Consider the following 55,991-nt stretch of genomic DNA (forward strand, 5'->3'; position numbering starts at 1 on the left):
GGCCTGCCAGACCCGGAATGGCCAGACGACAGCCTGTCAGCAGCAAGGAACATCAAGCTCAAGACCCTGGTCGATCGCGGTGTTCGCCAGCTCCTTTACACCTACGATATGGGCGATAACTGGGAGCATTTCATCGTCGTCGAAGCTGTCGACGATGGTCAATCGGGCGTAAAATATCCGCGCTATGTCGACGGCGAGCGCCGCGCACCGCCGGAAGACGTCGGCGGCGTGCCGGGGTTCGAAAATTTCCTCGATATCATCGCCGACCCCAAACATCCCGAGCACCTGGAGACAACCGATTGGCACTTCGCTTGTTATGGCAACGCCTTCGACCGCGCCTGCTTCGATGAACTCACGGCAAAGCTTCGTATCGGCGATATCGCGAAGCGCTGCGCCGCCGGCAAGGCCGCTTTCGCCAAACGAAAATCAGCCTGACAAGGCGATTCCCAAGCCAAGCTTACTTGTTGGCCCCGCGCGGCCGAACGACATCCCCATGTAGTCCGACATCATGACAGTAAAGCCGAGCAAGCCAAAAGGTGCGAGTGGACCTATCAAGATGGGTCCTGGCGGTGTCGAATGGCAAGTGATCGACTTCCCGGATCAGAAGGACGAGAGAGAGCGTTTGATCGCCCGTCTTTTCGTTGAAGGCTTCAGTCGGTACGTCGCTATGCAGAGCGAACCAACGTTCGCGCCCTTCGGGTTGCCGGCGCAAAACGAGGAGAACGACCTCGATTTTACCGTGACAACCGCTCAGGGCGTTAAGCTGATGGAACTGGCGGAGTTCGCCCCGCTAAAAAAATATGGTCCGACTTTCGCTGCTGCACCGAAGAAAGTGGACCCAAGGGAAAAGATGGCACTCGCCGTCGAGTTGATCCGGAAAAAGTCGGCCCACCAAGGCGGTGTAGATCGGTTTCTCGTTCTCTATACGACCGAGCACGGTTTCTGGCTGGACCCGATCACCGTAGAGCGGGCGCGGCGACAGCTCACCCAACACGCACCTCAGTTTGATCGGGTTTATTATGTCAGCGTACATGACTTGAACTCCGCTTCAGTCACGGAGCTTTATCCCGGCACGCCCCATCATTGGTTCGGGGATATGGCTGATGACCGTCTTGATGGCATGAAGGTCACACTTCCCCATCCAGCCGAAATGACGATGATTCGGATCATCGAAGGGAAAGGCACGGCACTGATGGGAAATATCCGTGTCCCAACTCAATTAAAGATCAGCTTCTCGGGAATTGCCCCGCTGAAACGGCGGGCAACCAAAAAGTGACCACAGCATTGCCCTTGCCCGGAGAGGCCGGATGCCGCCGTCATCTTCGGTTTCCTGACTGCGATGATGTGCGATAGTCCCTGTTTTCCGGCAGGTTCGCGCTTGCGCGAAGACACGCTTTGGTTCGACTTTTTGCGTCGCGCTGACGTGGGCCTTACTGAAAGGGCTTTCCACACGTGACATTCTATACCGCGACGGGTGCGACGCCGCTCAGCCCTGCTGAAGCATCGCATCGATCAACCGCTGATCCTGGTCGAGCACCCAGCATTCGGCCAGGAGAGAATCCCTGACGGCATAGATCAGCGTACGATCGATCTCGACGGGGCGGCCCCCGATCGAAACCTCCTCGCGCGCCAGGATCACGCCGCGGGGAGTGACGGTGACACGTGCAACAACCCCTAAACTCGGCCTTTTCTTCCTCTTCGGAGCGTAGCGCGATGCCTTACGCTAACAACCCGTTCAACACAGAAAAGGGATTGTTGCACGTGTCACCATTATCTTGCCTTGAGTCATCAAGGGCGCTTTATAGTCTTTCCCTGATCATTGCGTTGAGTGCAGGTTTCTGCTGAAATGTTTAAGCATCGATTTGGATCGTCGGGTAAATTTACCGATTCCGATGAATCAGGGTCCTTAATTTGCGTGTTTTGGCTGCTAGCAGTGGATGATTGGCCAATAGCAATTGATGCAACTACGCCTTTCTGAGCGGATGTAATATTGACATTGCCACCAACCGAGACACTTTTGTCTATCGATGCGGATTGATCGAACTTGGGGAGTACGCTCCCGCCCCTCATGATAGACGTGGAATCAGATGCCAGTTGCGGCTCAGCCTCAACATCTGTGCGGATGGTGGGGCTCCCTCTATTCTCCATGCGCGCCGGCTGCGATACCTTCCGTGCCTTCTCGGCCATAACTTCTCTGTGTTCTGGGGCGGGCGCAGTTTCAATGTAGGGAATAGCTTCGATCTTAGGGGTTGGCGCGACCAGGGCAGGCTGGGCAACAGGCGCCGGCACGATCGCGGATTTGGGCGATTCGTCCGCCCCTCTGATCCAGTCAATTGCGGGCGGGAGTGCGACGAGCACTCCTATCAGTGCGATCACGGTCGCGATGCGAAATCGCCTCTTCTCTATTTGAGAGCGCGACATATTTGGCGCCATCGCAATCGCTGATTTTGAAGTCTTGGTCCTCGACACCGGCACGCCTGCGCCCCCCTTTGATTCGAGTACAAAGATGCTAGCCTCCAAATCTACTCCGGCCAATCATGCTTCTACGATTCGATAGCCAGCCGCCGCCATCCGCCCGCCGGGACTCTAAATTGAAGCGACAAGATTGGACGTGCGGCGACTGTTTATTGGGTGGGGTCCTATCGATGTGTGCATTGGCCTCTAATCTTGAAGCCGCCCTGCGCCTGTATGAAGACATGCTTGGCTAAAGTTTGTACTGCGCGGCATTTCATGCGCGATACAATATCTTGCGCACGGGTGCGCCGCTCACCCCTGCTGAAGCATCGCATCGATCAACCGCTGATCCTGGTCGAGCACCCAGCATTCGGCCAGGAGCGAATCCCTGACGGCATAGATCAGCGTACGATCGATCTCGACGGGACGCCCCCCGATCGAAACCTCTTCGCGCGCCAGGATCACGCCGCGCGTGGCGCCCACCGCTATGTCGCTGATCTCGACCAGCCGGCGCCGCGATCTGCGGGAGAAATCGGCCAATACCGCCAGGGCTGCGGTCTTGCCGCGGTGCACGCCGGCCAGGGGGCTCGTCCCGAAATAATGAAGGGTGAAGTCGTCATGGTAGCAGGCCGCGATCGCCTGCAGGTCGCCCGCCCTCCATGCCGAGGCGTAGCGCGTCAGGACGGTCCGAATGTCGTCGCCTGTATCATCATCCATCGCTGATCCCTTCGTCGCACGATGTGCCCCTGATGATCGTGCCTCACTTCACGAACGCACGGTCATGATTATGGTGCGCCTCTACTTAGAGTCGAACGCGACCAGGTCGAATCGTCACTCGGACTTGTTCCGGGGTCCACCGTCCCGCAAACCAAGGCGCCGATGGGCGTGCGGCACAGTGGATGCCGGAACAAGTCCGGCACGACGGTTAAACCTGATCGCGAATACCTATAACGCCCGCCAGATTCCGCCACACCATCGTAACCCGAGGTCCCATCAGTCGTCGCCGATCGAACGAATGACGCGCGCCGGATTCCCTCCCACGAGGCTATTCGGGGGAACGTCGCGGATGACGACCGACCCCGCCGCCACGACCGCGTTTTCGCCGATCGTCACCCCGCCGATGATGGTGACACCGGCCGCGATCCAGACGTTCCTCCCGATCACGACGGGCTTTGCGATCACGACCTCACGCCGCCGGGCAGGGTCGATGGGGTGACCCGAGGTGATGATGCTCACATTCGGCCCGATCATCACGTCATCGGCAATGTCGATCCCGCCCAGATCGTACATGGTGCAATTCTGGTTGATGAACACATTGCGGCCGACGCGGATATTCTCGCCGCCGGTGGTGAAGAAGGGCGGGATCAGCGAAAAGCGGTCGTCCACCTTGCTGCCGATCAGATCGCTGAATATCGCCCGGATCTCATCCGCATCGTCGAACGTCAACCGGTTGAGCGCCGGGGTGATCGCCATCGCCCGCTTGACGCTGGCCACCATGGCTGCCGATTCCGGCGTTCTCCCGGGAATGATCCTGGTGCCGCCCCCATCCGACATTGATACTCTTCCTCACAAGCCGTTGGGGCGATCCGGCGCGATGCGCGCAAGCGCGGCCTGCACCTCCGCCACGCTGGTGACGATCGTGTCGCCCGCGAAGCGCAAGCCCTCGATCGATCGCCGCGCGGCCTCCGCATCGCCATGGCCGCAGGCGTCCTCGATCAGGATCGGGACGATGCCGAGATCGGCGGCGTGCCGGCAGGTGGGCTCGATGCCGATCTCCATCGCGATGCCGCATATCGCTAGCGCCTGGAGCCCCGCGTCGCGCAGTGCCATGGCGAGTGGCGTTCCTTCGAAGGCGGACATGGTGAGCTTGTCGAAGACGAAGTCCTCCGGTTGCGGTGCGAGCGCGGGCACGATCTCGACGCCGGGGGTGCCGCGCAGGAACCAGGGCGTGACGGCCTCGGGGTCGTCGGTGCGCTGCCACGCCATGGCCATGCGGATGGCGAATGCCCCCATCCACGCCTTGGGGAGCGACTGGTGCCGGCACCAGGCGATCCGCATCCCCGCCGCCCGCGCTGCGGCGACCGTTTCGCCGACCCGGGCGATGACGGCGTCCGACTCCACCTGGTGGCAGATGCCGACCTGCATGTCGTAGACCAGAAGCGCCGCTCGTGAGGGAGAGAGCCAGGATTCCAGATCGTTGGAGGCCATGAGGGTCGTCCTATGTAGCGCGAGGCGGTTACCCATCGCCAGCAAGCGGCGCCAGGCTCCTGTGTCGGCTATCGGAAACCGCGATGCGAGCGCAAACCCTATTATGGTGAACCTGGCGCAATCGAGAACCATCCTCCAGGTCCGCCATAGATCCCGGGACATCCAGCAAGGTCCATATCGGCCCCGCAAAACGCTTTTCCTATATCATATATTTGATATAGGTCCGAGCCGACTCCGCATCGCACAGGCGCAAAGCCGGTGGTGCCGGGGAGAAGAACAATCCGGCGGCGCGCGCCGGTCCTTTGGAGGGAGATGAGGATGCGTGTTGTGACGACCATGATGAGCGCCGGGATGATGGGGGCCGCGGCGATGCTGGCGCATCAGGCCTTCGCCCAGGCGGCGCCCTCTCCGCAGGCCGCCCCACAGGCAGCTCCGCCCGCTGCGCGCCCCGCGGCGCCGCCGCCGATCTTCGGCTGGGTGCCCAAAAAGACCCCGGTCCAGGCCTATGTCGCGCCGAACAAGGCCTGGTGGAAGCTGTCCGATGTGCTCGCCCTGCACAAGGGCCAGGCGAGCTGGTCGCAGCCGATCGTGCGCAACAAGGATCTGATGGCCGACTGGCATCAGCTGGCCCCCGGCGGCAAGACGCCCGAAGTCCTCTATGCCGATAACCGAGTCGCGATGATCGTCTGGGGCGGTCAGGTCCGCGTCAGCATCAAGGGGCAGGAGCCGTTCGTCGCCTCCAAGGGTTTCGAGATCAACGTGCCGCTGCGCCTGCCCTTCACGCTGGAAACGGTCGGATCGGAGCCAGCGCTCTGGTTCGAGGTCCATGAAGCCGGCGACATCCCGATCTATCCGGAGACCAGCACGCCCGACAAACCGGCCGATATCAAGGGCGTCACTTATACGAAGACGATCCTGTCGGGCGGCGACGGGGTCTATGACGGGGCCAACAAGCCCTATCTCGATTATTACAAGGATGTGGTGGGGGCGGACGCCCGGGCCGGCGCGTTCATCGCCAGCGATCACATGTTCGTGAACAATATCCGCGGCAAGGGCACGCCCACGCCGCCGCCGAGCAATCTCGGCCATTTCCATATCGACTATGCCGAGTTCTGGTTCGTGATGGAAGGCAAGATCGATTACCAGATCGAGGGGGTGCCCTTCTTCACCGCATCGCCGGGCGATGTCGTGACGGCCGAGATGGGCCGCTGGCACCGGGCGAGCTGGGGCGGCACGGTCGGGGAGATGGCGACGCGCGTCGCGATCAACCCCTTCCCGCGCGGGCTGCACAATTTCGCGCCGGAATCGGGTGGGCGCCAATAGGGTTGCCGGTTTTGCAGTCTCGAAGACCCCGCCTGCGAGAGCCGGCGGGGTTTTCTTTTGGAGGTCGGCTCATCCACCCCCAATCGTCACCCCGGACTCGTTCCGGGGTCCACTGTGCCGCGTACAACACGCTTCTGATCTTGCGGAGCAGTGGGTGCCGGAACAAGTCCGGCATGACGGGAGATGAGCGATTCCCGGGACCCCGGCGGATCAGCGCGCCAAGGCGGCCAGCTTGCCGGTGTCGACCGAGGCGACGGCCTGTTTCAGCGTGTCGATGTTCGGTGCGCTGCCGTCGGCGGAAACCATGAAGCGGCTCGCGACCATCGTGCCATAGCTGCCGCTGTTCGATTCGGTGTTCCACTTTTCGGTAACCATCGCGCCGCCGACCATCTCGGTCTTCTCGTATCCGGTCGCGGTCTGCCTGCTCGACTGCATGTTCATCGCGCCGCCCAGCGAGGCAAGCGCCCCGGCGGCGGCCATATCGGTGACGGACAGGTTGAAGCTCTGATCGCCCGAGGTGTAGCGGCCCTCGGCATGGCTGCCGGCAATGCCGCCGACGCCGCCGCTCTGGGTTTCGACATCGCCGCGCGTGAAGCCGCCGATCGCCGCGGGCAGCATCGCCTGGAGCGCGGTGGCGGGGATCGCCGTCGCCGTCCCGTTCTGCATCTTCTCGGTCGCCGCCTTCATCTTCGCGACGGCGTCGTTGGCCTTGTCGAGATCGACCTTGCCCACGCCCGGCAGATTGAGCGACCCGCTGACCGTGCCGGTATCGGCCGCGGCACTGAGCAGCGGCCTCGTCATCGAGGAGCCGACCTGTGCCGCGATCGTGCCGCAGACCAGGAACACGACCACCGCGACGATCATCGTCACCACGATATAGGTGGTCGCCTTGCCCTCGGGCACCTTCATCAGGATCGGCAGGCCGACCCACAGCAGATAGAGGCCGTACAGCCCCGCCAATATTGTGAGCCAGGCGAGCGACGGGATGATCTGGAAGATGCCGGCAAGCCAGCCGGCGGTCCCGGTGAAGGCGGCGACCTTGAAGGCCGACACCGCATTCTTGGTGCCCTCGAAGCTGGGCGCCAGCGCGTTGATGATCAGCGAGAGGATATAGACGGCGATCAGCGCCATGACGTAGCCGACCAGGGTCGTGGTGACGGCGGCGCCGATCGACGGGCGATAGGTGATGCCGAGAAAGCTGTAGCCGAAGACGAGCGCGCCGATCAGGCCGGCGACCGGACCGATCGCCGCCAGCGGCACGACCCAGCCCATATAGATGCCCTTGATCGTCATCGGTTCCGCGTCGATCCGCGGCCATTCCTGGGCGGGCGCGGTCAGCAGTCGCTTGATCCGTTCCACCATGTTCGTGGGTTGGTCGCCTGGAATTTGCGTGGCCATTGGCTGCTCCCTGTTGCTCTTCCCCCCTGCGCGACCCTAGGCCCGGCTGCTCCGAAGGATAGGATCAAGGCGACATGCGCGGCAGTTTCGCCCCGATCCGGCCATAGCATGGTTCGCGGGCCGGGGGCAGCGCCGACAGCGTTAACGCAGCGGCTTGCCCGAATCCTTCCAGCGATCGAGGATCTGGGAGTCGCCCGGCAGGGACTCGGACGCGGCCGCCGCCTTGAGCACGCTGGTCTGCGCATAGGCCGGCTGGATCATCGCCGCCGCGGTGCGCGGCGCGGGGGCCGGCAGGGCCGCCGAGGCCAGGGTCAGTTCGGGCTTTGCCGGGCGAGCGTGCGGGCCCGGGAAGGGTTCATTGCCGGCGTAGCGCTGACTGAACGCGGCGGGGGTGCCCCACCAGCCTTGCCAGCGGTGGAAGAAATGCGCGCCGAGGGCCGCGGTCATCACCAGGCTCCGGTTCCAGGACGGCGTGACCGCATAGGTGTGATAGTGGGTGGCGAGGCCGACGGGCGCGAAGACATGGCCGTTCAGCGCCGCCGCCGCGACCTTCATCGCGCGGATCCAGTAGGTGCGCGACGGCACCCGCGCCATCGACCCGTCACAGGCGAAGCTGAACTGGCAGCCGGTGTTGCGCTCCGACCCCTGATAGACCACGCCGCACACTGTCGCCGGGAAGGCGGGGTGGCGCATGCGGTTGAGGATCACCTGGGCCACCGCCTGCTGGCCGGCATCGGGCTCGGTCGCGGCTTCGTAATAGATCGCGGTGGTCAGGCATTGCAGCGCCCGGGCGCGATCGGCTGGGCTGGCACCCGCCATGGAGAAGGGCTGGGCCGGACGGATCGAGGCGTCGGTGGCCAGTGCCACGGCTTCGGGCGGCAGCGGGGTGTCGGGCAGTCTCGTCGTGCCGGTCGCGCCCGACCCGGGGGCGGCGCTCTCCTCGGCGATGTAGAACCAGGCGGCGCCGGGAAAATGGTCCTCGGCCTCATAGCCGGCGGGCTTCGCGGCGGCGGCGGCCTTGGCCTGCTGGTCGACGATCGCGCGGATCGCGGCGTGCGCCGAGACGCCGGCACAGATCAGCGCGACGATCCCGGCCAGGCCGAGTTTGCCCAGCCGTCGCATCCGGAACCAGTTGGTGATCACGCCCCACGCCATGGCTCCGCCATAGCGGATCAGGTTGTTCCGTGCGCCCCCCGATTTGGGGGTGTGTCGTGGCGAAACACTTGATGGTTAACGTAATTTTTGAAAACTCCCTCTCCCATCGCGAGAGGAGTACTGAGCGAAAAGCGCCCCGCGCCGTTCAGGTCATGTCGGGGGCATGACCGACCCCGCCATCGCCAAAACTCCCACGGGGGGAGAAGGATTCACGCCGCCCCGGCAACTCTGCCATCACCTTGTCCCGCCACGCGGCGCTTCCGCTGCTCCACCCGGCGATCTCGTCGATCGTCCGCGCACACCCGACGCACAGGCCAGTACCCGCGTCCATCTCGCAGATGTTGACGCAGGGGCTCTCGATTCGCTGAACCGGCACCGTCTCGACGATCCCGTCCATGCCGCGGTCAGTCGGTCAGTTTCGCCATCAGGAAGTCGGGCAGCGGCCCGTTCCAGCCCTCGTCCGTGCCGTCGTCCTGCGATCCGCGCGCAGGGCGTTCGTCGCGCGCGGGCCGTTCCTGGCGCGGCGGACGGCTGTCGCGAGCGGGCCGCTCTTCGCGGGGCGGACGCGCCTCGCGCGGCGGACGGGCGGGCCTTGCGGGACGCTCGGTCTCGACCGGCGCGCGCTCGACCTCGACTGGGGCCTCGGCCTCGATCGGTGTCGCCTTCGCACCCCGGGTGCGGGCAGGCTTCGCCTCGGCCTTGGGCGCCCCGGCGGCGGGCCTGCCCCGGCCGCGTCCGCGCGGCGCCGCGGCGGACGCCGGCTCGTCCTCGGCGCCTTCGTAGCGATTGATCTTCAGGCCGGTCAGCTTCTCGATATTGGCGATATTCTCGGCATCGTCGGCCGTCATCAGGGTGAAGGCGACGCCGGTCGCGCCCGCGCGGCCGGTGCGGCCGATGCGGTGGACATAATCGTCGGGATGCCAGGGCGCGTCGAAATTGAAGACGTGGCTGACGCCCTTGATGTCGAGCCCGCGCGCCGCGACGTCGGACGCGACCAGGATATTGACATCGCCCGCCTTGAACCGGTCGAGTTCGGCGATGCGCTGCGATTGCTCCATGTCGCCATGGATCTCGCTCGAGCGGAAGCCCTGGCGCTGCAGCGCCTTGTTCAGGTCGCGCACCGTCGTCTTGCGGTTCGAGAAGATGATCGCGGTCTTCACCTCCTCGAGACGCAGCAACTCGGTAAGCTTGTCGCGCTTCTTCGAGGCGGAGACAGGCACCAGCCATTGCGTGATGTTGATGTTGGCGGTCGCGGGGCGCGCGACCTCGATCGTCTTCGGGTTGGACAGGAACTTGTCGGCCAGCTTCTTGATCGGCGGCGGCATCGTCGCCGAGAAGAGCAGGGTCTGGCGCTGCTTGGGCAGCTTGGTGCAGATTTCCTCGATATCGGGGATGAACCCCATGTCGAGCATCCGGTCCGCCTCGTCGATCACCAGCAGGTTGCATCCGGTCAGCAATATCTTGCCGCGCCCGAACAGGTCCATCAGCCGGCCCGGCGTCGCGATCAGCACGTCCACGCCCTTTTCGAGCGCCTTTTGCTGGTCGCCCATTGAGACGCCGCCGATCAGCAGCGCCATGGAGAGCTTGTGATATTTGCCGTATTTCTCGAAATTCTCGGCGACCTGCGCGGCAAGCTCGCGCGTCGGCTCGAGGATCAGCGACCTTGGCATCCGCGCGCGGCTGCGGCCCTCGCCCAGGATGTCGATCATGGGGAGCACGAAGGCGGCGGTCTTGCCGGTGCCGGTCTGCGCGATGGCGACGATGTCGCGCATCATCAGGACGCTCGGGATCGCGCTCGCCTGAATCGGAGTCGGCTCGGTATAGCCGGACTCGTTTACGGCTTTGAGAAGTTCGTCGGATAGGCCGAGGTCGGCGAAGGTCATGCGGTGTCCGGAAAAAGGCCCGGTCATCATGCCCGGCCAGCCCCGGAGCGCTTGCCGATAAGGAGGCGATTGTCAAGGAAAAGGGGTGAGTGCGGGCCTCTAGCGCTTCACCCTGGGCACCAGCCGCTTGAATTCCTCGATCGGGCAGGAACCCCCCGAGCGGGACCGGATCGCGTCACGGTCGGCGCAAACCATGCCGTCCGAGGTCGGTTTCAGATAATAGCTCGAATAATAATCGAGCGGCGGGCAATCGTCGTCGAGACGTGCCCGTACCCGAGAACCGTCGTCGATCATCAGGTCGATGCTGTCGGGCGCCGAGATCGCAGCGCCGACCAGGTCGCCCATCGCCACGCATTTCGGGCCCTTCTTCTCGGACCAGGTCATTGTCTGCTGCGGCTGGACCGGCTGTCGGGGGGGAGGGATCATGCGGGGAATGCGGATGATGATCCGCTGGTGCACCGTGAGCTGCGCGACCTCCATTTTGTCCAGGCGCGACTCGTCGACCGACGGGCCGGGGGCGAGGGCGAGCAGGATCAACGCAAGAATCATCGGTTGCGACATGCTGTGCCGCGTTAACCGAAATGCTTGAACAGTGCATGAATTGGCGCATTCTTCCCTGCGTGATAGGGCCCGGGCAATGACTCCCGCCCAACGCCAGTTGACCGATTCGGTCCGCGAGAAGCTCGGACCCAAGACCGTGATCACCGACGGCGCCGCAATCGAGCCGTGGCTCCATGACTGGCGCGGCCGCTATCACGGCACCGCGCCCGCGATCCTCGCGCCCGACAGCCGCGACGGCGTCGCCACGATCCTCGCGCTGGCGCATGAGGCGCGAGTCCCGCTGGTGCCGCAGGGCGGCAATACCGGCATGGTCGGCGGCGCGACGCCTCCGGTCGACGGTTCGGCGCTGATCCTGTCGCTGCGCCGGATGAACCGAATCCGCTCGGTCGATCCTGCGAACGGCCTGGCGATCGCCGAGGCCGGGGTGATCCTCGCCGATCTCCATGCGGCCGCGCTGGAACAGGGCAGGCGCTTCCCGCTGACCCTGGGCGCGCGCGGCAGCGCGACGATCGGCGGCCTGACCTCGACCAATGCCGGCGGCACCCAGGTGCTGCGTTTCGGCACGATGCGCAGCCTGGTCGCGGGGGTCGAGGCGGTCCTGCCCGACGGCAGCGTCCATGACGGGCTCGCCGCGCTCAAGAAGGACAATCGGGGTTACGATCTCAACCAGTTGCTGATCGGCGCCGAGGGCACGCTCGGGATCATCACGGCCGCCACCTTGCGCCTGGTGCCAGCCATCGCCGCGCGGGCGGTGGCATGGGTTGGCCTGTCCGATCCGGAGACGGCGCTTGCGCTGTTGCGCCGGCTCGAGGCCGGCACCGACCGGATCGAAAGCTTCGAGATCGTGCCCGGCCATACTCTGTCGCTGGTGCTGCAGCATATCCCCGGCACGCGCGCGCCTTTGGCCGGCGACCATCCCTGGCATGTGCTGATCGAGGCGGTCATCACCGATGCGGCGGCCGAGCCTCCCGCTGAGCTGCTCGAGCGGCTGCTCGCGCCCGCGCTGGCCGACGGGCAGGTGGCCGATGCGGTGATCGCGGCGAGCGAGGCACAGGCCGAGGCCTTCTGGCACATCCGCGATTCGATCTCGGAGGCGGAGCGCAACAACGGCCCCGCCGTGCAGCACGACATCTCGGTGCCCGTATCGGGCATGCCGCGCTTCATGGTCGAAGGCGGTGCCGCCTGCGAGGCGCGGTTCCCCGGAACCGAGGCGATGGCGTTCGGGCATCTCGGCGACGGCAACGTCCATTTCCACATCCGCGCCCCGCGCGGCGTGGATCCTGCACGCTGGTATGCCGAGGATGCGCCCATCATCACGCGCTTCGTCAACGACCTGGTCGTGGCGGCGGGGGGATCGATCTCGGCCGAACACGGCATCGGCCAGATGAAGCTCAAGGAACTCGAGCGTCTTTCCTCGCCGGCTCGCATGGCGGCGCTGCGCGCGATCAAGGCGGCGTTCGATCCCGGGGCACTTATGAACCCCGGCAAGCTCGTGGCGCTTGCACCGGAACCCTTGGCACCATAGAGCCGGGCGCCGTCCGGCACGCACAAGCCGTTACATTCAGTCCCGATGGAGAGTTTTCATGGCCAGCGCGCCGCAATCGCAACTTCCGCTATTCTACAATGCGCTCGAACCGCTTTCGAGCGAGACGCATGTCAATTTCAAGATGAAGCCGATCACCCAGGCGAAGTTCCTGGTGGGGCAGCATGCCATCCCCGTCACGGTCGATGAATTCCCGCTCGTGCAACGTCATTTCCCGATCGTCTTCACTGAGGGCGACGATGCCGTGCCGCTGGCGCTGATGGGCCTGAACGAGGGCATCAACGTCTTCGTCGATGCGGAAGGCACGCTGACCGAGAACATGATGTACGTGCCGGCCTATATCCGGCGCTACCCGTTCATGCTCGCGCGCCTGCGCCCGGGTGCCGAGGAGTTGTCGCTCTGCTTCGATCCGACGTCAGAGGGCATCGGCGCCGATCTGGAAGGCCAGCCGCTGTTCGACGGCGGTCAGCCGTCCGAGGTGACCAAGAGCATCATGCAGTTCAACGAATCGTTCGAACAGGCCGGTGCCCGCACCGCGCAATTCATGCGCGACCTGAACGAGCTGGATCTGCTGATGGACGGCGAGACCACCATCCAGGCGGACGGTGTCGAGCAGCCCTTCATCTATCGCGGTTTCCGTATCGTGAACGAGGAGAAGCTGGCCGAACTTCGCGGCGATCAGCTGCGCAAGATCCACAAGAACGGCATGCTCCCGCTGCTCTACGCGCATCTCTTCTCGCTTTCGCTGATGCGCGACATCTTCAGCCGGCAGATGCAGCTCGGCCTCATGCCCCAGCAGCTCCCGGTCGTCTGATCGACAGCCAGCCTCGTGCCGGTCGCTTCCTTCGGGAGGCGACCGGTATCTGGCCGGGCTTCCTCATCGCGAGTCGCTGATCCGCTGTACGAAGAGTCGGGTATGCGACGCGTGCCTTCAATGGCCTGATCCACCCCGCTGCGGCACTGCGGAATTATTTCCTGTCGTGCAGGCAGGGGCTGGCGCAACTATCGCCCTGAAATCGCGCCATGCCGCAAAGCACAGTCAAAGCGGCTCTTTTCACCCTTGAAGCGCGAAAACCCGGCTCCTATATCGGTGTTGCGCGGCTTCGTGTCCCCCCTTTCGCGGGGCCGTGCGGCACACCTTCGGGTGTGTCTCCTCCCTGAACCTTGGCCACCGCGTGCTGCATTGCACGCGGTGGTTTTTTTTTGGGTCGCGTTTATTCCGCGGCGATCGCGCCGGGCAAAGCGAGCGCCTCGTCGGCCACCGCATCGATCATCCGCCGCAACAAGGTCGCGGAATCGGCCAGGCCGTCGCCGGGTCCGTCCAAAGCCTGATCGAGATAGAGCGAGCGGTCGAACTCGATCTGGATGGCATGAATGCCCGCCGCCGGGCGCGCCTGCGCGTCGAGGATATGCCCGCCCGCATAAGGCGCGTTCAGCGCGGTCGTGAACCCAGCCGCCTGGATCTCACCTTCAAGCCGATGGACGAATCGCGCCGCCGCCGATCGCCCGAAACGATCCCCCAATACGATCCGCGCCTGTCCCTGCGCTGAGGTCAGCGGCGGCATCGAATGGAGATCGAGCAGCACCGCGGTGCCGAATCGCGCACGGGCGCGCTTCAACGCTTCGGCCAGGGCGGCGTGATAGGGCCGGTGGTCCCTCTCGATGCGTGCCATCACCTCGTCGCCGTCGAGCCGCCGCCGCCAGATGTCGCCCGCGCCCGAAACCCGGCGCGGCACCAGGCCGAGCCCGCCGCGCATCCGGGCGGACTGAATCGGCATCGCCTGGCGGTTGGCGCCGTCGTCGATGCCGGGGTCGCGTTCCTGCTCGCTGCGGTTGAGGTCGATCCAGGCCCGCGCGACGCGCTGGACCAGCATCGTCTCCTTGCCGCGCGCCAGGATCGCCACCGCATCGACATGCCGGTCCTCGAGCGGGGCCAATGCCGCCACCGGCACGCGCAGCGCCGCGCGGAGCGCCAGCGGGTAATCGCGCCCGGCATGGGGCACGGACAGGATGACGGGACTGGCCGGTTCATCCGGGCCGTATCGATCGAAGGAAAGGGCGCTGGCGGCCATCGCCGCCAACCTAAGGTGCGCGGCTCTCCGCCGCAATCGCGCTTTGCGCCGAACGGCCATGGTAAAGCGGGCGGGAATGCTGGAAAATCTTAAGAGCTTCGCGCATAAACAGGGGCCACAAACTGAGCGGGACAGCGATGATCAGGATATTGTTGGCCGAGGACGACCGGGTGATGCGTGAATATCTCACGCGCGCGCTCGAACGTTCGGGATATGCCGTCAGTGCCGTCGATCGCGGCACCGAGGCGATTCCGTTGCTCGAATCGGAACCCTTCGACCTGCTCCTCACCGATATCGTCATGCCGGAAATGGACGGCATCGAGCTGGCGCAGCGCGCCGGCGAGATGTGCCCGGATCTGCGCGTCATGTTCATCACCGGTTTCGCGGCGGTCACGTTGAAGGCGGGCAAGACGATGCCTCAGGCCCGGGTCCTGTCCAAGCCCTTCCACCTGCGCGATCTCGTGCTCGAGGTCGATCGCATGTTCGAAATGGAGAACGCGACCAGGGGTCTTTGACCCCGCGCGGAGATTTCGCGCGAGGCCGCTTGCGCCCGCCGATAACCCTCGCTAGAGCCCCCAACTCGCGTGGGCGTGTAGCTCAGTGGTAGAGCACTGTGTTGACATCGCAGGGGTCGCAAGTTCAATCCTTGCCACGCCCACCATTAAAACCCCGCCAGACCCGATGGGTTGGCGGGGTTTTTTGTTCCAGAGGACATCCGCGTTCGTTTGACTGTCCGACGGTCAGTTCGAACGGCGCTTGAGATCCGCGCCGGCCGCCTTCTTCGCATAATATCCAGCCAGGATATCGAACGCGATTTTGCGCTGCCCGGTCTCGGAGATCAGGCCCTTGCGGTTCCAGCCCTGCTGGAAATCGGGATGCTGCCGGCGTGGCGAGCGGAAATCCTTCAGGATCCAGGGCGACACGCCGCGCAGGGTCGGCATGCTGTCGGCCATCTCCAGCGTCTTGCGATAGAATTCGGCCTGATATTCCTCGGAGAATTTCTGCGGTGCCGCCCTCAGATCGTGGAACCCGGCCTTGGCGTCGGCGCCGAATTCCGAGAAGACCAGCGGCTTGTCCGCCGGTACCCGCCAGACGATGCCGGGCAGGTCGGCCAGCCGGTCGGGCGTGTACCAGCCATTATAGGTGTTGATCGCGAGTACATCGAGCGCATCGGCGAGCGGGTCGGCCATCGTCATCACCGGTCCCTTGTCGCTCTGCGACCGTTCGACCAGCAAGGCCGCGCTGACCAGCCTTGTGTCGTCGAGCCCGCGCACGTCGCTCACCAGCGTGCGCAGGAAGGTGTTGCGCGCGTCGGTCACCGGTGTCTCGTTGGCGACGCTCCAGACCGCGATCGACGCGCGGTTGCGGTCGCGCAGGATATTCTCCGCCAGCATGTTGCGCGCGGTCGCCAGCGTGTCGGGGTTCGACCAGGCGACGCGCCAATAGACCGGTACCTCGCTCCACACGATGACGCCCATCTCGTCGGCCATCCGCGTCATCGCCTCGGAATGCGGATAATGCGCGAGCCGGACGTAGTTGCCGTGCAGCCCGTCCCTGATCTCGCTGAGCAGCGTCCGCGCTGCGGCGGGCGTCATCGCGCGCGTCGGATCGGTGCCCAGTTCTTCCTCGTGCAGCGAGATGCCGCGCAGGAAGATCGGCTTGCCGTTGAGCAGGATGTCGGTGCCGCGCACTTCGACGGTGCGGAAGCCGATGCGGTCGTGCCACTCGTCGTCGCCCGCGCCGATCGTCACGTCATACAGCTTCGGCCGTTCGGGCGACCAGCGGATCAGCGCGCGCGGCGCGGCGGCGGTGGCCCGCCAATCGCCCTTTGCGTCGGTCGTCCCGGCCAGGTCGAGTCCGAGTTCGGCGATCTTCAGGCGCACCGCGCGATTGGCCGCCTGAGCGCCGTCGAGATGCGCATCGACCGCCAGCTTGCCGTCGCGCGTGATCCGCACCCAGGCATCGTCGACATAAGTGTCGGGCGTTGCGATCAGCCGGATCGGGCGGGTGATTCCCCCATAATTTTCCCAGTCGGTAACGGGTGGGGGCACGGTCGCTTCGGTAGTCTGCGAATCGACGCCGACGGTGATCTGGTTGTCGCCGTCGCGCAACAGCCTGGTCACCTCGAACGCGAACGGCGTGAAACCGCCTTCGTGGCGTCCGACCGGCTTGCCGTTGAGATACACGACGGTCGAATAATTGGCCGCGCCGAAGCGGAGGAAATAGCGCCCCTTGCGCGCCGCTGGTACCGGGAAGGTCCGCTGGTACCACATCAGCCCCTGATAATAGCGCAACTCGGGCGCTTCGGTCAGCCAGGAGGATGGCAGGGTGGTGATGGGCGATCTAGCAAGGTCGAATTCGTAAAGGGCGCGATTGTCGTCCCTCAAAGCCTTGGCGATATCGACGTCGCGATAGCGCGACTGGCTGTCGCCGGGGGGGCCGCCATGGAAACCCGCCATCCCGTCACGGAACGGGTCGACCGAGTAATGCCACGGGCCCGACAGATCCTGGCCGGGGCGCATGTCCGCCGAAACGAGCAGCGGGTTGGTCTTGACGGTGGCCAGCGGCAGGGCCGGGGCCGCCGCCTGTTGCGCCATCGCGGGAGCCGCGCAGGCCATTGCCGCGGCGATCAGCCGCCGCATCGTCCTTTTCATCTTCATGTCGCTCTCCCGTTTTCAGTGTGATGTCATGCCCGCGCGTCGCTGCACGCGAAGGCGATCCCGCGCTCCAGTCCCCGCAATTCGGCCAGGCCGCGCATGCGGCCGAGCAATGAATAGCCGGGGTTGGTCCGTTTGGTCAGATCGTCGAGCATCTGATGACCATGATCGGGCCGCATCGGGATCGAGCGCCCGGTCCGGCGCTGCAGCGCATGCACCGCGCCGACGATCCCGGCCATGTTCGCGTCGCCCTCCAGGTGCGCCGCTTCGTGGAACGCGCCGCGCGGTTCGCGCTGCACCGATCGCAGATGCAGGAAGCCGATACGGTCGCCCAGCCGCTCGACCATGCCGGGCAGGTCGTTGTCCGCGCGGACCCCGAACGATCCGGCGCAGAAGCACAGTCCGTTCGACCGGCTCGGCACGCGGGCGAAGAGGTGCGCGACGTCCGCCTCGGTGCTGACCACGCGTGGCAGGCCAAACATCGGGAAGGGCGGATCGTCGGGGTGGACGACCAGCTGCAGACCCAGTTCGTCGGCGACCGGGCAGACGGCCTCGAGAAAGGCGACATGGTGCTCCCGCAGGCGGTCCGGGCCGATATCGGCATAGGTGCCGATCGCGTTCAGGAATTCGGTCTCGGTGAAGCTTTCCTCGCTCCCCGGCAGGCCGGCGATGATCGTCTGCGCCAATCTCTCGCGCGCGCGATCGTCCATCGCCTGAAAGCGGCGCGTCGCGGCCTCGACCATGTCGGACGCATAATCCTTCTCAGCGCCGGGCCGCTGCAGGATGTGCATGTCGTACGCCGCGACCGCCTCGAGCTCGAAGCGCAGTGCAAGCGCGCCATCGGGCAAGGGCCAGGCCAGATCGGTTCGCGTCCAGTCGAGCAACGGCATGAAATTATAGGTGACGGTGGTGATCCCGCATGCCGCCAGATGACGCAGGCTCTCGCGATATTGCTCGATCACCCGGTCGCAGTCGCGCCCGCGCGTCTTGATCGCCTCGTGCACGGGCAGGCTCTCGACCACGGTCCAGCCGAGCCCGGCCTCCTCGATCATCCGCTTGCGCGCGGCGATCTCCTCGCGCGGCCAGACCTCTCCATTGGCCGTATCGTGCAGCGCGGTAACGACGTCGGTCGCGCCGGCCTGACGGATGTCTCGCAAGGACACGGGATCGTCAGGTCCGAACCAGCGCATCGTCTGCGTCATGAACATGCCGGCAAATACTCCCCGGGGCCGCCGATCCATATGGCGTCGTCAATATTCACTATACCGTCCGTGCCTGTGCGGCGCGGCCGAATTCAGGCATGCGTCGGCGGGGGCGACAGGCGCCCCCGCCAATCCATCAGAAGTTCACCCCGAGCCGCACCCCGCCATAGCGACGGAAGTCGCGCGGGAGGAGCGCCTGAGTCGCCAGCTTGTTGCCGAAATTGCCTGCCGTGTTGACCAGCGACGGGTAATATTGCTTGTCGAACAGATTGTTGACGAAAGCGACCACTTCCCATTTGTGGTCCTCGTCGCGCACGCCGAGGCCGATATTGACGATGCTATAGGCCTTCTGAAACGTTTGCGGATCTTCCGCCACATAATAGACTCCGCTCTGATATTGCCAATTGGCCTGTACGATGCCGCGCAGATCGCCGCCCAGCGATGGCGAATAATCGGCGCCGATCGAGAATTTCCACTCCGGCGCCTGCACCGCCCGCTGGCCCGTCAGGTTCTGATAGGCGGGCTGCGCAGGAATTGGTGGGGCCGCGGGCACCGCGGGGACGCATCCTTGCGCGGGGCTTTGTAGCGGATAGCATTGCGCGCGCGGGAACGACGTATATTTCGCATCGAGATAAGCGACCGACGCGCTGAGGTTGAGGTCGCTGCCGATCCGCGCCGAGCTGTCGAACTCCACGCCCTTAGTGTTCAGCCCGCCCACATTGGTCAGGCGGAAATTGCTCGTCCCGTCGGTCAGTGTCTCGATCGTCTGCGCCTGCAGATTCTCGTAATCGGTATTGAACAGGGTAAGGTTGGCCGTCACCCGCCGGTCGAGGAACTGCATGCGCGCGCCGAGTTCCCAGTCGCGCGACCGTTCGGGCTTGATCGGGCCGGCGTTCGCGCGGTTCGTGTTGAAGCCCGTCGTCAGATCGTAGGTCTGGCCCTTGTAGCCGGTCGAATAGCTGGCGAAGAACATGATGTCGGGCGTAACCTCGTAGCGCCCGCTGATGCGATAGGTGCCGGCGGTATCCTCGGCACGGCCGCTGAAAAAGGCGGCAGCGATATTGTCCTTGAAGGTGTAGGCAATCTTCTCGTTCTGGACACGCCCGCCGCCGGTCAGGGTGAGGTGTGGCAGGATCTCCCAGTCGATCTGCGCGAAGGCGGCGAGTTGCTCGGACTTCGACGTCGCGTACCAGTTGGCCAGCGAGAAAACGGGGCCGCGCGCGAAAGGCCGCGTGAACTTCACGTTCGCATAATAGGCGCCCAGGGTATAGCGGAACGGCTTGTCGCCGGGCGAGAGCAGGCGGATTTCCTGCGTGAACAATTTCGAATGGAACGTGCCGACCTGGATGTTGCTGCCACTGGGGGTGGTGGACGAGGTGTCGTCCTGGTCGAGATAGTCGTTGAGGCGGAACTTGTCGTACGAAGTGATCGACACCAGGGTCATCTCGCCCAGTCCGACCTCCGCGCGCAGCGACCCGCCCCCGCCTTCATATTTGGTGCGCGCGTCGTAATTGTTGCTGATATTCTGATTGTCCTGGTTGATCGTCACGCCGGGCATCGCCACCGCCTGGGTCTGGCCCGCGATGCCGCGGAACAGGGCGGTCGGGTCCATACGGATGAACGGCCGGCCGACGCTGGTATTGCCGTTGAGATAATTGCCCGACAGCGTGATGGTGACGTCGTCAGTGGGCTTCCAGCGGAGCTTGCCGCGGGTGTTGAACGCTTCGCGACCGTTCACCTTCTTGCCGTTGAACAGGTTGCGGACATTGCCGTCCCAGTTGGAATAGCTGGCCGAGAGGACATAGCCCAGTTCAGGGGTCATCGGGCCCGACACGCTGAAATTGCCGCCATATTCGCTGTCGGTGGTCGCCAGCGCATTGGCGCGGAAGTGGAAAATGTCGGTGGGCTGGCGCGTGACGATGTTGATCAGGCCGGCCGAGGCGGACTTGCCGTACAAGGTGCTCTGCGGACCGCGCAGCACTTCGATCCGCTCGACATCGGGAAGGTCGGTGAAGGCGCGCGCCTGGAAGGCGAGCGGTACTTCGTCGACCAGCACCGCGACGCTTGGCTCGACGCCGATGCCGAAGGCGAAGGTGCCGACGCCGCGCAGCGAGACGTTGGCGTTGACCGGGTGTTCGGCTGGGCGCACCGTCAGCGACGGGGCGATCCTGCCCAGATCCTGGAACTGGGTGACGCCGGTGGCCTTCAACTGGGCCTCTCCGAGCACCGAAACGGCCAGCGGCACCTTCTGGATATTTTCGGCGCGCTTCTGGGCCGTGATGATGATGTCGCCCGGATTGGTGGCGTCCGATGCGGTTTCTTGCGGCGCGGCCGCGTCCGGCGTGGTCTGGCCCGAACCGGCGGGCTGATCGGCATCGGCCGCCTTGGCCAGTGCCGGTGTCGCGCAAAAGGCAAGCGACAGCGCAAGGGCACCGTGCCCCACAGACAGATGTAATCCGATCATTTGGTCTCTCCCCTAACGATGCGGCGGGTTCGTTTTTGCCCGCGCTTCGCATCTGAAGTATCAAATGGCCTGACCAGATGCAAGTGTTGCCTGACCATAGGTGCGGGAGGCTTGTTCCGCGGAACGGCGTCGCGGGAATGTTGATGTTGCCCGCCCAATCAAATGTTGGTAGGCCGTGATTGGTTATGTCTACACAGCGATTGATCAGGCCAGTTGCCAAGCCGACGCCGTTCCCGCCGCAATCCGACGGGCGCAAGCTCTATCAACAGGTCGCAGCTGCCGTCTCCGACGCGATCCAGCGCGGGGACTTCCTGCCCGGCCAGCGTATCCCGTCCGAACGCGAGCTTGCCGATGAGTACAAGGTCAGCCGCCCGACGATCCGCGAGGCGATGATCGCGCTCGAGGTCATCGGCATCGTGCGCTCGCGGCATGGTTCGGGGATCTTCGTCACCGAGAATCCGCCGCTCGACACGCCGATGATCGGGCTCGACATCGGCGCGTTCGAACTGACCGAGGCGCGTCGCCTGTTCGAGGCCGAGGCGGCGGCGCTCGCCGCGGTCTCGATCACCGACGAGGAGATCGCCGCGCTCGAGTCGCTGATCGGCGACATGGATCGCGAGAACCAGGAGCATGTCAGCGGCGAGCACGCCGACCGCGAATTCCACCTGACGATCGCGCGCGCCACGCGCAATTCGGCGGTGGTCGACGTGGTCGAGTCGCTATGGGATGCGCGCTACAGGTCTCCGCTGTGCAAGCACATGCTCGAACGCGCGCGCAATGTCGGCGTCGTGCCGCGGATCGACGAGCATCAGACGATCCTCGCGGCGTTGCGCGACCGGAATCCCAAGGCTGCGCGCAAGGCGATGCGTGATCATCTCGCCCGCGTGATCGAAGGGCTTCTCAAGGCCACCGAAACCGACACGCTGGAGCGCGCCCGTGCCGAGCTGGAGGCCAAGCGGACCGATCTCGCCCGCCGCGTGGCGGTGTGACAGCCCGGGCGGACGCGCTTAGAGCGTGAGCGTGATGCCGCGGCGGCCGTCATGGTCGACCCCGTCGCCCGCACCGCCGTTCACGATCAGCGGGCGCGTCTCCTCGGGCGGCAGCAACAGGGTGATGCTGCCGTCGCCCCAGCTGCCGGATCCGTCGCGGCGCACCTCGACGACGATGCGTGCCGGCTCAGCGCTGCCGGTGACATGCCAGGTGTCGACCGGCCCGTCGCCGTCGCCCGAATCCTCGATGCCTGACCAGGCGAACGCGCCGTCGCGCGGCGGAAACAGCCATACGCCGCGGCGATAGGGCCCGGGCCGCCACCCGCCGCGCGCGAGATCGACCAGCATCGCCGAGCCGGCGCGCGCCAGCAAGGGCGGGAGGCCGTCGAGCGGCGCGGCCAGAACAGCCTCAGAACCGCCGGCAATGCGCCGACCGGTCCAGATATCGAGCCACTCCGCGCCGGCAGGCGGACGCACGCCACGCATTTTCACGCCCGGTTCCATGACGGTCGCGACCAGCAGGTCGGGACCGAGCAGGTGCTCGTCATTCTCCTCCCATGCCAGGGGATCGCCGGGGAAATCGAGCCAGGTCGGCCGGACCATCGGTTCGTACTCTGCGTGATACCGGTGCAGCAGGTCGTAGAAGAACGGGATCAGCGTCTGACGCAGCGCCATCAGCCGGCGGATCGCGGGCAGCGCGTCGGGGAACATCCACGGCTCGTTGACCGTGCGGTCGTCGTTCCAGCTGTGGATGCTGAAGCGCGGCATCAATATGCCGGCCTGGATCCAGCGCACCAGCAGTTCGGGCGACGGCGCCGGTCCGGCGAAGCCGCCGACGTCGTGCCCGCTGTTCGACACGCCCGACAGCGCCAGGCCGATCGCCATGCGCGCATTGTAGCGCATCGTTTTCCACTCGGTCAGGTTGTCGCCGGTCCAGGTCTGGGCATAGCGCTGCAGCCCCGCCATGCCGGCGCGGGTGACGGCATAGGGCCGGCGCTCGGGCATGGCCTCGGCCTGGGCTCGCCGCGACGCCCGGGTCATCAGCAGCGGCTGGACCGGGCGCATCTCGGCCGCGGCGCGAGGCTGGCCGAACCCGGCGAACCGGGCGCGCGTGCCCCAGATCTCATATTCGTTATTGTCGTTCCACGTCGCCACCACCCCCTGGTCCAGCAAGGCGGTCCTGACCTGCCTGCGCCACCATTCGGCGGCGCGGGGATTGGTGAAGTCGATATAGCTGCCGACCTCGTCCCAGAACTGCGCCTCGACGGGGGTGCCGTCCCTATCGGCCACGAACAGCCCGGCGGCCGCGACCTCGTCATAAAGCGGGTGGCTGCGCAACAGCGCCGGCTTGATGTTGGGCACCAGCTCGACGCCCGCCGACGCATAGTCCGCGACGAAGGCGGCAGGGTCGGGGAATTTGTCGCGGTTCCAGTGGAACACGTAACGCTTGTCGCCGATCGACGTGTAGCCCGACGACAGGTGGAACGAGGTGCAGCCGATATCGTGCTCGGCGAGCTTGTCGAGGAACCCGGCCATCTGCACCGCGGCATCCGGTGAGTCGGTATAGGTCATCGTCGACCCCGAATATCCCAGCGACCAGCGCGGCATCAGCGCGGGTCTGCCGGTCAGCCAGGTGAAGCGCCGCGTGACCGCGAGCGGATCGGGTCCGGCGATCATCCAGAGATCGAGGTCGCCGGCGTCCGCCACCACATGCCGGTACCAGCCGTGATAATTGTCCATCTCGCGGCCGAAGTCGAAATGCATGTCGGCGACGCTATCGTAGAACGCGCCGTGGCAGCGACCGTCCGCATCCGCCACAAGGACATAGGGGATCGACTTGTAGAGCGGGTCGCTCGTTTCCGCGTCATATCCCATCGCATCGAGATTGGTCAGCCGGAAGCGTCGTCCGGCGCGGTCATTGTCGCCGCTCCTGTCGCCAAGCCCGTAGAACCGCTCGCCCTGTCGCCGGGCGATGTAGTGATGCGCCCGGCCGTCCCACCATCCGAAATCATAGGCCTGGGTCGGGCGGTCCTCCGCCATCAGACGCCACCCGTCCCCCTCGCGCTGCTCCCACCTGCAATGCAATCCATGGAGGCGAACGGTGATGCGCAGCCGCGAAGTCTCGACGACGATTCGGTCGTCAGCTTCCTCCAGCCGGTAATCCGGGCAGGCAAACCCCGCCACATCCAAGCGGTCGCGGCCGGGCTCGGCGATGTCGGCGGCACCCGGGGCGATGGCCCAGCTCGGCGGGCTCGTCGGCGTGCCGTCAGCGAGCAGCAGCAGCCGCGCGATATCCTCCTCGAGCACGAACAGATGCGCCACCGCGCCGGTATCGGCGGTCAGCACGAGGCGGCCGTGCGCCCGCTCGGTCAGGGCGAAAAGGGGTGGTCTGGAGAGGGTGGCACGCGCCATCAAAGCGACTCCGCTCGGACAAGGGTTTTCATGGCAATGATCAGCACTGCGGCGCCGATCAGATCGAATACCGCCAGGGCGGCGAACAACGGCCCATAGCCGATCGTATCGGCGAGCTGGCCGATCAACAGCGAGAACAGCAACCCGCCGATCCAGCCTGCCTGGCCGACAAAGCCATTGGCGGTGCCGACCTCCTCGGGCGTGAAGACGTCCGTCGACAGCGTGTTGATCAGTACCGAGATCATCTGGTGCGCAAAGCCGCCGACGCAGAACAAGGCGATCGCGACATAGGGGCTGGCGGCGAGCCCGATACAGCCGGGCGCGATCATCAATATGGCCGCCAGGCTGATCCCCGCGATACGCGACGGGACCAGCGACATGCCGGCGCGCTTGACCAGAAACGGCGAGAGATAGCCGCCGAGCACGCCGCCCATGTCGGCGGCGAGGAAGGGCAGCCATGCGAACAGCGCGATGTGCTTCAGGTCCATGCCGCGTTCGGTCGCGAGATAGAGCGGTATCCAGAAGCTGAACGTCTGCCACGCCGGCTCGGCAAGAAAACGCGGCACCGCGATCGCCCAGAATTTGCCCGTGCCGAGGATTTCGCGTGCCGTCGCGCGCTGTCGCGGCACCGCGGGGCGGTCGGCGGCGATCATCGCCTGCTCGGCCGGCGTGATCGCGGGATGCGCATCGGGGCTGCGGTAGAAAGCGTACCACGCCCCGGCCCATACCAGCCCGACCGCCCCGGTGACGACGAACGCGACGCGCCAGTCGGCCCACAACGTCACGGCGACGACGATCGGGGGTGCGATCAGCGCGCCCAGCGAGGTGCCGGCATTGAACCAGCCCACCGCGACCGAGCGCTCGCGCGCCGGAAACCATTCGGCGATCGCCTTGATCCCCGACGGCACCGCCGCCGCTTCGCTCAGGCCCAACAGGCCGCGGAAAAAGGCAAGGCTGAGCCAGCCCGCCGCGAACGCATGCAGCATATTGGCGAGCGACCATGCCACGCCGAACAGCGCGAAGCCGGAGCGTAGTCCGATCCGGTCGACGATGAACCCGGCAATGGGCTGCATCACGGTATAGGCGGCCTGAAACGCGCCGACGACATAGCTGTACTGCTGAGTCGTCATATGGAGACTGGACATGAGCTGGGGCGCCAGCACGCCGAGCGAGTTGCGCGCGAGATAGTTCGAAACCGTGCCGAGGCAGATCAGCGCCACGATCCACCAGCGCAGGTGCGGTATCCGCTGCACGATCCTCTCCCCAACTCGCGTCATTGTCCGCTCGCAAGCGGTCTAGAACGCCCGATAGCATTTGTCGATATTGGTCAGACCAGTATATGGGGCCGCTGACAAGTGGCCAGCCGGGTGTCCCGCCTGGGTCGGCCCGACCGAAAATGAAAAGGAGAGGGCGGTGGGGCTTCGTATCGGCTGGCGCTGGAGGATGATCGGGCTGGTGACCATCGGCACCGTGCTGAATTATCTCGCGCGCTCTTCGCTCTCGGTGGCCGCGCCGACGCTTAAACAGGCAATGGAGATGACGACTCAGCAATATAGCTGGGTCGTGGCGGCGTTTCAGGCCGCCTATACCGTGATGCAGCCCGTCGCCGGCTATATCCTCGACCTGGTCGGGCTGAGGCTGGGCTTTGCCTTGTTCGCGATCGGCTGGTCGCTTGCCAATTGCCTGCACGGCCTGGCGAACGGATGGCCGGCGCTCGCCTTTTTTCGCGGGCTCCTCGGCCTGACCGAGGCGGCGGCGATGCCGGCGGGGCTCAAGACCGTGGCCGAATGGTTCCCCCCGCGCGAGCGCACGGTCGCGACCGGCTGGTTCAACATCGGCACCTCGATCGGGGCGATGATCGCCCCGCCCATCGTGGTCGCGTGCATCGCCTGGTGGGGCTGGCGTTCGGCATTCCTCGTCACCGGCGGGCTCGGCTTTGTATGGGCCGCCTTGTGGTACTGGCTGTATCGCTCGCCCGGCGACCATCCGCGGTTGGACGAGGCGGAGCGCATCTATATCGAGGAAGGGCGGCCGCTCGCGCCTGACGGCGTTGACGCGATCGGCTGGAGCGCAGTGCTGCGCACGCGCGACTTCTGGAGCATCGCCATCCCCCGCTTCCTCGCTGACCCAGCATGGCAGACGTTCAGCTTCTTCATCCCGCTCTACCTCGTCGAGGCGAAGGGCATGGACCTCAGGGGCATCGCGGCGTTCGCGTGGCTGCCGTTCCTCGCCGCCGATGCCGGATCGCTGCTCGGCGGCTATTATGCGCCATGGATCATGCGCCGCTTCGGCGCCTCGCTCATCACCTCCCGCAAGGTGGTGATCACGACCGGCGCGCTGATGATGGTCGGCCCGGCGTGCATCGGCCTGACGGTGTCGCCGGCGGCCGCGATCGCCCTGTTCTGCATCGGCGGCTTCGCGCACCAGATGCTGTCGGGGGCGCTGATGACTCTGTCCACCGACCTGTTCGACCCGCGCATCGTCGCGACCGCCAGCGGCATGGCGGGCTCGGCGGCATGGATCGGCGGCATGAGTTTCTCGCTGGTGATCGGCGCGCTGGCGGACACGATCGGGTATAATCCGCTGTTCGTCTGCCTGGCGGTGTTCGATCTGATCGGCGCGGCAGTGGTCTGGACTCTGTTGCGCCGGCCGACGCTGGGCGCTCGGGTATTGGTAAGACCAATCTAGTGCTGCCGGGTCGCCGACTAAATGCCCGGCTAGTCGCTCTTGCGCTGCGCGCCCGCATCCGAGGCGCGGAGCATGCGCGAGCGGAATTTCACCCGCTGCCAGAAGGTCGCATCCTGCAGGCGCCGTTCCTTGATCGCATCGCCGGTCAGCAGGTCGAGCAGGGCGTCGCTTGCCTCTTCATCCTCGGCCGCAAACTCGCCGGAAACCTCGTCGAATCGGTCGCGCTGCTCCTGCATCGTGTAGGCGCGGGGCGCGAAATCGGCCTTTTTGGCTGGGGAACCGCTCATGTCAGCACCGCCTTGATCGAGATCAACGTCTCGAATCGGCATGGGGTTCCGGCCGTGCGGCATCGCGAAGCCGGCCGCGCCGCTTGCCACCTCGCCCCCGCGCCGATAAGGGCGCGTCCGTGACGGGTTCCCGGCAACGGGAACAATAGGGAAGTCGGTGCGCGGAACCTTCCGCAACTCCGATGCTGCTCCCGCAACTGTGACCGGATAGCCGGCGCTCCATCACGCCACTGGGGTAAAGCCCGGGAAGGCGGAGCGTCAGGCGAAGACCCGGAAGCCAGGAGACCTGCCCGCCACGGTCGATCCATCGCGCGGGCGGGATGCACCGGGCGGACGAGGGCATTGCCTCGAGTGAGCGACATGAACCGGGCCGTCTGGGCCGGATGTCGCCCAAGGCACGTCCGGACCGGTAGGCCCCATGCAAAGGGGTACATCATGTCCATCAGTTCCACTGTCAACGACGCCGGTTCCTTCCATTCCGGGGACGTCACGGTCCATTCCGCAGTTTTGCGTAGCAATCGTTGCGCACACGGAATTTTTCAGCGTAACCGGCGCTATAACCATTTAAATCTGCTCGCGGCGTCCGTCGCGCTGTTCGCGGCGACGCCGGCCTTCGCCCAGGACGCGGCGCAGGATTGCAACGTCGAGCCGAACGATTGCATCGTCTTGGCTGACATGAAGACCCCGCCCGACATCGTCGTGGCGGCGGGTGTACCGCAATATGCCGGTCAGATCGGCCAGGCCGTCACCATCATCACCCGCGCCGAGATCGACCAGCGCCAGACCGTCTCCATCTCCGATCTGCTCGCCACCACGCCGGGCATCACCGTCAGCCGCAATGGCGGCCCGGGCGGCCTGACCAGCGTGCGCATCCGCGGCGCCGAGGCGGAACAGACCCTGACCCTGATCGACGGCGTGCGTGTCAACGATCCTTCGTCGCCTGGCGGCGGCTTCGATTTCGGCAATCTGCTCGCCGGCTCGGTCGAGCGGATCGAGATATTGCGCGGCGCGAACTCGGTGCCCTGGGGCAGCCAGGCGCTGGGCGGCGTGGTCAATATCGTCACCGCCACCCCGACCGAAGGCCTGCGGGGCCGCGCCAGCGTGGAATATGGCTCGCATGACAGCGTGTTCGCCAATGCCGGCATCTCCGGCGGCAAGGGCCCGGTCACTGCGTCGCTGACCGGCGGTTATCTGCGCACCGACGGCATCTCCGCCGCCGCGATCGGCACCGAACCCGACGGCTATCGCCAATATGGCGGCACCGGCAGCGTCAACATCGCCTTCACCGACGAGATCGGGCTCGATCTGCGCGGCTATTATGCGCACAGCCGGCTCTCGCTCGACGGCTATCCGCCGCCCTTCTACTTCCCCTTCCAGGACACGGCGGAATATTCCACCGCGCAGGAGATCTATGGCTATGCCGGGCTCCACGCGAACCTGCTCGACGGCCGGTTCCGCAACAAGGTCGCCTTCACCATCGCCGATATCAACCGCGACAATTTCGATCCGTCGTTCGGCCCCGCCCCCAGCTTCTTCGGCCGTGGCCGCAGCGAGCGCTACACCTATCAGGGCGATTTCCAGGTAATCGAGCAGGTCCGGCTCGTCGCCGGCGCCGAGCATGAGAACAGCAGCTATTTCGACGGCACGAGCGAAAAGGCCCACACCACCAGCTTCTATGGCGAAGCGATCGTTCGGCCGATCGATATCCTCACCGTGACCGGCGGCGTGCGGCATGACGATCATGTGAAGTTCGGCGGCCACACGACGTTCGGGGCCAATGCCGCGCTTGCCCTGCGCGAGGGCACGACGCTGCGCGCCAGCTATGCGGAAGGTTTCAAGGCGCCGACCCTCTATCAGCTCTTCGCTCCCTTTTACGGCAATAAGGACCTGCAGCCGGAGACCTCGCGCGGCTATGATATCGGCATCGCCCAGTCCCTGCTCGGCGGTCGTCTCAAGGGCAGCGTGACCTGGTTTCACCGCGACACGCGCAACCAGATCACCGGCCTCGCGCCCAACTATGTCTACTTCAACGTCAACCGCGCGCGCGCGCAAGGCGTCGAGGTCGAGGTGACGCTGACCCCGATCCAGGACCTCACCTTCACCGGCAATGTCAGCTATATCGACAACGAGAACCGGTCGCCGGGCTTTTTCGGCAAGGATCTGGCCCGTCGTCCGAAGGAAACCGCCAGTGTCTCGGTGGACTACCGGCTGCCCTTCGGCCTGTCGGTCGGCGGTACGATCAGCCTGGTGGGGGACAGCTATGACGATCCCGGCAACTTCACCCGCCTCGACGGCTATTCGCTGGCGAGCCTGCGTGCCGAATTCCCGATCGGGGATCGCCTTACCATCTATGGCCGGGTCGAGAATCTGTTCGACGAGAAATATCAGACGGTCGCGACCTATGGCACCTATGGCCGCACCGCCTTTGGCGGCATCCGCGTGAAGTTCGACTGATGAAACCGGCGATCCTGCCGCTCGTCCTGCTCCTCGCCGGGTGCTCGCCCGCGCGGGCGCCGGGCGGCGGCGGGATCGTTTCCACTAATCCGTGCGCGGACGCGATCCTGATCGATCTCGTCCCCGCGAGCCGCATCGCCGCGATCAGCCATTATTCGCAGGATCCCGGCGCGACCTCGATCGATCTCTCCGTCGCGAACCGCTTCGCCTCCACCACCGGCACCGCCGAGGAAGTGATCGCGCTGGAACCCGATCTGGTGCTGACCAGCAGCTTCACCCCCGCCAGCACCCGCAACGCCTATGAACGCGCCGGGCTGAAGACGCTGCTGCTCGATTCCCCCGTCACGATCGAGGCAAGCAAGGCGCAGGTGATGCAGATCGCGACGGCGGTGGGGGCCGGGGCAAAGGGCAGGGCGCTCAATGCCCGCATCGATCGCGCGGTAACCGCAGCGCTTCCACCGAAAGCGAAGCAGGCTAACCCTTCCGCCCTCCTCTTCATCGCCGGCAACCTCGTCAACGGCTCGGGCACCCTGCTCGACGAACTGCTCACCAAGGCCGGTTTCCGCGACGCCGCGATCGATTATGGCCTGGCCTTTACCGGCACCCTCCCGATCGAGACCATCGCCGCAAAGCCGCCCCGCGTGATCCTCACCCCCGGCCCGTCGCGCACCGCGACGCTCCGCGCCCGCGTCCTCGGCCGCACCGGCGCTAACACGGTCGAGGCGGCGTTCCCACGCAATCTGGTCAATTGCGGTGGCCCGACCATCGTGCCCGCCATCACCCGCCTCGCCGCGATCCGCCGATCGCTGGATCGGCAGACCGCTTCTTCCCCTCTCCCAGCGGGAGAGGGGTGGCCTGCGCAGCAGGTCGGGGTGAGGGTGAGTGACCTGGTCGCCCTCACCCTCCCGGCGCTACGCGCCTCCTTCCCTCTCCCACGGGGAGAGGGACAGTGAAGGTTAAATTGCTACTCCTCGCCCTGTTGGTAATCCTCGCCTTCGGTCTCTCGCTGATCGCGGGCAAGACCTGGATCCCGCTCGACGCCTGGCCCTCCGGCGACCCGCGCTTCGCCATCATCGTCGAGCTGCGCCTGCCGCGCGCTCTGCTCGGCCTCGCCATCGGTGCCGTGCTCGGCCTGTCGGGCGCCGTGCTGCAGGGCTATCTGCGCAACCCGCTCGCTGATCCGGCGGTGGTCGGCGTCTCCTCCAGCGCAGCGCTCGGCGCGGTGGCGGCGATCATCCTCGGCATTGCGGGCAATCCGCTCATATTGTTCGCCTGCGCCATGCTCACCGCCGGGGGCGCGATGGCGCTGCTCGCCGCGCTGACCTGGCGCAGCCCCAGTCCCGTCCAGTTCATCCTCGCCGGCACCGTGCTCGCCAGCCTTGCCGGCGCGCTCACGGCGTTCCTCATCTCCATCGCACCCAACCCCTATGCCGTGGCAGAGGTGATCGACTGGCTGATGGGCGCGCTGACCGACCGCAGCATCGAAGATGTCCGCACCGCGCTCCCCTTCATGGCGCTGGGTGCGGTCCTGCTGTTCCTCACCGGCCCGTCGCTCGACGCGCTGACCCTGGGCGAAGCGGCGGCGCGCTCGCTCGGCGTCCGGCTCGGCCGGCTCCAGGCGCTGATCGTGCTCGGCACCGGCCTGACGATCGGCGCCAGCGTCGCGGTGACCGGGGTGGTGGGTTTTGTGGGCTTGGTCGTGCCGCACCTGCTCCGCCCGGTCTTCGGCCATCGCCCCGCCGCTCTGTTGCTGCCCAGCGCTCTCGGCGGTTCAGCGCTGGTCCTGATCGCCGACAGCCTGTGCCGCCTCGCGCCCGGCGCCGGAGAGGTCAGGCTCGGCGTCGCCATGGCGCTGATCGGCGCACCCTTCTTCCTGATGCTCCTGCTCAAGGGCCGCACGTCATGGAACTGATCGTCGACGGCCTCGGTGTCACGCTGTCCGGCCGCAGGGTGCTGGACGGAGTCAGCGCGGTCCTTCGCCCCGGCCGGGTCACGGCGATCCTCGGCCCCAATGGCGCCGGCAAATCCACCCTGATCAAGACCGCCGCCGCGCTGATCGCCCCGAGCGCCGGCGCGGTCCGCCTCGGCGACCGCGACGTGACCGCGCTCGATCCCCGTGAGCGCGCGCGCCGCATCGGCTATCTTCCGCAGGACGCCCGGGTGCACTGGAACATCGCGGCGTCCGATGTGGTGGCTTTGGGCCGAGCCCCGCACCGCGCGCCCTTTGCCGGGCCCGACGCCCATGATGCCGAGGCAGTGACTCAGGCCATGGCCGCGACCGAGACCGGCCACCTCGCCACCCGCCCGATCAACGAGCTGTCGGGTGGCGAGCGCGCCCGCGTCCTGCTGGCCCGGGTGCTCGCCGGCGAGCCCGATTGGCTCCTCGCCGATGAGCCGCTCGCGGGGCTCGATCCGCGCCATCAGCTCGACATCCTCGATCGGCTGGGTGAGGTCGCGCGGCAGGGCAGGGGTGTCGCCATCGTCCTGCACGACCTGCTCCATGCCGGCCGCGTGGCGGACGACGTGCTGCTGCTCAAGGACGGCGCCAACCTGGCGAGTGGCGAGGCCGGTGCAGTGCTCACCCCGGAGAATCTGCGCACCGCCTTCGAGATCGAGGTCAGCATCCAGCGCGACGCCGAAGGCCGCTTGATCTGCCTCCCAAGGGGAAGGGCGGCCTGATCCAGCCAAAGCGCGCCTTCCCACCGTTCGTTTCGAGCGCAGTCGAGAAACAATGATGGAGCGCGAAGTCCGGTTTCTCGACTACGCTCGAAACGAACGGGCGGTGGGTGTCCGGCGCGCGTAACCACTGGACCACAGCCCCACTTTCGCGCAGCCTCGCGGGGTTCGGGAGGGACTCGTGACCAAAACCATCGCGGCGCTGCTCGCCCTTGCCGCCCTCGGCTTCGCGGCGAACGACCTGTCCTCGCTCAGCGGCCAGACGACCGCGGATCGTTCGCCCGCGCCCCAGGCAGGCATCAGGAACGATGCCGAATTCGATCGTCTCGCCCGCACCGAGGGCGGCGGCCGCTTCCTCGCCCTCCCGCAACTCATGTTTGCCATCGACCGCGCCGCCTCGACCCCGAAGCTCATGTGGATCGACACCAAGCGCTATCGCTATCACCTCGAATATCTCCAGGCGAAGTATCTGACGCTCGCCGACAGCCAGACCTTCAACGACGCCAATTATTCCAACCCGAAGCGGCGCTTCATCCTCGGCTCGGTCGTCCGCTATCCCCGGCTGAACCGCTACGGCGTGGAATTATGGGAGGGCGACCTGGTCGAGCCCAAGCTGCTCGCCGACATGATGCGCGTGCTCCAGGCGGGCTTCCCCGCGCCGCTCACCTTCAAACCCAATTCCGACCAGCAGCGCGAGGCGGCCGGACAGGCGAAGCTGCCGATCATCGGTGTCGATGAGGCCTATGGCAGCCGCGAGGAACTGATCCTCAACCATGGCCGCGCGGTCGGCCGTCTGGTCGTGGTGAAGGAGGGGCAGGAAGAAGCGCTTACCCCGGGCGATATCGCGGTGCTGACGACCATGCCGATCCGCATGCCGCCGGTCGCGGGCATCGTCTCCGCGACCTTCACCACGCCGATCAATCATGTCAGTCTGCTCGCCAAGACCTGGCGCATTCCCAATGCCTATCGCGCCGATGCCGATCGCCGCTGGGCGTCGCTCGCCGGCCAGATGGTGGTGCTCGACACGCGCGGCGCGATGGTCGTGCTGCGCATGGCCACCCCGGCCGAGATCAAGGCGGCCGAGCGGGCGAAAAAGGCGCGCGCCGTCCAGGTGGCGCAGGCCGACACCGTCTATTCCGGCCTCCCCTCGCTGGTGGAGCAGGATGAGAGCTGGGCTCGCCGCACCGGCGCCAAGGCCGCCAATCTCGGCCAGGTGGCGCAGCTCGCGCAGCGCGACGGCCGGTTCACGGTGCCGCCCGGCTTCGGCATTCCCTTCTCCTTCTACGACCGCTTCGTCGCGGCCAATCATTTCGGCCCGCGCATCGCCGCCTTGCTCGCCGATCCGCGCCGCGCCGACACGGTCTGGCGCCAGCAGGAACTGGCCAAGCTCCGCGCCGCCTTCCTCGCCGGCAAGATCCCCGACGCCGACTTCGCCGCGATCATCGCGCGCCGCGCCGGCCTGCTCGGGCCCAAGGGCGTGTTCATCCGCTCCTCTACCAATGCCGAGGATCTGCGCGGTTTCAACGGCGCCGGCCTCTACGACACCGTCCCCAATGTGGTGAGCGCCGAGGATCTGGCGAAAGCGGTAAAGACGGTCTGGGGCTCGATCTGGAACGACCGCGCCTTTGCCGCGCGCGAGGCGGCGGGTATCGATCACCGCTCGGTCCGCGCCGCCGTGCTGGTCCAGAGCGGGATCGATGCCGACTCGGCCGGGGTGATGACCACGATCGACCCGTTCGACGAGCAACAGGCCGACGAGATCCGCATCTTCATCGCCGCGAAACGCGGCCTCGGCATCCGCGTGGTGGAGGGGCGCAAGATCGCCGAGCAGTTGATCTACCGCCCGGAACTCGACTCGATCCAGGTCCTCACCCGCTCGAAGGACGATGTCCTCCTGCATTTCTCCCCCGGCGGCGGCGTCGAGGAAGTGAAGATCGACCCCGACCGCCCGGTCCTGTCCGACGACCTGGTCCGCCGCCTCGGCAAGGTCGGTCGCGCGGTGGAGGAAGTGTTCGGCAACCGGCCGCAGGACGTGGAGTGGCTGGTGGTGGGGGACCGGATCATGATCGTGCAGTCGCGGGATTATGTGCGGGGGCGGTGAGGGTTGGGGGCGAGGCGGACGACGCGATAGATCGCATCGCGGGCGCGGCCGATACCTGTGCCGCGAGCGATGAGGCCAGGGCGCCGGGCAGATCGGGATCGCACGGTCGAGACCCATAGGTTCGTCGAAGCGCTGTCGGCGAGTCTCATGCGCCGGCTCGCCCTTTCGCGATTTTGCAACGCATTTTTGCATTATTTTATCGAGAGATAGCTCCAGAATGCAGGCACTTCAGTTTGACAGTCGCGACTCCTGCCGCCTAGTTTTGCGCTCCGCCCCCCCATTGAGTGCGGAACAAACCAGGAGGTGATTATGTCCGGCACTACTCGGTCAATTCATACTCTACTTGCCCGGGAGCTCACCGTTTCGGAAATCGATTCGGTGTCCGGTGGCGATCCGACCTGCGGAGAAGGCAATACCGACGTGTCGACGGAGCCCACCGTCTGCGACACGATCGGGTTTCCCAACCCGTGGGATACCTCTGATCGCTGCGACGACGACGGAAGCTGGGACTTTCATTGCGATTGACGGGCTTGCGCCGGTCGCTGTGACAATCCTGTCCAAGGTGCAACAGTTAGCTGCAGGCTAGGCGATGTGGCTACCTGTTGCCCCGGATTTTCGGTATCGGAACGCGAGCGGCCTGGACTGGGACTCGCTCGAGAAGCGGCTGACTCGATTGAACGCACGCTACGCGCAAGCGCCGTGGCGATCGTTCGGAAACGAGGCCCGGTGCGCCTTGTTGCTGCAAGCCGGCTTTCGCCTTTTGCCGGGAGAATCTCCGAACGAGCCTGCCGGTTCCCACGCGCCGGATCTTGGCCGGTTCCTCGTCCGCCCGAGCGCGGAGCCTATCCTCTATTCGAGTTGGAACCGCTTCACGGCGTGGCGCATCGACGAGGCCTGGGCGCTGGCGACCGTCGCGCTGCTGAGTGGCGGCGGCAGGAGGCGGCGCGGTGCTACCGCCGGCAGCCCCGCCTATCTGGGCTTGCCGGCCATGACCTTTGCCCCGCTGGACGCTGCCGGTCACTGGGTGGAAGCGCTCGATGCGATCAGGCGGTGCCCCGGTCTCTCGCCTCTCCAGGAAGCGGCGCTGATGCACGCGACCTTGATCCTGTATCATCCGCTGGACGACGGGAACGGCCGCTTGGCCAGAGCATTGTTCCACGCCGCGCTGGGGAGCCGCGCGGCCATAGACGCGCCGTTCCTGGCGCTTGGGCCGGTTTCCTACAGGATGGCCTTCTACAATCTCGGCCTGACGCGGCATCTGTCCGATTCGGGCGACTGGGCGGCCTATCTGGACGGCTTTTATCATACCATCGCCGCCGCGCTGACCGCGCAGGAGCGCATCGACGACGAGGATCTCGTCGTCGCCGGCGCCTATGGTCCGGCGTGAACATCATCGACGCTTTACCCCGTGAAAGGCCAGAGCCATGAATGAGCGCATCCTGATCGTCACCAAGCCCCATGACGATCACGCCCACCTCGTCACGACGGGCCTGGAAATGATGGGCGTCGAGCCGCTGATCTTTCGCTTCGGGATGATGCCGCTCTACGAGACGCACACCGTCCGCCTCGATGAGCGCGCGCAGTTCTGCGTGAACGAGTCCGTCCTGGTTGACGAGAAAATGCCGCTGAAGCGGGTCTGGTTGCGCCGGATCGGCGGGTCGTCCCTCAAGTTCATGGACATGGACGAGAAGGACAAACCTTATGTCACGAACATCATGGCGGCATATCGCACGTCGTTGTTCGCCCTGCTCGACCGGATCATGTCCGAACGGCCCAATGTGATGGTGAACGGCTATTGGGCGAAGACGGCGACCGACAGCAAGGTGCTTCAACTGTGGCAGGCCAGGAAGGCTGGCCTGAACGTGCCCGACACGATCCAGTCGAACGATCCCGAGGTGATCCGCGCCTTCCAGCAGAAGCATGGCGGCAGGATCATCTGCAAGTCGCTCGTCCCCCAGATGTGGAAGACCGATGATCGTATTGCCTTCGCCTATACCGCGATCATGCCCGACGTCGCCACCCTGCCGGCCGATGCGCTCAAGCTTCATCCGGCGATCTATCAGCCCTATGTCGAAAAGACCTTCGAAGCGCGGGTGATCATCTTCGGCGGGAAGCAGTTCGGCATCAGGATCGATTCGCAAGCTGACCCGAGATCGGTGGTCGATTGGCGCGGCAAGCGCCTGATGAAGAACAACAATGTGAACTACCGAATCCCGGACGACATATTTGCCGCATGCGGCGATCTCATGCGCCGGCTGGGCATCGCCTATGGCGCGTTCGATTTCATCGTGACGCCCGAGGGGGAACATATCTTCCTTGAGGTGAACGAGGCCGGCCAGTTCATGTTCGTCGAGGATTGCGGGCCCAGGGACAAGATCGCTCATGCCTTTTGCCACTTCCTCATCCATGGCAGCCTGGACGACTGGCGGGAGGAGGACGCGATTTTCAGCCTGAAGGATCTGCTGACATCCGATCGCTTCGCGCAGCTCAAGGCGGCGGACAACCACTTCCGCGACTATGACCGCACCTCGCGGGTCTCGCGTTTCGACGATGCCGTGGGGTCCTTCAACGACGCCAATATCGACCTGCGCGTGAAGGGCGATGCCGCGTGACCGGCGCAACGCGCAACGGGCGATATGATGGTGCGTGATCCGGAACGGGCGGAGGTCGCCGCCCCGCGGCCTTCTCAGCTGTTCAGGGCCGAAGTGCTCGATGGCCGCCGCGAGCGGACGGGCAGGGACCAGAGCATCGCGGAGGCCGTATCGTGGCGGTGGATCGCCGCCCTGATCCTCCTATCGTCGATCGAGATGCTCGCGTTCATCGCCTTGCTGTCCCATTACCCGGTCGGCGGGGATAAGACGATCTTCGGCCGTCACGAAGGCGCGACGACAGCGCCTCGATGACGCCCGGATGTTCCACACCGCGGGAGGAGTCTTCAGTCTGCCGGCATCGTTGAAATTTCCCGCGGCGCGACCGTGGCGGCGCCAGCGTATCCGGATGATGCGTCAGACCGAGGCGGGCGAATGCGCGCTGGCCTCGTTGGCGATGGTCGCCAGCTATTATCGCCAGGACATGGATCTCGCGGTGCTGCGGCGCCGGTTCCGGACGTCGATCAGGGGGAGCACGCTCCGCTCGCTGATGGACATGGCGAAGGCGATGGGGTTCGCGGCGCGCGCCCTTCAGGTGCCGCTGGAAGCCATTCCGGCGCTGTCATTGCCGGCGATCCTCCACTGGAACATGAACCACTTCGTCGTGGTCGAGCGTGCCGTCGGCAGGCAGCTTCTCGTGCACGACCCGGAGGGACGCACCAGATGGCTCTCGCTCGAAGATATCTCGCCGCATTTCACGGGCATCGCGCTTGAGCTGATCCCGGGGGACGATCCGGAGCCGATGCAGCCGCGCGAACCGATCAGGATCGCCGAGCTTTGCGCCGGTATTCCCGGCATCCGGCGCTCCCTGGCCCAGGTACTGATCCTCAGCATCCTGCTCGAAGCGTTCGGCTTGCTGTCGCCGATCTATATGCGGTTGGCGATCGACGTCGTGCTGCCGTCCCACAACCTGCAACTGCTGACGATCATCGCGATCGGCTTCGGGCTCCTGTCGCTCAATGCGTCCGTCACCTCGCTGCTGCGATCCTATGTCCTCGCCTCATCGAGCGCGACGATCGGGTTCGGGCTGTCTTCCAACGTTGCGCGACGGCTGTTGAGGCTTCCGATCGCGTGGTTCGAACGGCGGCATGTCGGCGATATCATGTCGCGGCTCCAGGCAACCGTGCCGATCCGGCAGTTCATCAGCGAGAGCGTGATAACGACGCTCATCGATGGCTGTCTTGCGATCATCAGTTTCGCCGTGATGCTCTTCTACAGCGTGACGCTGGCGGTCGTGGCCGCGACGGCGCTCCTGCTCGTCGTGGCGCTCCGCGCAGCCATGCTGAGGTCGCAGCGCAACGCCCAGGAGGAAGTCATCGCGGCGGCGAGCAAGGAACAATCGGTCATGATCGAGACGTTGCGCGGCATCACCGCGCTGCGGTTGTTCAACAAGGAGGACGATCGCCTGGCCTATTGGCAGAACAGACTGGCGGATTCGTCGCGTGCCAGCCTGTCGCTGTCGCGGATGAACGTCTGGCAGACCACGGTCAGCTCGGGCCTCCTGTCGCTCGAAACAATCGTCTCGACATGGATCGCGATCAACCTCGTTCTGGCAGGCGGCCTGAGCCTCGGCATGGTCTTCGCGTATCTGGCTTATAAGGGACAGTTCCTGAAACGGGGCACCTCGCTCGTCGACCAGGTCATGGCGCTGCGGATGCTCAGGCTCAACATCGATCAGCTCAGCGATATCGTCCGGGAAGATGAAGATCGCGGCTTCCGCGAGCCGGAAATGCCTGGCCGGCCGATGACCGGCCGGCTCGAGTTGCGCAACATCGGCTATCGCTATGCGCCGACCGATCCCGCCGTTCTGGTGGACGTCGATCTCTGTGTGGCGGCGGGGGAGCATATCGCGATCACCGGCCCGTCCGGCGGCGGCAAGACCACCCTGGTCAAGATCATCCTCGGCCTCGTCGAACCGAGTGACGGGGTTATCCTTGTCGATGGCGTGCCGCTGGAGCAGTTTGGAGCCAGGGTCTATCGCGAAAGGGTGGGGGCCGTGCTGCAGGGAGACAGCTTGTTCGCCGGATCGATCGCAGACAATATCGCCTTGTTCAGCGCGGTACGGGACATGGATCTCATCATGGCGTCCGCCAGGGCCGCAGCGATCGATGAAGAGATCGCGGCCATGCCCATGGGGTATGAGACGCTGGTCGGCGACATGGGGTCGGCGCTGTCCGGCGGCCAGAAACAGCGCGTGCTGCTTGCCCGCGCGCTCTACAAGGCGCCCGCGTTGCTGGTCGTCGATGAGGGGACGTCGCATCTCGACGAACGATGCGAGCGCGCCGTGAACGAAGCGATCAAGGCAATGGGCATCACCCGGATCGTCGTCGCTCACCGCCGGCAGACGATCGCGGCCGCCGACCGCGTGTTCCGCATGTCGGACGGTGTCCTTGTCGAGACGGGCGCGTCCCGGGCGACAGCCGATTAGATCCGGCTCAGGCGCCGGCTGCCACCAATTGCGCCTTGAGCTGGTCCCAGGAATTGACCGAGGTCGCGCGCGCGCCGTTGATCTCGATCAGCGGTGTGCCGGGAAAACCCGGCTTCCAGATGTCGCCTGCCATTTTCGACAAAAGTGTCGCGTCCCTCATATCGGCGAGGCAGGCGGCCTGGCGCGCCGGTGGCAATTGTCGTGCCGCGAAGAAGGTGTCGAGGCCGGTACTCCTGGCGATATCCGCCATTCTCACGGCGGTCGACTCCATCTGCGGGCCGGGATGGCTCCTCAGATAGGAATATCCTTTGCCGACCCATTCCTGCTGGGTGGCAAAGAGCGCCGGCAGCATGTTGAAATAGCCGTTCGGGCCTGCACAGCGGGCGAGCATGGTCGCGGTCAGGTCGACCGCGTCGCGCGTTGCGTGACGCACCTCGTAGCTGACCTTGCCGGTACGGATGTAATTGCGGGTCAATTCCGGGATCACGTTGGCTGCCAGGCGCGCGCAATGCGGGCAGGTCAGCGACAGATATTCGACGACCTTGACCTTCGCACGCGGATTGCCCTGGAGGAAAGTGCCGCCTGGCAGCCGCGTCGCAACCTGGCTCCAGTCACGTTCGGCAGGCGCAGCGCGCAGCTCGGCTCCCGGGACTGTGGCGATGACTGCCATCGGCGTCAGGACCAGCATGGCGATCGTTGCGCGCATCACGGCAGTCCGGCCGGCATGATCGATGTGACTGGAACCGGTATCCCCGGATCGTCCGATCCGTGCCCTGAGTTCCGATTCTGCCATGATCTGGAAGATGCCACAGCGCCGCTTCGCTTGTCGACGAACAATTCGACGCTGGTCGCTCATCCTCGAAAAAACTGCCGCAAAAGCGTGTGATCCTCGGTCAGAAGTCGCCCTGGTTGGCCCGCAATATTGCGATCGATCGAGCGAGGTTCCGTCGCGCTGACATCGAAGTGTACGCGACCGCATCAGGATCGTGCAGTCGCGAGATTATGTGCGGGGGCGGTGAGGGTAATAGCAATGTATTTTCACGCAGTAGCGGGCCATTCTGGGCGTTTCAGTTCTTTGCCGGAAAACATATCCCGAAAGAGAGACAGCCGCTCATCGAGGAAGGTCCGCATCATATCGCGATCTTCTGCGGATATCGTTACATCTCCTGGCCCAGGGTCCAACGCGCCTAGGTAGAGTTCGAGCCCTCGTAGGGTTCCTGTTACCGCCACAAGATTGCGGGCCAGCGATCGAGATCCTTGGTCGTCAAGTTCGTATACCGGAAAGCGATCTATCTCATTCGCAACGCCGACCATAGTCATTGCTGCGAATTTCAAAGACAAGGAGGTCGGTAAGAAGTTCGCCGATGTATGGTGATAGCTTTCTACGACTTCGTACCCGTTCGCCAAAAGTCTAGCCGCTGCCAGGCGCAATTGCCTCTTGCGGTGCCAAATTGGCGCGAATGCGGTGAAATAGGTGAGCAACAAGGTCAGCATCGCACCCAGAAACTGCGCCCAACCAGATAGTCCCTCGTGAGTTTCTAGCCAATTTATCAAGGAGTAATATCCAATTTTCGCGGTTTGTGGCATCCGTTTTGAGAAACGCCATGTGGATAAGCAATGCTCCAGCGTGAGGGCGTAATCTAAGTAATTTGCTGGGATATCGATGACAGTCCGTTGTTTTATTCCAGGTGGAAGTGCTATCAATGATGATCCATGTAGTAGATTATAGATGATATATAAAATTAATCGACATTTATGTAAAATTCGATTTATATGAAGATACGCAAGCGGTCGACATACCATCTAGGGCAAGATCTTCGATCCGCCGGGAAGGCGAGTTGCGGACGTGGTGGCTAGGATACGCTTCAGATCCTGAATCGCGCGCACGAACCCTTGGCAGTCCTCGTGTCGACTGAACATGAAGGCCTCGAGGAGGCCGCCGGACGCCTTCAGGTTGATCTCGCCGTAGAGCATGACTGGAAGTTCACGGTTATCCTTGAATCGACGATCACGGGTGCCGTTCTTGTTGGATTTGGCCCACACCTTGCCGACCAGTTTGGCGTCGCCCGGGATTCGCTCGGTCTCGGTGAATTGTACACCCGCGTAGCTTATGTCGAGTTCCTTTAGGTCAATCAGCGCGAAGTCCGAACGGGCGGTGTCCACCACGAGCACGAACCCGGGATAAAAATACGCTGTCGAGCGGCCATTTTGCACGGGAAGCGACAACGGACAGTCGGCTGTATCGACCAGCCGGTCGGACCGGCGAGTGAGGAGAGTCGAGCGACGATCGACGACTCCATTCGACATGCTCCGCGCCCGGACTCGATCAATTTGCTGCGACATTTGCAACACCCAGGATCCCTGTGACGTCGCGAGCTGATCGAATGCGTCGAGCATGCGTAGGTGCGGCTCGGCGACGGCGGATTCCATGTCGAAGCTGACGGAAACGCGCGATGCGGCGAGATTGTCCCGTAGCGTGGATATCTCGGTCTTGCGGAGCGCAACCGCGTGCGTTGCTTTCGCACGAACCGACTTCGAGACAACCGAAACTAGGCTTGACCACGCGAGCGCTCGCGCGGCCCAAGAGATCGCGTGCTGCATGCGAGCTTTCTTGATGTCGGCGTGTATCTCGCGCTCGCGTGCTTGGGTCGCGAGCAACAGCTCCTTAAACTGGCTAAGGCCGCTCGATGTCATGGCGGCAACGCTTCCGCCTCCGAAATCCACGCGAGTGCCTGGGATAAGATACCGTTCCGTTGGCAATGGGCCGGCGCTGCTGGGATCGCCGATGACGCGAAGGCCCCCGCTAGCCAGTGCTCGGTCGGTTCCGCGCGATTTCCAGTCGATTGTCGTCTCAAGCCCGGTCCGGCGAACAGCAATACGAACCGGCGGGACTGTGGTGATCTCACCTCGAAAGCGCGATGTCATCGACTCCCCCTTTATCATTGTCAGCGAAATATACAGACGAGATCAAAGAGTGCTAGTGATTGGCGCGGAAAGATATTCAGGGGCGGCGTAACAGCACTTTCTCCATTTGTGACGAGCGGCTCTCGTGTTACCGAATCTGGACACGATTCGGCAACTAACGGCCCGATCCAAGTCATTCGACGATCAGTCTTGGTGCACCATCTAGATCTTGTCGCAGGTTAATTGTGCGTTCTGTTGTAGGGTCAGACGCGTACTTTCGGGTTCGCGATGTGGTTAGAAGTCGCCGTAGCCGCCCCGAAGCTTCCTGATCGACTGAACAAGATTCCCCCGCGCCGCCGCCTCGAAGCGCCCACGACCCCAACCAGAGAAATACAAAACCTCCCGCGCCAGGAACCCCTCCAGAATAGCCGCGCGCCCAGCCCGGAACGCTGCCTCCGGCACCTCGCGATACTCATGCCGCACGCCCGCTTCATACGCATCGAAAACCGCCGGCGCCGCGCCGAGGATCGACAGGTCCATGTCGAGGAACATCGCCATGTCCGCCACCTCGTCGGCGGGCAGATCGGCAGGAATCTCGTGATGCGCGGTCGCTTCGATCAGGCGCAGCGTCCGGCCGAGCGTCGGTTCGGGCACGACACCCGTCAGCATCTCCGCCGCGAGCACGGCGCTGCGGCTTTCATTGTCCTTCCGGCGCGGTTCGTAGATCGCGTCGTGCAGCAGGATCGCGCAGCGCACTGCCTCGGCATCGTGCAGCACGTCTTCGACCTCGGCATGGAGCGCGAGCAACGCGAGCGGATGGCTCCAGCCATGATAGCCGCGGTCGGGGCCGGCATGCAGGCCGCGTATCTCGTCCATCATCGCGTCGCTCAGCATGGCTTTTCCCAGTCGTCCTGACGCGCTTTCGGTCAGGTTGATTTAGTTAAGTATATGATATAAAACGCAAATATTCCATTATCAATCCATGTCGAAAATGTCAGTAAACTCCCTGACATTTCCAACGCTGGAATGTCAGTAACCCCATGAAATTTCCAACGCCGAGGGCACCGGAAATGTCAGTGACCTGCATGACATTCCTGTCGAATACCCTTGATTCAACCACACCGCCGTACCGCCTAAACCAGCATCATGGCGAACGTCCGCGTCCTGCTTCTTTCTAATCGTCGGTTCTATATCCCGCCCATCTTGCCGCCCTCAGCAATCCCGCTAAACCTCCCCTCAAGGGGAGAAGCAAACATGGCCACGATCACGGCTGCCGATATGGCACCCGAACCCGGCGCGGCGCCCGAGCCGAGCCGGAAGGATATCCAGCTCGTCATCACCGCGTCGTCGCTCGGCACGATCTTCGAATGGTATGATTTCTTCATCTACGGCACCCTGGCCGCGTCCGGCATCATCGGCCGCGTCTTCTTCCCCGCCGGCAACGAGCTGGTCCAGACGCTCGCCGCCTGGGCGGTGTTCGCGGTCGGTTTCGGCTTCCGTCCGCTGGGCGCGATCCTGTTCGGTTTCCTCGGCGATAAATGGGGCCGCAAATACACCTTCCTCGTCACCATCACCCTGATGGGCGTCGCCACCGCCGGGGTCGGCCTGGTGCCCTCGGCCGCGTCGATCGGGCTCGCCGCGCCCTTCATCGTCATCTTCCTGCGCATCCTGCAGGGGCTGGCGCTGGGTGGCGAATATGGCGGTGCGGCGATCTATGTCGCGGAGCATAGCGGCAAGGGGAAAAGCGGCTTCTACACCAGCTTCATCCAGGCCAGCGTGGTCGGCGGCTTCATCCTCAGCCTGATCGTGGTGCTCCTGTCGAAGGGGCTGATGCCGGTCGAGGTCTGGGAAGGCTGGGGCTGGCGTTTCCCCTTCGTCTTCTCGCTGGCGCTGCTCGCCGTGTCTCTGTGGATGCGCCTGAAGCTCAACGAGAGCCCGGTGTTCAAGGCGATGAAGTCGGCCGGCGAAACCGCCAAGAATCCCTTCACCGAAAGCTTCACCTATCCCGGCAACCTCAAGCGGCTGTTCGTCGCCCTGTTCGGCATCTCCGCCGGGCTGACGGTGATCTGGTACACCGCGACCTTCACCGTCCTTTCCTTCCTCCAGACGACGATGCGGGTGAACGCCACCGCGGCGCAGCTCATCGTCGGGTTCGGCGCGACGCTCAGCCTGTTCTGGTTCATCTATTTCGGCCGCCTGTCCGACAAGGTCGGCCGCAAGACGCCGATCATCCTCGGTTACGCGATGACCCTGGTGCTGATCTTCCCGCTCTTCTGGATGATGGGCAGCGCAGCCAATCCGGAGCTGGCGCGCGCCGCGCGCCGCGCGCCGGTTGTCGTGTCCGGTCCCGCCTGCAACTATAACCCCTTCGCCGCGAAGCAGGCCGACAAATGCGGCGAGCTGCTCGACTATTTCTCGAAAAAGGGCGTCGCCTATACCAAGGCGCAGACCCCGGTGACCCTGGTCACCATCGGCGAGGTGCCGGTCGCCGATACCAGCCCGGCCGGCCTCGACTCGGCCCTGGCCAAGGCCGGCTACAATCTCGACAAGGTCGTGCCGACCGTGAAGAGCATCATCCTGATCATGCTCGCCATCATCGCGATGGGGGCGCTGTCGGGCATGACCTATGGCCCGGTCGCGGCCCTGCTGTCGGAGATGTTCCCGCCGCGCATCCGCTACAGCTCGATGTCGATCCCCTATCATATCGGCACCGGCTATTTCGGCGGATTCCTGCCGTTCATCGGCCAGTATATCGTCGCCCGGACCGGCGATCCCTATGCGGGGCTCTGGTACACCTTCGCCGTGGTCGCGATGGCTCTGGTGGTCACCGCGGTCGGCCTGCGCGAGACCAAGCCCGGCACAGCGAGCGCGGACTAGCCCTGAGCTTTCGGCAACATGTTCATCCGCCGGAGGTGAGGAGACGGGGCATTGCGAAGCTTCGGGAAGTGATTATATTCAAATCACTTTGATTTAAGGTGATTTGCATGACCGCAGAAACCAGAGTTCTGACCGCACATGTGCCGCTCGGTCTGGCGGACAAGGTCGATGCCATGGCATCCCGCTTGGATCGCTCGCGGGGTTGGGTCGTCAAACAGGCGCTCGCCGCATGGGTCGATCAGGAAGAAGAGCGCCACAGGATGACGCTCGAAGCCCTTGCGGATGTCGATGCGGGGCGGGTGATCGACCATCAAAGCATCCAGGCATGGGCGGATAGCCTGTCGACGGACCGACCGCTGCCGCCGCCTGCGGCGTGAGGATAGTCTGGACAGGCAGGGCGTCGGCGGATCTGGTGCGCCTGCACGCTTTTCTTGAACCCGTCGCACCGGACGCTGCGGCCCGTATCGTCCAGCAGCTTGCGCATGCCCCCGATCGTCTCGTCGATTTTCCCCGCATCGGTGAGAAACTGGATGCCTATGCGCCGCGCGAGGTCCGTCGCATCATCGTGGGAAACTATGAGTTGCGCTATGAGATTGCCGATCCGGTCATCTTCATCCTGCGGCTATGGCATAGCCGGGAGGATCGCAGGGGGGATTAGCGCCGTGTTCGATAGTGCTCGGGGAGGATCGACCCTCGGCCCGCACCCGCATCTCGATCGACCCTAGCGCAGCGCGAGGCAGCCCGCTAACCGCCGGGAATGACCGCCCCGCTACGCCTGCGCCTCGATGGCATCGCCCTTGCCGACAATTGGCGCACCCTCGCCGCGATGAGCGGCGGCGCGGCGTGCGGCGCGGCGGTGAAGGCGGACGGCTATGGCCTGGGCGCCATCGAGGTCGCGAAGCGGCTTGCGGCGGCGGGCTGCCGCGACTTCTTCGTCGCCACCTGGGCCGAGGCGGCGGCGCTCGCGCCGCTCGGTCTGCCGGTCACCGTGCTCCACGGCGTGCGCGACGAGGATATGGCGCTGGCCCTTGCCGGCATCGCCCGCCCCGCGCTCAATACCGCCCATCAGGTCGCGCGCTGGAAGGCGGCGGGCGGGGGGCTGTGCGATGTGATGATCGACACCGGCATGAACCGGCTCGGCCTGTCCGCCGACGATCTGCCGTTGCTCGAGGGCCTCGCGATCGAGACGCTGATGAGCCATCTTGCTTGCGCCGACGAGGACGTGCCGATGAACGAACGCCAGCGCGCCGCCCTTGTCGGGCTGGCCGGGCGGACGGGGGCGAAGCGGATGAGCCTCGCCAACTCGGCCGGTATCGGTCTCGGGTCCGATTATCGCTTCGATCTGACCCGCCCCGGCCTCGCACTTTATGGCGGTGTTCCGCGCGGCGAGCTGGCCGCGATCCGCCAGGTCGTGACGCCGGAGGCGCAGATCCTCCAGCGCCGCACTGTGCGGGCGAACCAGACGATCGGTTACAACGCCACCTGGACGGCCTGGGCCGATACCGAGGTGGCGATCCTCAATCTGGGCTATGCCGACGGGTATTTCCGGGGCTTCTCGAATACGGGCTCGGCGCGGTTCGAGGGGCAGGCGCTGCCCCTGCTCGGCCGCGTGTCGATGGACCTGATCGCGGTCAACGTCACCGCCGCCCCGCAGCTCGCCGAGGGCGACTGGCTCGCGCTGGACTATGCCCTGCCCGAAGCGTCGGCGCGCTCCGGCATGTCGCAATACGAACTGCTCACCAGCCTCGGCGACCGCTTCGAGCGCGTCTGGAGCGACTGACCGCTCCCCGCTTCCTCCCCGGCGGAGGCCGGGGTCCAGTCGGAATGGCCCATCGATCTATCGCTGAGCGTTGCCCAACTGGACCCCGGCCTCCGCCGGGGAAGGTGGTAGGATTGCGTGCGCGCCCCTCCCGCACGCGGGAGGGGAATAGATCACCGCTCGACGCACATGGCGATGCCCATGCCGCCGCCGATGCACAGCGTGGCCAGGCCCTTCTTCGCGTCGCGCTTGCCCATCTCGTACAGCAGGGTCGTCAGCACGCGTGCGCCGCTCGCGCCGATCGGGTGGCCGATCGCGATCGCGCCGCCATTGACGTTGACCTTCTCGGCATCCCAGCCCAGCTCCTTGCCGACCGACAGGGCCTGCGCCGCGAACGCTTCGTTCGCTTCGATCAGGTCGAGATCGGCAATGCTCCAGCCCGCCTTTTCCAGCGCGCGGCGGGTCGCCGGCACCGGGCCGATGCCCATGATCGACGGGTCGACCCCGGCCGAGGCCCAGCTCGCGATCCGCGCCAGGATGGTGCTCCCGCGCTGCTCGGCTTCCTCGCGGCTCATGATCACCAGAGCCGCCGCGCCGTCGTTCAGGCCGGATGCATTGGCGGCGGTGACGGTGCCGTCCTTCTTGAACGCCGGGCGCAGGCCCGACAGGCTCTCCAGCGTCACGCCAGCGCGGATATACTCATCGTCCGCCACCACGGTGTCGCCCTTGCGACCCTTGATCGTCACCGGCACGATCTCGTCCTTGAACCGGCCCGAAGAGCGCGCCGCATCGGCCAGGTTCTGCGAGCGCACCGCGAACACGTCCTGCATCTCGCGCGTCACCTGGTACTGCTCGGCCAGGTTCTCCGCCGTGATGCCCATGTGATAATTGTTGAACGCATCGGTCAGGCCGTCGCTGATCATCGTGTCGACCAGCGCGAGATTGCCCATCTTGGTGCCGCCGCGCAGGTTCTGCGCATGGGTCGAGAGCGACATGGATTCCTGCCCGCCGGCGACGACGATGCGCGAATCGCCGGTCGCGATCGCCTGTGCCGCCAGTGCGACCGCGCGCAGACCCGATCCGCAGACCTGGTTGATGCCCCAGGCCGGGATTTCCTTTGGCACGCCCGCCGCCATCGATGCCTGGCGCGCCGGGTTCTGGCCCTGCGCCGCGGTCAGCACCTGACCCAGGATCACTTCGGACACATCGGCCGCCTCGACGCCTGCCTGCGCCAGCGCCGCCTCGATCGCGATCCGGCCAAGCTCATGCGCCGGCGTCGCCCCGAAGGCGCCGAGGAAACTCCCGACCGGTGTGCGCTTGGCGGCGGTGATGACGATGTCCTGCATGAGTCGCGGCTCCCGTTGGAGAAGGATTTGGCGGCTATCTAGTCCCGGGGATCGCGCTTAGCCAGTCCGAGAGCGGCTCCCATAATTGCGACCGCCCGCCGCGCCCGACGATCATGCCGACATGCCCCGCGCCCAGGTCGCGCCGGTCGGGCAGATCGGCTGCGCTCCTGGCCGGCACGATCCGGTCGGTCATCGACACGAAGTCGACCGCCGGGCAGTCCAACCGAGCGGGGTCTGCGATCGTGCCGCCGACTCGCCAGCGCCCGGTGCCGGGCAAATCCGCGTCGATGAAGTCGTCGAACATCTGCTGGCCGGCGGCATAGGGCAGGGGGGCACCGGCATTCGCCCAATCCTCCATCGCGACGAAGGATCGTGCGGCGGCGCTCCCCGGCTCCATCGCGGCGAAGGCCTCGTACTTGGCGATGGTGCGCGCCGGGTCGAGTCGCCAGAATCCGGTCTGCAACACCTCCATCGGCACCAGCCCCATCGCCTCGCAAGCCGGTTGTGCGGCGCGCCAAAGCTCGGCGATATCGCCGCGTGCTGCATCGCCGAAGCCGGAAAAGCGCCAGGGTGCGGCGATCATCGCCAGCCCCGCAACCGGCGCGGCGCAGGCGGCGGCCAGCGCGATCGTCCCGCCCAGGCAATAACCGGCCAGCACCGGCGGTTGCTCGAACTTGGCGATCAATGGCAGCAGCAGCCGTTCGACATGCGCGGTCACATCCATGTCGCGCTCGGCCGGGCCGGGCGTGCCCCAGTCGAGCAGAAACGGCCTAAATCCTTGATCTGCCAGCCATTGCATCAGCGAATTGCCCGGCATCAGGTCGAGGATGAAGGGCGGGTTGATCAGCGAGGGGATCAGGATCACCGCGCGGCCGCGGCTGCCCTTCGCGCCGTAATCGCGCAATCGCGCGCGCCCCTTGCGGAACCGCGCGGGCGCCGGCCGGCGCGCCCGGCCACGCGGCGCATCCTGATAGGCGCGCAATCCGGCGAGCGCCGCGGCACGCCGTTCGGGCGATGCTGCAGTCTCGTTGCGCAGCATGTCCAGGAACAACGGAAGCGGGCGCGGACCGTGTTGCGGTGCAGTATGAAAGGGTGATACAGAAGGATCAAGCACTGGGTCGGGAGCCTTCTTTCATGAAGAAGCAGAATGCGGGCGACGGCCCGGTTATCATCAAGAAATACGCTAACCGGCGTCTCTATAACACCGAGACCTCGTCCTACATCACGCTCGAGCACCTCGCTGCGATGACTCGCGAAGGTCGCGACTTCAAGGTGGTCGACGCGAAGAGCGAAGAGGATATCACGCACAACATCCTGACCCAGATCATCATGGAGGAGGAATCGCGCGGGCAGACCATGCTCCCGGTGAACTTCCTGCGCCAGCTCATCGCGATGTACGGCGATTCGATGCAGCAGATGGTACCTGGCTATCTGGAGGCGTCGATGGACAGCTTCCGCCGCAACCAGGAGCAGTTCAAGTCGGCGGTCGAGGGTGCCTTCGCCAACTCGCCCTTCGCCGATCTCGCCAAGCGCAACATGGCGATGTTCGAGGCCGCGACCCAGGCGTTCAAGCCTGGTGCAAAGCCCGGCGACGCACCTGCGCCCGCCGCCAGCAAGGATGAAGAGATCGCTGCGCTCAAGGCCGAGCTCAGCCGGCTTCACGAGAAGATCGAGAAGCTCGGCGACTGATTGCGTCCGGTGGCGATACCGTTCTGGATCGGTGCGGGCGGTTCGCTCGCGCTGGCGATCGTCGCCGGGCTGGGCGACCGACGGCGCAAGCGGCGCGCCGATCTCGACTCGATCGGGCTGGTCGACTGGCCGACCGTCCAGGTGCTCGCGCTGATCGCCGCCGCGATCCTGGCCAGTATTGCCGCCAATAGCTGAGCGTCAGTAGAATATCGCGAGCGTCAGCTTCCGCTCGCCGCCGCCATCGCACAGCCCGAGCGTCACCGTCCGCCCTGCTTCTCCCGCCGGCCAGTCGCTCGCTGGCGGCGATCCTCCGTCGACCGAGCAGATCCGCTCCCCCGTATGCCAGCCCGACCTTTCCCCGGGGCCGCCTTTCATGACATGCAACACGACCAGCGCCTCGCCCTGCGCCTCGACCAGCAGCCCGCTGGTCGATCGCACCGGCGGCCTGTCCGCCTCCGGGCCGGGGCTGAGGATCATGTGCCCCGCCTTCGGATCGAGCAGCACATGATATCGCTTGAGGAAACCCGATCCGATCCGCCCTGCGACCCCGATCCGGTTCGAATAGCCGTCCGCCCGCTCGACATTCATGGCGACGTTCCGCGCGGTCAGCCCCCCCAGGGTCAGTTCGGGCAGTATCGCCAGGTCGGTGACGACGGGGCCGGCGAGCCCGTGGCTCATCGTCGTGGTCATGGGCGGCGCCAGCGCGCCATGCGGCCGCCAGGCATCGCCCGACAGGGCGATCGCGCCGCCGTCGCCGGTATCGATCACCATCGGCCGCACGCGAACGCCGTGAAGCTCCATCTCGGTGAGGTAGAAGCTCAGGTCGGTCCCGATGCGCAACGGCGCGCTCGCCCCGGGAAAGGGCATGCGGCCCGATTGCAGCAAGCGGAACCGTCGCGCCGGATAGTCGATGTCGAGCGCATAGCCGCCGACCAGGTCGATGCCGACCAGCATCTCGACCGAGTCGCCGCCGGTCGCCGCCTGCGCCAGATCGAGCACCGCCAGCTTGCCGCCGGTGCGGCGCAGCCCGCCGAAGCCGATCGACGCGGCATCGGCCCATTCGATCCCCACCGCGCCGCCGATTGCCGCGGCACTGCGCTCGCCGCGGGTTCTGAGCTTCATCCGGCGCGCATAGGCGCGGGAGATGGCGGTGACGCTGACGGCCGTGTCGAGCATCGCCGTCACCGGCCTGCCGTCGAATTCGAGCGTGAAACGGATTTGGTCCTGCGGCGTCAGCTCGAACGGCACCCACCGCGCCTCGGTGTCGCTGGCGAGGCTGAGCATGGGCGCCGGTACGGGCTTCTGCGCGAATGCCGGCACGGCCAGGAACGACAGGAGGAGGCCGGCGAGAAAACGCATCAACCTCACGATAGCCAAAGCCCTTCTCAGCGGAAGGCGGAAGGCGGAAAGCGTCAGAGACACGCCTCGAGATAGGCCTGGTCGAAGCCGAACTGCCGCGCCTTTTCCAGCGTGTAGGGGCGCAGGCCCATCGAGCGGTACTCGCCGATGATCTTGCCGTCGGCGCTCTCGTCGAGATACTCGAACTTGAACAGCTCCTGGGTGACGATCACCGGGCCTTCCATGCCGATCACCTCGGTCACATTGGTCACGCGGCGCGAACCATCGCGCAGGCGCTTCACCTGGATGATCATCTCGACCGAATCGGCGATCTGGCGGCTGATGGCTTCCTTCGGCACCTTGATGTCGGACATCATCACCATGTTCTCCATACGGGCGAGCGCCTCGCGCGGGGAGTTGGCGTGGAGCGTACACATCGAGCCGTCATGGCCCGTGTTCATGGCGGCGAGCATGTCGAAACACTCGCTGCCGCGGATTTCGCCGAGGATGATGCGGTCGGGACGCATACGCAGGGCGTTCTTGACGAGATCGCGGATGCTGATCTCGCCCTGGCCTTCGAGATTGGCCGGACGGGTTTCCAGCGGCAGCCAGTGCGGCTGCTGCAGGCGAAGTTCGGCCGCGTCCTCGATCGTCAGCACGCGCTCGCCCGGGTCGATCATCTTCGACAGGGCGTTGAGCATGGTGGTCTTGCCCGAGCCGGTACCGCCGGAGATCACCACGTTGAACCGGCAGGCGCCCGCGATCTTCAGCGCGGTCGCCATTTTCGGGCTCATCGAGCCGAAGCCGGCCATCATATCGAGCGTGATCGGCTTGGCCGAGAATTTACGAATCGAGATCGCGGTGCCGCGCAAGCTCAGCGGCGGCACGATCACGTTGACGCGGGAGCCGTCCTTCAACCGGGCATCGGCCAGCGGCGTGGTCTGGTCGACGCGGCGGCCGACCGAGTTGCAGATGCGCTGCGCGATCTGGAACAGATGCTCCTCGTCGCGGAACTGGATATGCGCCAACTCCAGCTTGCCCTTGCGCTCGACGAATGTCTGCTCCGGGCCGTTGACCATGATGTCCGACACGTTGGGATCGGCCAGCAATTCCTCGAGCGGCCCCAGGCCGAGCAGCTCGTCGACCAGCACCTTTTCCAGCGCGAACTGCTCGCGGCGGTTGAGCGTCAGTTTCAGCTCGGCGAGCACTTCGCCGATGATCGGGCGGAATTCCTCGGCCAGCTCGTCTTTGTTCAGGGTGGCGGCGGCTTCGGGATCGACTCGCTCGAGCAGGCGGGGAAGCACCTGCTCCTTGATCTTGTGGATCGAGGCCTCGAAGCCCTCGACCTTGCTGTTGCCGGCCTCGCCCGAGGCATTCTGCCGATCGGCCAGCCGCGCCAGCGCATCGGCGTTGTTGGGGTTGCCCGCGGGTGCTTCGGGTTCACCGGGAATGGGCAGGTTGGTGAGCGGCGGGAATTGTTCGCCGCCGGTGTCCGCCTCGCGCGGCGCGGCGCCGCCCTGCATCGGGCGGGCAACGCCGAATGCCGGACGGGCTCCGGGCCCGTTGGCCACTCCGGGACGACGCCCAAATGCACTCATGCCGATAGATCCCTCATGCTCGGGGACAGGCGTACCGCCCAAGGCTTGATAATTGACTAACCATTGCGCGGGATTGTCCGTAGCGCCCGATTGTTCGGGCTTCAGCGCTCACCGGTCAGGAAGGGCCCTTTCGCCTTCGCCCGCGCCGCGCGCGGGGCGGTCCGGGCGAGCAGGCGGAAATCGCGCGCCATATGCGCCTGATCGGCAAAGCCATGGCGTGCCGCCTGGTCGGCGAGGGAGGTCAGCGGCTCGGTAACGCCGGCCATGGCCCTGCGGAAGCGAATCAGCCGAAGATAGCTGCGCGGCGGCAGCCCGACGACGCGCTCGAACCAGCGTTGCACCATGCGGTGTCCGCAGCCGCTGGTGCGGACGATGTCGGCGACGCTGGCCGCGGCAAGGATATGTGCGCCGAGCGGCTGAGGTTTCGCCTCGGCGAACGCCTCGATCAGATACGGCACGATCCCCTCCGGGTCCTTGGGCAGCGCCCGCGCCGCATCGGTGTCGCCGAGCGCGATCCATCTGCCGGCAAAGGTCGCGCAGGGCAGGTCGCTCAGCATCGCCCAGGCCCAGGGCCACAGCCTGATCCCGATGAACCGCGCGTCACCGCTCATCCGGAAGCGCACTGGTACGAGGTTCAAGCCCGTCACGAACAGCGGCGGCTGCTCCTCGCCCCAGATCGACCGACCCTGGGTCCGCCGGATGATCTCGATACAGCCGTCGGGCGTCGCGTCCTGCGCGATCCAGTCGCTTGCGGCGCCCTCGCCCACGATCGTCCAGATCGCGGCGACCAGCCCGTTCAGCGCCGGCGGCAGGGGCAGTTCGGCATAATCCACGCGCAGTGCTATCCCATGTCGTGTCGGTTCAAGCCAGCATCCCGACTGGCGGCTATGCCGGGTCGACATGAAGAGGGAGGACAAGATGCGCCGGACGACCCTGTTGATCGCCACTCTGGCCCTGTGCGGAGGCGCCGCCATGGCGCAGCAGACGAAGCCTGTCGCAGAAGGCCCTCCCGGCTGGATGACCGGCTGCTGGATCGAGCAGAGCGGGCAGAAATGGACCGAGGAATGCTGGACGCCGCCCCGCGCCGGCACGATGCTCGGCTCGAACCGCGCCGGGGAAGGCGCGACGCTTCAGTCCTGGGAGGCTGCTCAGATATTCCCGGACGCCACGGGCAGGCTGACCTATTGGGCTTCGCCCGACGGCGGCACGCGCATCCCGTTCCCGCTCGCCTCGCGCACCGCGACGGAGCTGGTGTTCGCCAACCCGGCGCACGACTACCCGCAACGCATCCGCTATTGGCGGGACGGCGCGACGCTCAACGCGGAGATCTCAATGCTGGACGGCAGCAAGCCGATGCGCTGGACCTTCAGCGCAATGCGCTAGTTATTCGGCGCGCTCCGCAAGGACGGTCAGGCCGGCCGAGCTGACCTCGGCAAAGCCGCCCTCGATCGCGATCGTCTCGGGCTCGCCCTTTTCGGTGCGATAGATCGACAGCGCCCCGTCGCGGATCGTCGACATGACCGGCGCATGCCCTTCGAGCACGCCGAAATCGCCCTCGGAGCCGGGGACGACGACCATATAGACCTCCTCCGAACGGACGAGCTTTTCCGGGGTGACGAGTTCGAAGTGCAGCATCATTTTCTTCCTTAGCCCCTCCCCGTCGAGGGAGGGGCTTAAAGTAACTTACGCGTCCTGCGCCATCTTCTCGGCCTTGGCGATCGCTTCTTCGATGCCGCCGACCATGTAGAAAGCGCTCTCGGGCAGGTGATCATACTCGCCCTCGACCACTGCCTTGAAGCTCTTCACCGTATCCTCGAGCTGCACGAACTTGCCCGGGATGCCGGTGAAGACCTCGGCGACGTGGAACGGCTGCGACAGGAAGCGCTGGATTTTCCGCGCACGCGACACGGTGAGACGATCGTCTTCCGACAACTCGTCCATGCCGAGAATGGCGATGATGTCCTGCAGCGACTTGTACTTCTGCAGGGTCGACTGGACGGCGCGGGCAGTCTCGTAATGCTCCTGGCCGACGACGCGCGGCTCGAGCACGCGCGAGGTGGAGTCGAGCGGATCGACCGCCGGGTAGATGCCGAGCTCCGAGATCGCGCGGTTGAGCACGGTCGTCGCGTCCAGATGGGCGAAGGACGTGGCCGGCGCCGGATCGGTAAGATCGTCGGCAGGAACGTAGATCGCCTGCACCGAGGTGATCGACCCCTTGTTGGTCGAGGTGATGCGCTCCTGCAGCGCGCCCATGTCGGTCGACAGGGTCGGCTGATAGCCCACGGCCGACGGAATACGGCCGAGCAGCGCCGACACTTCCGAACCCGCCTGGGTGAAGCGGAAGATGTTGTCGACGAAGAACAGCACGTCCTGGCCTTCGACGTCGCGGAAATATTCGGCGATCGTCAGACCCGACAGCGCGACGCGGGCGCGGGCGCCCGGCGGCTCGTTCATCTGGCCGTATACCAGCGCGACCTTCGAACCCTCGGACTGCGGATTGCCGTCGGCATCCTTGGCGATAACGCCCGCGTCGAGGAACTCGTGATAGAGATCGTTGCCCTCGCGGGTCCGCTCGCCGACGCCCGCGAACACCGAGGTGCCGCCGTGCCCCTTGGCGATGTTGTTGATCAGTTCCTGGATGAGCACGGTCTTGCCCACGCCGGCGCCGCCGAACAGGCCGATCTTGCCGCCCTTCGCGTAAGGCGCGAGCAGGTCGATGACCTTGATGCCGGTGACCAGAATGGCGCTCTCGGTCGACTGGTCGACGAACAAAGGTGCCGAGGCATGGATCGGGGCAGTCTCGGTGTGGCCGACCGGGCCGCGCTCGTCGATCGGCTCGCCGATGACGTTCAGGATGCGGCCGAGCGTCTTCGGGCC

The 55,991-nt window shown here is 65.3% G+C and carries 53 protein-coding genes, 1 tRNA gene and 1 riboswitch (2 of these 55 only partly in view); of the genes, 26 read left to right on the forward strand and 28 right to left on the reverse strand.

Annotated elements, in window-relative coordinates:
- Together AC1RT8_RS12290 and AC1RT8_RS12295 are read left to right on the forward strand one after the other, a co-directional pair.
- On the forward strand, positions 1-435 hold the 3' portion of the coding sequence (locus AC1RT8_RS12290) for a plasmid pRiA4b ORF-3 family protein (protein WP_493075933.1). Its footprint begins 177 nt before the window's first position; the window shows 435 of its 612 coding nt (coding positions 178-612); its start codon lies beyond the left edge, outside the window; it ends in the stop codon at positions 433-435.
- A 73-nt stretch (positions 436-508) separates the two neighbouring features.
- Positions 509-1,276, forward strand: coding sequence for a hypothetical protein (locus tag AC1RT8_RS12295; protein WP_493075934.1), 768 nt, complete (start codon positions 509-511; stop codon positions 1,274-1,276).
- Positions 1,277-1,486: 210 nt separating this feature from the next.
- On the opposite strand, the gene AC1RT8_RS12300 is transcribed toward AC1RT8_RS12295, so the two are convergent.
- The 5 genes from AC1RT8_RS12300 to AC1RT8_RS12320 form a co-directional block, all read right to left on the reverse strand.
- Complete coding sequence (locus AC1RT8_RS12300; RefSeq protein WP_493075935.1) at positions 1,487-1,639, reverse strand: hypothetical protein; 153 nt, start codon at positions 1,637-1,639, stop codon at positions 1,487-1,489.
- A gap of 149 nt (positions 1,640-1,788) precedes the next feature.
- Positions 1,789-2,535 carry a hypothetical protein gene (locus AC1RT8_RS12305; protein WP_493075936.1) on the reverse strand — a complete coding sequence of 249 codons (747 nt, stop codon included), beginning with the start codon at positions 2,533-2,535 and terminating at the stop codon, positions 1,789-1,791.
- Between the two features lie 231 nt (positions 2,536-2,766).
- Entirely contained in the window at positions 2,767-3,171 is a 405-nt protein-coding gene (locus AC1RT8_RS12310; RefSeq protein WP_493075937.1) for a nuclear transport factor 2 family protein, read from the reverse strand.
- Between the two features lie 276 nt (positions 3,172-3,447).
- Positions 3,448-3,951, reverse strand: a complete 504-nt coding sequence (locus tag AC1RT8_RS12315; protein WP_493075938.1) for a sugar O-acetyltransferase — start codon at positions 3,949-3,951, stop codon at positions 3,448-3,450.
- Between the two features lie 69 nt (positions 3,952-4,020).
- Positions 4,021-4,698 (reverse strand): cysteine hydrolase family protein, encoded by a 678-nt coding sequence (locus AC1RT8_RS12320; RefSeq protein ID WP_493075939.1) that lies wholly within the window; start codon positions 4,696-4,698, stop codon positions 4,021-4,023.
- Positions 4,699-4,980: 282 nt separating this feature from the next.
- On the opposite strand from AC1RT8_RS12320, the gene AC1RT8_RS12325 reads away from it, so the two are divergent.
- Positions 4,981-5,985 carry a cupin domain-containing protein gene (locus tag AC1RT8_RS12325; protein ID WP_493075940.1) on the forward strand — a complete coding sequence of 335 codons (1,005 nt, stop codon included), beginning with the start codon at positions 4,981-4,983 and terminating at the stop codon, positions 5,983-5,985.
- 210 nt (positions 5,986-6,195) lie between these two features.
- Here the strand turns inward: AC1RT8_RS12325 and AC1RT8_RS12330 are convergent, their stop codons facing one another.
- The 5 genes from AC1RT8_RS12330 to AC1RT8_RS12350 all read right to left on the reverse strand — a co-directional run bounded on the left by AC1RT8_RS12330 (position 6,196) and on the right by AC1RT8_RS12350 (position 10,970).
- Positions 6,196-7,383, reverse strand: coding sequence for a Yip1 family protein (locus AC1RT8_RS12330; RefSeq protein WP_493075941.1), 1,188 nt, complete (start codon positions 7,381-7,383; stop codon positions 6,196-6,198).
- Between the two features lie 141 nt (positions 7,384-7,524).
- The gene (locus AC1RT8_RS12335; RefSeq protein WP_493075942.1) at positions 7,525-8,538 is read right to left on the reverse strand and encodes a cell wall hydrolase; all 1,014 of its coding nucleotides are present in this window, start codon (positions 8,536-8,538) and stop codon (positions 7,525-7,527) included.
- 145 nt (positions 8,539-8,683) lie between these two features.
- Entirely contained in the window at positions 8,684-8,935 is a 252-nt protein-coding gene (locus AC1RT8_RS12340) for a DUF1289 domain-containing protein (protein WP_493075943.1), read from the reverse strand.
- 7 nt (positions 8,936-8,942) lie between these two features.
- Positions 8,943-10,421, reverse strand: coding sequence for a DEAD/DEAH box helicase (locus tag AC1RT8_RS12345; RefSeq protein ID WP_493075944.1), 1,479 nt, complete (start codon positions 10,419-10,421; stop codon positions 8,943-8,945).
- Positions 10,422-10,520: 99 nt separating this feature from the next.
- Positions 10,521-10,970 (reverse strand): hypothetical protein, encoded by a 450-nt coding sequence (locus AC1RT8_RS12350; protein ID WP_493075945.1) that lies wholly within the window; start codon positions 10,968-10,970, stop codon positions 10,521-10,523.
- An 88-nt stretch (positions 10,971-11,058) separates the two neighbouring features.
- Here AC1RT8_RS12350 and AC1RT8_RS12355 point away from each other — a divergent pair, with 88 nt between their 5' ends.
- Together AC1RT8_RS12355 and AC1RT8_RS12360 are read left to right on the forward strand one after the other, a co-directional pair.
- Entirely contained in the window at positions 11,059-12,507 is a 1,449-nt protein-coding gene (locus AC1RT8_RS12355; RefSeq protein ID WP_493075946.1) for an FAD-binding oxidoreductase, read from the forward strand.
- Between the two features lie 58 nt (positions 12,508-12,565).
- Positions 12,566-13,339 carry a SapC family protein gene (locus AC1RT8_RS12360; protein WP_493075947.1) on the forward strand — a complete coding sequence of 258 codons (774 nt, stop codon included), beginning with the start codon at positions 12,566-12,568 and terminating at the stop codon, positions 13,337-13,339.
- Between the two features lie 400 nt (positions 13,340-13,739).
- Here the strand turns inward: AC1RT8_RS12360 and AC1RT8_RS12365 are convergent, their stop codons facing one another.
- Positions 13,740-14,597 (reverse strand): N-formylglutamate amidohydrolase, encoded by an 858-nt coding sequence (locus AC1RT8_RS12365; protein WP_493075948.1) that lies wholly within the window; start codon positions 14,595-14,597, stop codon positions 13,740-13,742.
- Positions 14,598-14,734: 137 nt separating this feature from the next.
- On the opposite strand from AC1RT8_RS12365, the gene cpdR reads away from it, so the two are divergent.
- Positions 14,735-15,112 (forward strand): cell cycle two-component system response regulator CpdR, encoded by a 378-nt coding sequence (gene cpdR, locus AC1RT8_RS12370; RefSeq protein ID WP_493075949.1) that lies wholly within the window; start codon positions 14,735-14,737, stop codon positions 15,110-15,112.
- 71 nt (positions 15,113-15,183) lie between these two features.
- Positions 15,184-15,258, forward strand: a tRNA-Val gene (locus tag AC1RT8_RS12375).
- Positions 15,259-15,337: 79 nt separating this feature from the next.
- Here the strand turns inward: AC1RT8_RS12375 and AC1RT8_RS12380 are convergent.
- The 3 genes from AC1RT8_RS12380 to AC1RT8_RS12390 all read right to left on the reverse strand — a co-directional run bounded on the left by AC1RT8_RS12380 (position 15,338) and on the right by AC1RT8_RS12390 (position 20,920).
- On the reverse strand, positions 15,338-17,257 hold the full coding sequence (locus AC1RT8_RS12380; RefSeq protein ID WP_493075950.1) for a glycoside hydrolase family 2 protein: 1,920 nt from the start codon (positions 17,255-17,257) through the stop codon (positions 15,338-15,340).
- A gap of 26 nt (positions 17,258-17,283) precedes the next feature.
- On the reverse strand, positions 17,284-18,462 hold the full coding sequence (gene uxuA / locus AC1RT8_RS12385) for a mannonate dehydratase (RefSeq protein WP_493075951.1): 1,179 nt from the start codon (positions 18,460-18,462) through the stop codon (positions 17,284-17,286).
- A gap of 130 nt (positions 18,463-18,592) precedes the next feature.
- Positions 18,593-20,920 carry a TonB-dependent receptor gene (locus tag AC1RT8_RS12390; protein WP_493075952.1) on the reverse strand — a complete coding sequence of 776 codons (2,328 nt, stop codon included), beginning with the start codon at positions 20,918-20,920 and terminating at the stop codon, positions 18,593-18,595.
- A 200-nt stretch (positions 20,921-21,120) separates the two neighbouring features.
- Here AC1RT8_RS12390 and AC1RT8_RS12395 point away from each other — a divergent pair, with 200 nt between their 5' ends.
- Positions 21,121-21,909, forward strand: coding sequence for a FadR/GntR family transcriptional regulator (locus tag AC1RT8_RS12395; protein WP_493075953.1), 789 nt, complete (start codon positions 21,121-21,123; stop codon positions 21,907-21,909).
- A gap of 18 nt (positions 21,910-21,927) precedes the next feature.
- On the opposite strand, the gene AC1RT8_RS12400 is transcribed toward AC1RT8_RS12395, so the two are convergent.
- Positions 21,928-24,321, reverse strand: coding sequence for a glycoside hydrolase family 31 protein (locus AC1RT8_RS12400; protein ID WP_493075954.1), 2,394 nt, complete (start codon positions 24,319-24,321; stop codon positions 21,928-21,930).
- A complete protein-coding gene (locus AC1RT8_RS12405; protein ID WP_493075955.1) occupies positions 24,321-25,598 on the reverse strand; it encodes an MFS transporter in 1,278 nt (425 codons plus the stop codon). Before AC1RT8_RS12405 ends, AC1RT8_RS12400 begins: the two co-directional genes overlap by 1 nt.
- A gap of 166 nt (positions 25,599-25,764) precedes the next feature.
- On the opposite strand from AC1RT8_RS12405, the gene AC1RT8_RS12410 reads away from it, so the two are divergent.
- The gene (locus AC1RT8_RS12410) at positions 25,765-27,009 is read left to right on the forward strand and encodes an MFS transporter (RefSeq protein WP_493076128.1); all 1,245 of its coding nucleotides are present in this window, start codon (positions 25,765-25,767) and stop codon (positions 27,007-27,009) included.
- A 29-nt stretch (positions 27,010-27,038) separates the two neighbouring features.
- On the opposite strand, the gene AC1RT8_RS12415 is transcribed toward AC1RT8_RS12410, so the two are convergent.
- Complete coding sequence (locus AC1RT8_RS12415) at positions 27,039-27,296, reverse strand: hypothetical protein (protein WP_493075956.1); 258 nt, start codon at positions 27,294-27,296, stop codon at positions 27,039-27,041.
- Positions 27,297-27,403: 107 nt separating this feature from the next.
- A riboswitch (cobalamin riboswitch) is annotated at positions 27,404-27,604 on the forward strand.
- A gap of 199 nt (positions 27,605-27,803) precedes the next feature.
- Here AC1RT8_RS12415 and AC1RT8_RS12420 point away from each other — a divergent pair.
- The 10 genes from AC1RT8_RS12420 to AC1RT8_RS12465 all read left to right on the forward strand — a co-directional run bounded on the left by AC1RT8_RS12420 (position 27,804) and on the right by AC1RT8_RS12465 (position 39,603).
- A complete protein-coding gene (locus tag AC1RT8_RS12420) occupies positions 27,804-29,750 on the forward strand; it encodes a TonB-dependent receptor plug domain-containing protein (RefSeq protein WP_493075957.1) in 1,947 nt (648 codons plus the stop codon).
- Positions 29,750-30,703 carry an ABC transporter substrate-binding protein gene (locus AC1RT8_RS12425; RefSeq protein WP_493075958.1) on the forward strand — a complete coding sequence of 318 codons (954 nt, stop codon included), beginning with the start codon at positions 29,750-29,752 and terminating at the stop codon, positions 30,701-30,703. Before AC1RT8_RS12420 ends, AC1RT8_RS12425 begins: the two co-directional genes overlap by 1 nt.
- On the forward strand, positions 30,700-31,662 hold the full coding sequence (locus AC1RT8_RS12430) for a FecCD family ABC transporter permease (protein WP_493075959.1): 963 nt from the start codon (positions 30,700-30,702) through the stop codon (positions 31,660-31,662). Before AC1RT8_RS12425 ends, AC1RT8_RS12430 begins: the two co-directional genes overlap by 4 nt.
- Complete coding sequence (locus tag AC1RT8_RS12435) at positions 31,653-32,429, forward strand: ABC transporter ATP-binding protein (RefSeq protein WP_493075960.1); 777 nt, start codon at positions 31,653-31,655, stop codon at positions 32,427-32,429. The genes AC1RT8_RS12430 and AC1RT8_RS12435 overlap by 10 nt, the downstream gene beginning before the upstream one ends.
- Before the next feature lie 178 nt (positions 32,430-32,607).
- Entirely contained in the window at positions 32,608-34,527 is a 1,920-nt protein-coding gene (locus AC1RT8_RS12440; protein ID WP_493075961.1) for a PEP/pyruvate-binding domain-containing protein, read from the forward strand.
- A 309-nt stretch (positions 34,528-34,836) separates the two neighbouring features.
- Complete coding sequence (locus AC1RT8_RS12445; RefSeq protein ID WP_493075962.1) at positions 34,837-35,052, forward strand: hypothetical protein; 216 nt, start codon at positions 34,837-34,839, stop codon at positions 35,050-35,052.
- A gap of 235 nt (positions 35,053-35,287) precedes the next feature.
- A complete protein-coding gene (locus AC1RT8_RS12450) occupies positions 35,288-35,914 on the forward strand; it encodes a Fic family protein (protein ID WP_493075963.1) in 627 nt (208 codons plus the stop codon).
- Positions 35,915-35,951: 37 nt separating this feature from the next.
- A complete protein-coding gene (locus tag AC1RT8_RS12455; RefSeq protein ID WP_493075964.1) occupies positions 35,952-37,139 on the forward strand; it encodes an MvdC/MvdD family ATP grasp protein in 1,188 nt (395 codons plus the stop codon).
- A 27-nt stretch (positions 37,140-37,166) separates the two neighbouring features.
- Complete coding sequence (locus tag AC1RT8_RS12460; RefSeq protein WP_493075965.1) at positions 37,167-37,430, forward strand: hypothetical protein; 264 nt, start codon at positions 37,167-37,169, stop codon at positions 37,428-37,430.
- A 97-nt stretch (positions 37,431-37,527) separates the two neighbouring features.
- Entirely contained in the window at positions 37,528-39,603 is a 2,076-nt protein-coding gene (locus AC1RT8_RS12465; protein ID WP_493075966.1) for a peptidase domain-containing ABC transporter, read from the forward strand.
- A gap of 7 nt (positions 39,604-39,610) precedes the next feature.
- On the opposite strand, the gene AC1RT8_RS12470 is transcribed toward AC1RT8_RS12465, so the two are convergent.
- The 4 genes from AC1RT8_RS12470 to AC1RT8_RS12485 all read right to left on the reverse strand — a co-directional run bounded on the left by AC1RT8_RS12470 (position 39,611) and on the right by AC1RT8_RS12485 (position 43,401).
- Positions 39,611-40,309 (reverse strand): thioredoxin domain-containing protein, encoded by a 699-nt coding sequence (locus AC1RT8_RS12470; RefSeq protein ID WP_493075967.1) that lies wholly within the window; start codon positions 40,307-40,309, stop codon positions 39,611-39,613.
- Between the two features lie 332 nt (positions 40,310-40,641).
- Positions 40,642-41,307, reverse strand: coding sequence for a hypothetical protein (locus AC1RT8_RS12475; RefSeq protein ID WP_493075968.1), 666 nt, complete (start codon positions 41,305-41,307; stop codon positions 40,642-40,644).
- A gap of 99 nt (positions 41,308-41,406) precedes the next feature.
- The gene (locus AC1RT8_RS12480) at positions 41,407-42,327 is read right to left on the reverse strand and encodes a hypothetical protein (protein ID WP_493075969.1); all 921 of its coding nucleotides are present in this window, start codon (positions 42,325-42,327) and stop codon (positions 41,407-41,409) included.
- 474 nt (positions 42,328-42,801) lie between these two features.
- Positions 42,802-43,401 (reverse strand): HD domain-containing protein, encoded by a 600-nt coding sequence (locus tag AC1RT8_RS12485; RefSeq protein WP_493075970.1) that lies wholly within the window; start codon positions 43,399-43,401, stop codon positions 42,802-42,804.
- A gap of 360 nt (positions 43,402-43,761) precedes the next feature.
- Between AC1RT8_RS12485 and AC1RT8_RS12490 the strand changes: the two genes are divergently transcribed.
- From AC1RT8_RS12490 to AC1RT8_RS12505, 4 genes are all read left to right on the forward strand, one after another.
- Positions 43,762-45,384 carry an MFS transporter gene (locus AC1RT8_RS12490; protein ID WP_493075971.1) on the forward strand — a complete coding sequence of 541 codons (1,623 nt, stop codon included), beginning with the start codon at positions 43,762-43,764 and terminating at the stop codon, positions 45,382-45,384.
- A gap of 107 nt (positions 45,385-45,491) precedes the next feature.
- Entirely contained in the window at positions 45,492-45,761 is a 270-nt protein-coding gene (locus tag AC1RT8_RS12495; protein WP_493075972.1) for a CopG family ribbon-helix-helix protein, read from the forward strand.
- Positions 45,758-46,042 carry a type II toxin-antitoxin system RelE/ParE family toxin gene (locus AC1RT8_RS12500; RefSeq protein ID WP_493075973.1) on the forward strand — a complete coding sequence of 95 codons (285 nt, stop codon included), beginning with the start codon at positions 45,758-45,760 and terminating at the stop codon, positions 46,040-46,042. Before AC1RT8_RS12495 ends, AC1RT8_RS12500 begins: the two co-directional genes overlap by 4 nt.
- A 99-nt stretch (positions 46,043-46,141) precedes the next feature.
- Positions 46,142-47,164 carry an alanine racemase gene (locus tag AC1RT8_RS12505; protein WP_493075974.1) on the forward strand — a complete coding sequence of 341 codons (1,023 nt, stop codon included), beginning with the start codon at positions 46,142-46,144 and terminating at the stop codon, positions 47,162-47,164.
- Positions 47,165-47,316: 152 nt separating this feature from the next.
- On the opposite strand, the gene AC1RT8_RS12510 is transcribed toward AC1RT8_RS12505, so the two are convergent.
- Together AC1RT8_RS12510 and AC1RT8_RS12515 are read right to left on the reverse strand one after the other, a co-directional pair.
- On the reverse strand, positions 47,317-48,489 hold the full coding sequence (locus AC1RT8_RS12510; RefSeq protein ID WP_493075975.1) for an acetyl-CoA C-acetyltransferase: 1,173 nt from the start codon (positions 48,487-48,489) through the stop codon (positions 47,317-47,319).
- Positions 48,490-48,523: 34 nt separating this feature from the next.
- Positions 48,524-49,528, reverse strand: coding sequence for an alpha/beta fold hydrolase (locus tag AC1RT8_RS12515; protein WP_493075976.1), 1,005 nt, complete (start codon positions 49,526-49,528; stop codon positions 48,524-48,526).
- A 95-nt stretch (positions 49,529-49,623) separates the two neighbouring features.
- Here AC1RT8_RS12515 and phaR point away from each other — a divergent pair, with 95 nt between their 5' ends.
- Both phaR and AC1RT8_RS12525 read left to right on the forward strand, forming a co-directional pair.
- Positions 49,624-50,178 (forward strand): polyhydroxyalkanoate synthesis repressor PhaR, encoded by a 555-nt coding sequence (gene phaR / locus AC1RT8_RS12520; protein ID WP_493075977.1) that lies wholly within the window; start codon positions 49,624-49,626, stop codon positions 50,176-50,178.
- A gap of 9 nt (positions 50,179-50,187) precedes the next feature.
- Positions 50,188-50,373 (forward strand): hypothetical protein, encoded by a 186-nt coding sequence (locus AC1RT8_RS12525; RefSeq protein ID WP_493075978.1) that lies wholly within the window; start codon positions 50,188-50,190, stop codon positions 50,371-50,373.
- 3 nt (positions 50,374-50,376) lie between these two features.
- Here AC1RT8_RS12525 and AC1RT8_RS12530 read toward each other — a convergent pair whose 3' ends face one another.
- The 3 genes from AC1RT8_RS12530 to AC1RT8_RS12540 form a co-directional block, all read right to left on the reverse strand.
- Positions 50,377-51,537, reverse strand: a complete 1,161-nt coding sequence (locus AC1RT8_RS12530) for an aspartyl protease family protein (RefSeq protein ID WP_493075979.1) — start codon at positions 51,535-51,537, stop codon at positions 50,377-50,379.
- 53 nt (positions 51,538-51,590) lie between these two features.
- Positions 51,591-53,114 carry a TadA family conjugal transfer-associated ATPase gene (locus AC1RT8_RS12535; protein WP_493075980.1) on the reverse strand — a complete coding sequence of 508 codons (1,524 nt, stop codon included), beginning with the start codon at positions 53,112-53,114 and terminating at the stop codon, positions 51,591-51,593.
- Between the two features lie 101 nt (positions 53,115-53,215).
- Positions 53,216-53,947, reverse strand: a complete 732-nt coding sequence (locus tag AC1RT8_RS12540) for a helix-turn-helix domain-containing protein (protein ID WP_493075982.1) — start codon at positions 53,945-53,947, stop codon at positions 53,216-53,218.
- Between the two features lie 85 nt (positions 53,948-54,032).
- Here AC1RT8_RS12540 and AC1RT8_RS12545 point away from each other — a divergent pair, with 85 nt between their 5' ends.
- Positions 54,033-54,497, forward strand: a complete 465-nt coding sequence (locus AC1RT8_RS12545; protein ID WP_493075983.1) for a DUF6265 family protein — start codon at positions 54,033-54,035, stop codon at positions 54,495-54,497.
- Here AC1RT8_RS12545 and AC1RT8_RS12550 read toward each other — a convergent pair whose 3' ends face one another.
- Together AC1RT8_RS12550 and atpD are read right to left on the reverse strand one after the other, a co-directional pair.
- Complete coding sequence (locus AC1RT8_RS12550; protein WP_493075984.1) at positions 54,498-54,752, reverse strand: ATP synthase F1 subunit epsilon; 255 nt, start codon at positions 54,750-54,752, stop codon at positions 54,498-54,500. It abuts the gene before it with no gap.
- Between the two features lie 45 nt (positions 54,753-54,797).
- Positions 54,798-55,991 carry the 3' portion of a F0F1 ATP synthase subunit beta gene (gene atpD, locus AC1RT8_RS12555; protein ID WP_493075985.1) on the reverse strand. The gene runs 339 nt beyond the window's last position, so 1,194 of the gene's 1,533 nt are visible here — the last part of the coding sequence; the start codon falls outside the window, past its right edge; it ends in the stop codon at positions 54,798-54,800.

It is taken from the genome of Sphingomonas sp. GW821-FHT10F11 (assembly GCF_058809095.1).

Bases quoted from the DNA above. Each gene is read 5' to 3' on its own strand.
- AC1RT8_RS12380 (WP_493075950.1), bottom strand. From the start codon at position 17,257: ATGAAGATGAAAAGGACGATGCGGCGGCTGATCGCCGCGGCAATGGCC.
- AC1RT8_RS12335 (WP_493075942.1), bottom strand. From the start codon at position 8,538: ATGGCGTGGGGCGTGATCACCAACTGGTTCCGGATGCGACGGCTGGGC.
- AC1RT8_RS12425 (WP_493075958.1), top strand. From the start codon at position 29,750: ATGAAACCGGCGATCCTGCCGCTCGTCCTGCTCCTCGCCGGGTGCTCG.
- AC1RT8_RS12545 (WP_493075983.1), top strand. From the start codon at position 54,033: ATGCGCCGGACGACCCTGTTGATCGCCACTCTGGCCCTGTGCGGAGGC.
- AC1RT8_RS12400 (WP_493075954.1), bottom strand. From the start codon at position 24,321: ATGGCGCGTGCCACCCTCTCCAGACCACCCCTTTTCGCCCTGACCGAG.
- AC1RT8_RS12490 (WP_493075971.1), top strand. From the start codon at position 43,762: ATGGCCACGATCACGGCTGCCGATATGGCACCCGAACCCGGCGCGGCG.
- AC1RT8_RS12505 (WP_493075974.1), top strand. From the start codon at position 46,142: ATGACCGCCCCGCTACGCCTGCGCCTCGATGGCATCGCCCTTGCCGAC.
- AC1RT8_RS12310 (WP_493075937.1), bottom strand. From the start codon at position 3,171: ATGGATGATGATACAGGCGACGACATTCGGACCGTCCTGACGCGCTAC.
- AC1RT8_RS12320 (WP_493075939.1), bottom strand. From the start codon at position 4,698: ATGGGTAACCGCCTCGCGCTACATAGGACGACCCTCATGGCCTCCAAC.
- AC1RT8_RS12455 (WP_493075964.1), top strand. From the start codon at position 35,952: ATGAATGAGCGCATCCTGATCGTCACCAAGCCCCATGACGATCACGCC.
- AC1RT8_RS12315 (WP_493075938.1), bottom strand. From the start codon at position 3,951: ATGGTGGCCAGCGTCAAGCGGGCGATGGCGATCACCCCGGCGCTCAAC.
- AC1RT8_RS12330 (WP_493075941.1), bottom strand. From the start codon at position 7,383: ATGGCCACGCAAATTCCAGGCGACCAACCCACGAACATGGTGGAACGG.
- AC1RT8_RS12470 (WP_493075967.1), bottom strand. From the start codon at position 40,309: ATGCGCGCAACGATCGCCATGCTGGTCCTGACGCCGATGGCAGTCATC.
- AC1RT8_RS12485 (WP_493075970.1), bottom strand. From the start codon at position 43,401: ATGCTGAGCGACGCGATGATGGACGAGATACGCGGCCTGCATGCCGGC.
- uxuA (WP_493075951.1), bottom strand. From the start codon at position 18,462: ATGTTCATGACGCAGACGATGCGCTGGTTCGGACCTGACGATCCCGTG.
- phaR (WP_493075977.1), top strand. From the start codon at position 49,624: ATGAAGAAGCAGAATGCGGGCGACGGCCCGGTTATCATCAAGAAATAC.
- AC1RT8_RS12530 (WP_493075979.1), bottom strand. From the start codon at position 51,537: ATGCGTTTTCTCGCCGGCCTCCTCCTGTCGTTCCTGGCCGTGCCGGCA.
- AC1RT8_RS12460 (WP_493075965.1), top strand. From the start codon at position 37,167: ATGGTGCGTGATCCGGAACGGGCGGAGGTCGCCGCCCCGCGGCCTTCT.
- AC1RT8_RS12350 (WP_493075945.1), bottom strand. From the start codon at position 10,970: ATGATTCTTGCGTTGATCCTGCTCGCCCTCGCCCCCGGCCCGTCGGTC.
- AC1RT8_RS12535 (WP_493075980.1), bottom strand. From the start codon at position 53,114: ATGAGTGCATTTGGGCGTCGTCCCGGAGTGGCCAACGGGCCCGGAGCC.
- AC1RT8_RS12340 (WP_493075943.1), bottom strand. From the start codon at position 8,935: ATGGACGGGATCGTCGAGACGGTGCCGGTTCAGCGAATCGAGAGCCCC.
- AC1RT8_RS12390 (WP_493075952.1), bottom strand. From the start codon at position 20,920: ATGATCGGATTACATCTGTCTGTGGGGCACGGTGCCCTTGCGCTGTCG.
- AC1RT8_RS12295 (WP_493075934.1), top strand. From the start codon at position 509: ATGACAGTAAAGCCGAGCAAGCCAAAAGGTGCGAGTGGACCTATCAAG.
- AC1RT8_RS12495 (WP_493075972.1), top strand. From the start codon at position 45,492: ATGACCGCAGAAACCAGAGTTCTGACCGCACATGTGCCGCTCGGTCTG.
- AC1RT8_RS12445 (WP_493075962.1), top strand. From the start codon at position 34,837: ATGTCCGGCACTACTCGGTCAATTCATACTCTACTTGCCCGGGAGCTC.
- AC1RT8_RS12325 (WP_493075940.1), top strand. From the start codon at position 4,981: ATGCGTGTTGTGACGACCATGATGAGCGCCGGGATGATGGGGGCCGCG.
- AC1RT8_RS12355 (WP_493075946.1), top strand. From the start codon at position 11,059: ATGACTCCCGCCCAACGCCAGTTGACCGATTCGGTCCGCGAGAAGCTC.
- AC1RT8_RS12410 (WP_493076128.1), top strand. From the start codon at position 25,765: ATGATCGGGCTGGTGACCATCGGCACCGTGCTGAATTATCTCGCGCGC.
- AC1RT8_RS12465 (WP_493075966.1), top strand. From the start codon at position 37,528: ATGCGTCAGACCGAGGCGGGCGAATGCGCGCTGGCCTCGTTGGCGATG.
- AC1RT8_RS12515 (WP_493075976.1), bottom strand. From the start codon at position 49,528: ATGCTGCGCAACGAGACTGCAGCATCGCCCGAACGGCGTGCCGCGGCG.
- AC1RT8_RS12510 (WP_493075975.1), bottom strand. From the start codon at position 48,489: ATGCAGGACATCGTCATCACCGCCGCCAAGCGCACACCGGTCGGGAGT.
- AC1RT8_RS12365 (WP_493075948.1), bottom strand. From the start codon at position 14,597: ATGGCCGCCAGCGCCCTTTCCTTCGATCGATACGGCCCGGATGAACCG.
- AC1RT8_RS12345 (WP_493075944.1), bottom strand. From the start codon at position 10,421: ATGACCTTCGCCGACCTCGGCCTATCCGACGAACTTCTCAAAGCCGTA.
- AC1RT8_RS12550 (WP_493075984.1), bottom strand. From the start codon at position 54,752: ATGATGCTGCACTTCGAACTCGTCACCCCGGAAAAGCTCGTCCGTTCG.
- AC1RT8_RS12415 (WP_493075956.1), bottom strand. From the start codon at position 27,296: ATGAGCGGTTCCCCAGCCAAAAAGGCCGATTTCGCGCCCCGCGCCTAC.
- AC1RT8_RS12435 (WP_493075960.1), top strand. From the start codon at position 31,653: ATGGAACTGATCGTCGACGGCCTCGGTGTCACGCTGTCCGGCCGCAGG.
- AC1RT8_RS12405 (WP_493075955.1), bottom strand. From the start codon at position 25,598: ATGACGCGAGTTGGGGAGAGGATCGTGCAGCGGATACCGCACCTGCGC.
- AC1RT8_RS12360 (WP_493075947.1), top strand. From the start codon at position 12,566: ATGGCCAGCGCGCCGCAATCGCAACTTCCGCTATTCTACAATGCGCTC.
- cpdR (WP_493075949.1), top strand. From the start codon at position 14,735: ATGATCAGGATATTGTTGGCCGAGGACGACCGGGTGATGCGTGAATAT.